This is a genomic window from Dyadobacter sediminis, assembly GCF_005860765.1.
GTDB lineage: Bacteria > Bacteroidota > Bacteroidia > Cytophagales > Spirosomataceae > Dyadobacter > Dyadobacter sediminis.
Genome location: NZ_VCEI01000030.1, coordinates 345,654 through 402,138 on the forward strand (window position 1 = coordinate 345,654; position 56,485 = coordinate 402,138).

Sequence of the window (56,485 nt, forward strand, 5' to 3'; positions counted from 1 at the left end):
TTTCTATTTTCTTTCATTTCTTACCATTCTGAGCGCTGTAATGGTGGTTATATCACGCAATCCGATTCATAGCGTGCTTTATCTGATCCTGACATTTTTTTCACTGTCGGGCCATTATATTCTGCTGAATGCACAGTTTCTTGCGGCGGTGAACATCATCGTTTATGCCGGGGCCATTATGGTGCTCTTCCTTTTTGTAATTATGTTCCTAAACATAAAGCAGGATCAGGAAGAAACAAAAAACAACCTGACAAAAATTGCTGCTGCTGTTGTAGGCGGAACCGTTTTTGTAATTCTGTTTGGTGCTTACCGTAAAACTGCAATCCCGGCGTTCAATCCGGATCAGTTCGATTCACAAATCGGAATGATCGAGAGCCTGGGAAATTTGCTATTCCGTGACTATCTGCTTCCTTTCGAGCTGGCTTCTATTCTGCTTCTGGTAGCGATGGTAGGAGCAGTAATGCTGGGTAAAAGAGAAATCGGGGAAAGACATTTCTAGATTTTTTACCTGAAAGATAGATACATTCATAAAAAAAGGGGGAGCATACTCAATCAAGTATCTCCCCTTTTTCTATGTCCGGATTTGATTAAATCAGTTTGCCTCGGCTTCGGAATAAGCTTCCACCGGAATGCATGAGCAGATCAGATTACGGTCTCCGTAAGCGCTGTCTACGCGGCTTACACTTGGCCAGAACTTGTTAAACCGTAAATGCGGCAAAGGAAATGCGGCTTTTTCGCGGCTGTAAGAACGGTTCCAGTTTTCACTCAGCAAAATTCTTGACGTATGCGGCGCATTTTTCAGAACATTGTCTGCACGGTCGGCTGCGCCTTCTTCTATTTCCCGGATTTCATTGCGAATGGCAATCATGGTGTCACAAAAACGGTCTAGTTCCGCCTTTGATTCCGATTCCGTCGGCTCAATCATCAGAGTTCCTGCCACCGGAAATGACAAAGTTGGTGCATGAAACCCGTAATCCATCAAACGTTTGGCAAGATCTTCTGCCTCTACGCCTACGGCTTTGAAGGAACGGCAGTCCAGAATCATTTCATGCGCACAGCGACCATTGCTGCCGGTATAAAGTACATCATAATGTCCGCTCAAACGTTCTTTGATGTAATTAGCATTCAGGATGGCATATTTGGTAGCATTCGTAAGTCCTTCGCCACCCATCATGGCAATGTAAGCATAAGAAATAGTCAGAATACTTGCGCTGCCATAAGGTGCTGCGGAAACAGCACCTGCTTCACCTGCCGGCAAATGCTCCGGCTGTGTACTGAAATTAACATGTCCCGGCAAAAACGGCATCAGATGCTCGGCAACGCCGATCGGACCTACGCCCGGGCCTCCGCCTCCATGCGGAATACAGAATGTTTTATGCAGGTTAAGGTGACAAACATCTGCTCCGATTGTCGCCGGGCTTGTCAGTCCAACCTGTGCATTCATGTTCGCGCCGTCCATGTAAACCTGTCCGCCGTAAGAATGGATCATGGAACAGATTTCGATGATACTTTCTTCGTAAACGCCGTGTGTTGAAGGATAAGTAACCATCAGGCACGACAGTTCATTGCTGTATTGCGCTGCTTTTGATTTTAGATCTTCCACATCAATGTTTCCGCTTTCATCACATCTGGTGACCACTACTTTCATTCCGGCCATTACTGCGGAAGCAGGGTTTGTTCCGTGCGCGGAAGAAGGAATCAGTGCTACATTCCGGTGATGATCGCCGCGGCTTTCGTGATAAGCACGAATGGCCATTAATCCGGCATATTCACCTTGAGCACCGGAATTGGGCTGAAACGACATCGCTGCAAAACCGGTAATTTCACATAGCCATGTATTCAGTTCACTTACAAGCTGTGCGTAGCCGCCAACCTGATTGGTAGGAGCGAAAGGGTGAATGGCACCGAATTCCGGCCATGTCAGCGGAATCATTTCAGCCGTTGCATTCAGTTTCATGGTGCAGCTACCCAGAGAAATCATGGAATGAACAAGAGATAAATCCTTATTTTCCAGCGATTTCAGATAACGCAGCATTTCGTGCTCGGTATGGTGCGTATTGAATACCGGATGTGTCAGGTAATCGGAAGTACGAACCAGGTTTTCGGGTATTGAAATTTCCAGTTCCTCGTCAATAACCATTTCGCCCTGAAAACCTGAAACTTCTGCAAATACGTTCAGAAGTGCGATGGTGTCATCAAAGGTTTTGGCTTCATCAAACGACACAGAAACACTTTCCTCTTTATTGTATTTCAAATTGATACCCCATTTCAAAGCCTGTTCCCTTAACTTTCTGGTTAAAGGCGTTTTTACCGTAACGGTATCAAAATAATTTTCCGTAACAACTTCGTAATTGAACTTCCGGATTGTATCGGCAAACAAACGCGTAAGACCATGCGTACGCGCTGCAATGGCTTTGATTCCTTCCGGACCGTGGTAAACCGAGTAGGCGCCTGCGATAACGGCAAGAAGAACCTGAGCCGTACAGATGTTTGAAGTCGCTTTCTCACGACGGATATGCTGCTCACGAGTTTGCAAAGCCATTCTGAGCGCGCGGTTTCCTTCTGTGTCCACAGAAACACCAATGATACGACCCGGAATGCTTCGTTTGAAAGCTTCCTTCGTTGCAAAATAGGCCGCATGTGGACCACCGTAGCCCATTGGAACGCCAAAGCGCTGCGAAGAGCCCACTACAACGTCAGCACCCATTTCGCCGGGCGATTTTAATAATGCCAATGCCAGCAAATCAGCTGCTACACAAACTGAAATATGCAGGTCATGCGCTGCTGCAATAAAATCGGTATAATCGATTACTTCACCGTTTGTGGCGGGATATTGCACCAGAACACCATACAGATTTTCATTCGTAAGATCAACACTTGCATGATTTCCTACAATTACTTCAATACCGATCGGTTTGGCGCGGGTATGAATCAGATCAATGGTTTGAGGATGGCAAAGTTCTGAAACAAAAAACGTGTTTGCTTTCTTTTTAGCAGAAGGACGAAGGCCGTACAGCATGGTCATTGCTTCTGCCGCCGCAGTTGCTTCATCGAGTAACGATGCATTGGCGATTTCCATTCCGGTAAGGTCGGTAACTACTGTCTGAAAATTCAGCAGCATTTCCAGCCTTCCCTGCGCGATTTCTGCCTGATAAGGCGTATATGCCGTATACCACGCCGGATTTTCCAGTATATTTCTCAGGATTACATTGGGTGTTACGGTATCATAATAACCTGTTCCTATATAGGACCTGAGTATGGCATTTTTAGAGGCTATTTTTTTAATGCCCTGCAGGAATTCACGTTCCGATTTCGGTTTTGGCAAATTCAATGGTTTTTGCAGACGTATTGCCGGCGGAAGTGTCTGCCCGATCAACTCGTCCAGAGATGCTGCTCCGATCGTATTCAGCATTTCCTGTAATTCCTGCTCATCTTTACCGTGATGACGGTTTTCAAATTTATCCTGATTCCGAAGATTAATTTTCATTCAACTTGGGCTGACAATGCCGTTAAAGATGGTTTTTAAAATACAAAAGTAAGCAAATCCAGACAAATCTTTCAGAGATCACCGGCATTGCTTACTCTTGAATATGTACAAATTCTGAGCTTGATGTAATATTAGTGGTTCGGGCATCCGCAATCGGATTTCCGTTTGAAAATTCCCAGTATTTTTTTGGATCTAGGCTTTTTGTAACCTTTGTATTTCTTCTTTTTCCCAAGCATCTCCATTTTGGAAGCTTTGGCGGAAGTGCCAGCTGCATTTGCTGCCGGAAGGCCGAAAAAAAGCGTAAATACAAGAAATAGCGGTGCAAGGTTTTTCATTTTTATCAAATTTCAGCATTAACAAGTATATATTCAACGCAATTCTAACTGAAAACGGTATAAGCGGAATTTCGGTTTCAATGTTTACGCTTTTACCAGTTCCATGATCGTTATTTCCGGCAAAATCCCTACTCTTCCCGGATAGCCCAAGTAACCAAAACCACGGTTAACGTACAAAAACTGATCATTTTCTTCGTACAATCCGGCCCACTGTTTGTATCTGTACTGCACCGGGCTCCATTTCACTTTACCGATTTCCACACCAAACTGCATGCCGTGCGTATGTCCTGCAAATGCAATATCAATGTCTTTGTATTTTGGCAAAACCTGTGCTTGCCAGTGACTTGGATCATGCGACAACAACAGCTTTACCGGAAAGTCACCGGTATTTTGATAAGCTTTTTCCAGATTGCCATACTTCGCAAAATTTCCTGCGCCCCAGTTCTGGATTCCGATCAAACCGATCTCTTCTCCGTCTACCCGGATCGCGCGGTTTTCATCCAGCATGAGGTTCCAGCCCATGACCTGATGTGCTTTCTGCAGGTTTCTGAGATTGGCGGCCTTTTCCTGAACACCTGACCATTGAACATAGTCGCCATAATCATGATTGCCCAAAACTGAATGCACACCAAGCGGCGCTTTTACCTTGTCAAAAATATTGATATAATCCTGTACTTCCATGGCCCGGTCATTCACAAGATCACCTGTAAAAAAAGCTATGTCCGGCTTTTCTTTCATCAGCATTTCAATTCCGCCTTTGACCGCTGTTTTGTTGAAAAAACTGCCTGAATGGATGTCCGATAACTGCGCAATTTTAATTCCATGAAAAGCCCGCGGCAGATTTTTCAGCGGAACGCGTACTCTTCTAATGCGGTAATCGTGCGCACCGGATAAAATCCCAAATGCAAAAGTCCCCATCAATCCGGCGCTTGCGACAACAGCCGTCGTTGCCAGAAACTGCGATCGCGGAATGGAAGGCTCACCGGTTTCGAGCGAAACAGGTGCGGCAGAAGGAATAAAGAAACTGGTTACCCATTGTAAAAACCGCCTGGCGTCATCAATCAGTAAAACCAGAACACCCAGGAATTTGGAAAGGTATGGGATGGCAATAAAGGCAACGATGAACGTCCGGGTCGTACTTTTGAAATAGTCGGGCGGCAACAGCTGCATGCCTATGTAAGCAAACAATGTAATTGCGGTAAGGCCCCAGTATGCACCGCCAATCCAGCGCTGTGTCAACGGATTCAGATTACGGATGACCATTCTCAGGCCCTGCCACAAATACCAGTCAATGGCAACAAGGATAAACGTCAAAAATATAAAAAAGAAAGTCCTGTTCATTTCAAGCATTAATTACCAAATATGCTACATCAACATTCATCAGGATTTTCTCGTTCGGAGCGCGAATCAGATTCTTGAAGTTTATTTATATCACAAAAAAGAATTGATTCTTCATTGAATTTTGGAGGCTAAAACGTGTTATATATTTTTGAAATAGTAATCTGCTGTCCATTATGCCGAATTTTGATTTTAAAAGATTTCACATCCGCTCCATGAACGCAGGCTCTGATCAGGAAAGAGCCGCTATTAATCAGGAACTTAAAGATCTTTATGCTTCTCTTTCCGGAGATGACAAAAAGATTTTTAACGAACAGCTTCAGACATTCCTGACCAAAGAAGTAAGCCGTATCAAATCAGATTATGAATCCGTTCAGGGTCTCAATCAGGCCAACTGATTTAAAAAAAGGTTAATTAAGGCGCGGATCAATCGGGTAATGAGCTATGGAACGGTACTCTCCGCCCATATTTTTCAGGATTTCACGCCAGAAATTGCCTGGTGTTGTTGTAAAAAGAAAATCCGATGTTGTGTTCGTGATAATCCAGGAGTCCTGACGTATTTCTTCATCCAGCTGGCCTCCGCTCCACCCCGAATATCCGATAAAGAAGCGGACATCATCCGGCTGAATTGTATTCAGGTTCAGAAGTGTTTTTACACTGTTGAAATCCCCGCCCCAGAACACGTCTTTCATGATTTCAGTGCCTCCGGCAATAAGGTCCGGCCTTCTGTGAATAAAATGCAATGTATTTTTTTCGACCGGACCGCCAAGATGCAGCGGTATGTCCTGATAAATGGTCTCTTCCAGTACATCGCCCAGGAAAAGGTCTGTCAGTTGGTTCAGTACAAAACCAAAGCTTCCCAGTTCATTGTGCTCACACATCAGAATTACCCCTCTTTCAAAGTTCGGATCTCCAAGAAATGGTTTGGCAATTAACAAGCTTCCTTTTGAAACACTCATAATTAAAGATATAACTGGCCAATATGACTCATTCAAAAACGTAATATATTTATTTTTTTGTACCTATTCTGTCAGGATTAGCAAAAGGCTGAAAAGCTTTTTACTATTTTACGGTCATCATAAAAAGAATGCCAGTCATTCATACGTATAAAGTCAGGTATCATGGCACTTATAAAATCGGTTCGCGGATTTAATCCGTCTTTTGGAGAATCATGCTGGTTTGCAGAAAATGCTACCATAGTCGGGGACGTGATTATGGGCGAGCATTGTACGGTCTGGTTCAATGCCGTAATCCGTGGCGATGTGAACAGCATCCGTATCGGCAATTATTCCAATGTACAGGACGGTGCTGTAATCCATTGTACATATCAGCGGTTTGCCACCACAATCGGAAGTTATGTTTCCATTGCGCACAATGCCATTGTGCACGGCTGCACCATTGAAGACCATGTGCTTGTCGGAATGGGTGCCATTGTGATGGATGGAGCCATAATCGGAAAGGGCTCGATTATCGCAGCCGGTGCCATTGTTACGCAAGGAACAAAAGTACCGCCGGGAACGATTTACGCAGGAAATCCGGCGAAATACCTGAAAGACGTCTCGCCGGAACTGGATGCTGCTATTGACCGTACGGCTAACAATTATATTACTTATTCCGGATGGTTTCAGGAAGGGGAAAATTGATGCATGCCGGGTAGCAATTGAAATTAGTTAGGATTGTCATTTGTTGTCATTGATTGTTTAACAAATGGTAACTTTCTATGCTGATTGCTAATAGCTAATAGCTGTTTAACTCATTTCTTTTCTTGCATTCAGGTACCCTTTTATAACGGTGAAGGTTGTTATCGCGAGGAAGAACAGGATAATGTAATGAACGTAATCCACAATCCAGGGAAAACGTTCTCCAAAAAGGTAACCGCCGCCCGTCAACAGTCCGATCCATATTGCGCCGCCGGCTACGTTATTGATCAGGAAAGAAGTAAAAGGCATTTTGACCAATCCTGCAAGAATCGGCGCGAATGTACGTACAACGGGAAGAAACCTGCTGACGATCAACGTTCTGCTTCCGTACTTATCAAAATAGTTTCGCGTTGTTTCAATGTGTTTTTTCTTGAAAAAGAAAGAATCCTTCTTGTTCTCGAACATTCCGCCAAAGTATTTCCCGAAAATGTAGCCCGTCAGTGATCCCAGAACAGCCGCTGTAAACATGCATAGTAACAAAATGAAAATAGGAACACCCAGAATGCCCGTTCCGCAGAACACGCCCGCCAGAAACACGAGGTAATCGCCCGGCAAAAAGAACGCGAAGAAAAGACCGTTTTCAGCAAACACAATAAACGTAATGACCAGCAGTCCTCCGGTACGGATCAACTCCTCGGAATTAAGTATATACTGGAAAAAATCAACAACTGAATTCATTTGTAAGTAACGCTAAGTAGTTCTGGCAATTAGCTTTCGGGAAAGTGAATATTCAATAAACCGTGTGTTGTTAAAACTGTTGTTCCCAATCAATTTCAAGCAATTGCCTGATTATAAAAAATTCATGCTTTCGACTCGGTTCCATGATGGCCATGGACTTGATCCTGCCAAATTTAGGCATTTTCTGACAGTTCAAGCCAGCGCATTTCCTTGTCCGCCTGACTGCCGGTAATTTCCTCTATTTGCCTTGACCATTTTGCAAGCTCATCGTGCGAACCTCCTGCATTCAGCTTTTCCACCAATTGTACCTTTTGTTTCTCCATTTGAGCAATCTCGGTTTCCAGCTGCTCCATTTCCTTCTGTTCTTTGTAACTCAGTTTCCGCTTAGATACGGAAGTGGCAGGCGCTGTTTCTTTTACCGGCTCTGCAACAGGCGCAGTAACACTTTTGGCAGGAACTGAAGCTGTACTCTTTTTCTCGGCCTCTTGTTCATCCTGATAATCGCGCAACTCTGTATAATTTCCCGGAAAATCGCTGATTTCTCCTTCTCCCTCAAAAACAAAAATATGCTGCACAAGACGATCCAGAAAGTACCGGTCGTGAGACACGATCACAAGACAGCCCGGAAAGTTCAGCAGAAATTCTTCCAGTACGTTCAGACTGGCAATATCCAGATCATTTGTAGGTTCATCCAGAATCAGGAAATTGGGCTGTTTGATCAGGATCAGTAAAAGCTGCAATCTGCGTTTTTCACCACCGCTCAGTTTGGAGATAAAATCGTACTGTTTGGAAGGTGAAAACAGAAAAGCCTGCAAAAGATGCCCGACCGTAACCGTTTCGCCCGTTCCAAGCTGCACCACTTCGGCCACGTCTTTTACAATATCAATAACCCGCTGATTTTCATTAAAGACAAGATCCGTCTGCTTGTAATAACCAAACTGAACCGTTTCTCCTTTGGTAATCTGGCCTTTGTCGGGCTGCAGTTCGCCGGTGATCATATTGAGCAGCGTCGATTTACCCATACCGTTCTGTCCGACGATCCCGATACGGTCGCCTTTGCGGAAAGTATATTCAAAATCTTTGATCAGCTGACGATTATCAAATCCTTTGCTGACATGATCCAGCTCGATAATCTTACTTCCCAGCCTTGAAGTCCTGACGTTCAGTTCCATCTGGGTGTCAAATTTCTTCTGGCTTGCTTTTTCCTTCAGTTCTTCAAAAGCATCCACGCGGTATTTGGCTTTGGTTCCTCTTGCCTTGGGCTGCCGGCGGATCCAGTCCAGTTCCTTTCGCATGAGGTTGCGTGCCTTGTCAATGCCGGCCGCTTCCATTTCCTCCCGTTCGGCTTTCTTTTCCAGAAAATACGTGTAATTTCCTTTATAGGTATAAGCCGAGCCATGATCCAGTTCCAGCATCTGATTGCAAACGGTATCCAGAAAATAACGGTCGTGTGTTACAACCAGAAGTGTGGTGTTGGACGTATTCAGGTAATTTTCCAGCCATTCCACCGTATCCAGGTCCAGATGGTTGGTCGGTTCATCCAGAATAAGCAAATCCGGATCTTCAAGCAAAACTTTGGCCATTGCAACCCGCTTGCGCTGGCCTCCGGACAATGTTCCGTACAGGTTTTCGGTATTGTGAATGCCCAGACGGCCAAGAATTTCCTTTGTTCTGTATTCAAAATCCCACGCGTTGAACTTGTCCATTTCCTCCATTACTTCCGAAAGCGCATCGTGATTATCCGTTTCAATGGCATGTTCATACCTTTTTACAACCTGTGCAATCGGGTTATTGGACGAAAAAATCACTTCCATAACCGGCAAGGTTTCATCGAATGCAGGGCTTTGGTCGAGATAGCCCACACGGATGTCTTTACGGATGCTTACTTCGCCTTCGTCCGCCGGTATCTTACCTGTAAGAATATTTAGAAAAGTCGTTTTTCCCGTTCCGTTTGTTCCAATAAGGGCTACTTTATCCCCTCTGCTTATTCCGAAACTGACATTTTTAAAAAGCCACTGATCACCAAATGACTTTGCTATATTTTCTGCTGAAAGATAATTCATGGTCAAAATAAAAATTCTATATCTGCAAAGTTAGGACAGATATTAAACAACAAAGAAAAAATTCGTTTTCATAGGGTAAATACCATAATATTGCTCTTTATATTTAGTTATATGGTTCCATAGAACACGTTATTCAATCATGTCCAACAAGTTATTTTACCTAATCTCAACCGTTTTCCTCAGTTTCAATGTCGTAGCGCAAGACGCTAATTTCAAGAATTATACACAAAAAATCGGAGGCAGCCCGCAGGTCTATGACATGGTGGCCATTCCGGGCGGTGAATTTATGATGGGCAGCCCTGCCTCGGAAAAAGGGCACAAAGCAGATGAAGGTCCCCAGCACAAAGTAAAAATCGAACCTTTCTGGATGGGGAAACACGAAGTGATCTGGGATATTTACGATTTGTATACTTTTAAAAACATGGAAAAGGAAATGGCTGCACGCCATCCTGATACTGAAAAAAGTGTTCAGAAAACGGATGCAAGCACGCGCCCTAGCCCGCCCTACGTCGATATGTCGTTTGGTATGGGAAGAGCGGGTTATCCTGCCATTAACATGACGCAATACGCAGCGATTCATTTCTGCAAGTGGCTTTACGAAAAAACAGGTGTTTTTTACCGCCTGCCGACCGAAGCAGAATGGGAATATGCATGCCGCGCCGGCTCCAAAACAGCCTACTCTTTCGGAGATGACGCCGCCAAACTGGATGAATATGCATGGCACCGTAAAAACAGCGATGCAGCTTACAAGAAAATCGGCCAGAAAAAACCGAATGCTTACGGATTACATGATATGCACGGAAATGTGATGGAATGGACACTGGATCAGTATATTCCGGATTATTATTCCAAAAAGCCTGCCGGCGAAGCATATGCACTGGTAACTGAACTTTACCCGACTGCTGTTCGCGGCGGATCGTGGGACGATGAGCCTGCCGACCTGCGCAGTGCAGCACGTACGCCATCAAAACCGGAATGGAAAATTCTCGATCCCCAGCTTCCTAAAAGCGAATGGTGGATGACAAGCGCATCTTTTGTCGGATTCCGCTTGGTAAGGCCGGTTAAAACGCCGTCTGCCGAGGAAATCAAAGCGTATTACAGTCCAAAACTGATTGAAGATTACTGATTATATTCAAACTCTTAATGTAAAATAATGGAACAAAATAGACGCAATTTCCTGAAAGCATCCGGCCTGATCGCCGGCGGCGCCCTGCTGAACCCCTTGACGGGTCACGGCTTCAACAGTTCGGTAGATGAAACCATCAAAGTTGCATTGATCGGCTGTGGAGGAAGAGGTACAGGTGCAGCGGCTCAGGCTTTGAGCACAAACCAGAATGTACAGATTGTAGCCATGGCCGATGCCTTTAAAGATCGCCTGGATGAATCCTATAAAAACCTAACAGCCAAGAAATACAAAAATGCTGCCGGAACTGTTGTAGATACCAATACGAAAGTAAATGTTCCTGACGACCGCAAGTTCGTCGGATTCGATGCATTCCAGAAGGCAATTGCCCTTAAAGATGTGGATGTTGTAATTCTTGCTACGCCTCCCGGGTTCCGCCCTTCTCATTTTGAAGAAGCAGTAAAGAACAACAAGCATATTTTTATGGAGAAACCGGTTGCAACGGATGCACCCGGAATACGTAAAGTTCTGGAACTGGCAGAAGAAGCTAAAAAGAAAAAGCTGAATGTTGTTGTTGGTCTTCAGCGTCATTATCAGGCCAATTACCGCGAAGCAATCAAACGGATTCACGACGGCGCAATCGGTGATATCGTTGGCGGTCAGGTTTACTGGGTTGGAAGCAGCCCGTGGATGAAGGAACGCGTAGCCGGACAAACTGAAATGGAATATCAGATGAGAAACTGGTATTACTTCAACTGGCTTTGCGGCGACCATATCAACGAGCAGCATGTTCACAATATAGACGTTGCAAACTGGGTTAAAAAGGGTTATCCCGTATCAATACAGGGAACGGGCGGGCGTCAGGTCCGCACTGGAAAGGCTTATGGAGAAATTTTTGATCACCATACATTGGATCTTACTTACGCGGACGGAACGGTTATTTCCAGCCAGTGCCGCCAGTTTGAAGGTACATGGAATAAAGTAGATGAAGCATTTGTAGGAACTAAAGGCCGTATAGACAGCTTCGATGGCAAGAAAACAGCTCTGAAAGATTACAAAGGTGGCGTTATTTATCAGCATGATGATAAAGGTGATAAAAACCCTTATCAGGTTGAGCATGACGAACTTTTTGCAGCGATTGCCAAAGGCGAATACAAATTTGCCGATGCGGAAAACGGAGCAAAAAGCACGATGACTGCCATCATGGGCCGTATGGCAACTTATTCAGGAAAAATGATCAAATGGGACGAAGCACTTAATTCGGATATTAATCTGTTTCCAGACAAACTCGCCTGGGATGCTTCTCCGAAAGTCCTGCCGGGACCGGATGGCTTGTACCCTGTTGCAATTCCTGGAAAAACACAGGTTATTTGATATACTTACAATAAAAAAATGGCTCGTTCTGAGCCATTTTTTTATTAATACCAGAAATGTTCCAGATTATTGAGCCGGTTAAACAATCCATTTTCATACCGGAATTTTCTGAATTGTATCTATTGTGGAACGAACTTAATTGTCAGTGAAACTTGGATTACGAAATGCTTCAATCATCCTTCTGACCGGTATGGCATTACTGGCAGCAGGCTCTACGCTGGATTCTCCAAGAAATCAACTCAGCAACTTTGTTACCTTAAGCGGCCTCATCATTGTGTTTATCGGAACACTCTGGCTTGTACTTACATTAAATCAGAGGCGCAAAAAGCATAAGCTGTGACAAATTCTGTTAATTATTAACTTGATTTCTTTTTTCCAGATCTGGCCTGCTTAGATTCGGCTTGACTTGTTGCGGAGATAAAAGTCTGCCAGTACGAGTGCGGCCATTCCTTCGACAATAGGCACTGCACGCGGTACAACGCACGGATCATGACGTCCTTTTCCCTGAACAACAGCAATATCTCCGTTCTGATCAATGCTTTCCTGATCTTGCATAATCGTAGCAACAGGCTTGAAGGCTACATTGAAATAAATATCCTCTCCATTGGAAATTCCGCCCTGAATTCCGCCCGAATGATTGGTTCTGGTATGTATATTCTGATTATCATCTATGTAAAAAGCATCGTTATGCTGTGACCCGAGTAATGAAACGCCTTCAAAACCGCTTCCATATTCAAAGCCTTTTACTGCATTGATGCTCAACATCGCTTTTCCGAGTTCTGCATGCAATTTGTCAAAAACCGGTTCTCCCCATCCAGCCGGCGCACCTTTGATTACGCAGCTCACTACGCCGCCGACAGAATCGCCCTGTTTTCTGACACTGTCTATATATTCAAACATTTGTTCTGCCATAACAGGATCCGGACAGCGCACTGCATTGTTTTCTGTTTCTGTGAGGTCCAGTTCTGCATATGTTTTAGCCAGTTTGAGTCTTCCAACCTGCGATACATAGGCCTGAATGCTGACACCCATTTCCATCAAAAGTAATTTGGCCAGCGCACCCGCTGCAACGCGGGCAGCCGTTTCTCGCGCCGAACTTCTGCCGCCGCCACGATAATCCCGGACACCGTATTTTACCTGATAAGTGTAGTCGGCGTGAGAAGGCCTGTATTGTGCCGCTATATGCGAGTAATCCTTGCTTCGCTGATCTTCATTCCGGATAATCAATGCAATCGGTGTACCCGTTGTTTTGCCCTCAAAAACACCGGACAGCACTTCAAACTCGTCGGCTTCTTTTCTCTGCGTTGTAATTCTGGATTGTCCCGGCTTGCGTCTGGTCAGTTCGCTTTGTATAAAATCACTGTCAAAGGCAATTCCTGCAGGACATCCTTCAATGATAACGCCGATACCAGCTCCATGCGATTCCCCGAATGTAGCGATCTTGAATATTTTACCGTATGTACTTCCCATGAAATGATCACTTTCTGAATACCCAAACCATTGCAATTAAAAGAATAACAACGATGGTGCTGGTAATGTCCTTTAATATTTTTTTATAATCAACACTTTCTTTACTGCTGTCCAGATTTTCCAGATTGTCGTACAAACCGGATGACCCGTTCAGTGACAATGTGGACAATTTGAAATCTTCTCCTTTTACCTGAAGTGTCCTGGCTGAGCGCAGCGTATCATACTTTTCCTTTTCAAGGTCAAAATAAATCCATTGAAAATACCGCCCCAGGGGAAATGTACCGTCTTTTCCCGGAACAATAAAGTAATCAAACGTTTTTTCTCCAACTACACCCTGATAACTTCTTTTGATAATCTGGCTTACTTCCGGCGGGTAAATATCAAAAGAAGCATTTGTCTGCAATATCGGTGCCGGTATCGCAGCGATATTTCCAGTTCCTTCAACCTTGAACATGTAACGGATACTTTCTCCCGGGTACACCAGCTCGGCAGAAAGTTTTTCCTTCAGGCTGTACTGCCCGACCGGTAGCTGGTCACGCAGCGGATGCTCCGGCAATTGCTTCACAGTAACCCGTACCGGCCTGGAATAAAAAGCTTTCACCACTTTATGCTCTACATTTACCGCATCTGAATTGTCCGTAACAAGCATGTCCAGCCCTATTGACGGCAAAGCAACATCTTCCAGCGTTATCGGAAACAATCTGGCCTGATACATGTTGTATTCGGTATATTTCCGGCCTTTAATGGTTACCTTCCGTCTAATAATTTCTTCAATTCCAATATTTTCTTCCCAACAGTTGGCCGGACGAAGTTTCTTAAGTATGGATTGAAGCTGGTCATTGAACTTGTAAAACTCCATTTCAACCGGCGCATTTTCAGCAATGTAAAGCGAAATACGCAATGCAAATCCCTGACGAATATAGACGTTTTTCCTGTCAGTCTGAACGGATAAAATGATCTCCTCTTTTATATCTTCCAGATCCGGTTCCAGCGAAGCCTGATTACTTGCAGGATCATTATTGTCCGCTACATTTCCTTTGGAGAACACAACCATAGTTTCTTTGGAACTCAGCCGGAAGTTGCCTGCGGTAATTACAAAATCCGGAATCAGGTAATTGCCAGGCTTGGTTGCAAAGTATTCCTGTGTTATGGTTTGTATAACTACTTTGTTTCCATCAATCGTGCTGATGGAACTTGTTGCTGACTTACTTCTTTTTTCCAGACCATTTATTTCAGGGAAGATTACAGAAGGACGAACTTCGGCATCCCGCAAAACAACGGATATAAGAAACGGCTGGTCGATAGAAAGATTTTTTGACCCGAATTCGATAGTTGCTGCGTCATTAAGCACTTGCGCTTGTGCCGTAACAAAAAAACACAAAATAATATTTAATAATAAATATAATTTCATTAAATATTTTCGTTAACTTTATTAGGAATTGCTGTTATTTCTCGCATTCCCTCTATTCATTTCATCCCTAAACCGTAAAACTACATAATACCATGGCCTCGATGCTTGAATACATTAAAATTATTCTGCAAAAAGTTAGCTTCGACCGCAGATTGTTTGAAAAAGAACTCAGAAAAGCGATTCGTATGTTAATGCCGGCTGAAGTAAAACGTTTGAAACAGTGGTGTTATGATAATTACAGTTCTTTACATTTGCCAATTTTAAATAATTGTTTTGCCCGTTTGTCCTCATTGGGTTAATCAAGTCATCTTACATAAAGAAAAGCCCGTCCGGTAATCCGGACGGGCTTTTCTTTATGTATCTACTGATTACTTTTTCTTAGGAGCAGCAGTAGCTGTTTTACCACCAGCAGATTGTGCCGCAGGAGCTACTGCAAGTCCAAGTGCCTCTTTGGCCGACGCATTGTCCGGATCAACTTTCAGGAGTTTTTCCCAATATTCTTTGGCCTTTGCCTGATCTTTTAACGTTGTCTGGTTATAAAATGCCAGATATCCATATGCCAGTTTCAGGTAAGATTTGTATTTGTTTGGATCCGGATCGGCCTCTGCCAATTCTGTCAGTTTCTGATAGTATGGAGCAGAAATCCCCTTATCTATGTTCTCCTGTCTGTCATACGCGTTATAAAGCGTACTGGCGCGCCAGTAGTAACCATAAGGCCAATCCGGAAGTTTTTGCGTTACGGTTGCAAAAATCGAATCCGCTTTCAGATAAAGGTTCTTCTTGTCCATTGCAATCTGCGCACTGTCAGCATAGTTGGAATCCGCAGCAGTTGGAACGATGTAAGTTTGTGCAGTCTGGAAATTGGAAAGACCCAGATAGTAGTAGTCGTTCGCACTTGCTTTTGCCGTATCCAGAGAGATTCCCTTTTCGTAAGTCGTAGCAGCATTTTTGAAATCTTTGGCTGCATAGTACAGGGCTGCAACTTCTTTATAAGTGTTTGCAGCTTCTGTTTTACTAGTGTCCATATCAGCACCTTTCAGGATATAAGATACACCGGTTGAGTCATATCCTTTTCCATCTGTTACTTTCTGATTGTAAGCACGTCCAAGATATTTATAATCGTCACCGATAATCTTGTCCGGAGCAACTTTCATGAATTCAGAAAGATTCTGGATTGCTTTGTCAGGCTCGTTTGTCTTGAAATAAGACCAGCCGTACATTCTCAGTGTAATCGGGTTGTTAATCTTGCCTTTTGTTTCTTCAAGCAACTGAAGTGATTTGGCATAATCATCAGCCGTAAAAGCAAATTGGGCAGCACGCAGCTTCATTTCTGGATCCGTGCTTCCGCTTTTCTGGATATAAAGATCAAAGTTTTCTGCTGCCTGCTTGTATTTCTGAGCAAAGAAGTAAAGTTCTGCAAGATCCTTGTATGCCGGAGCAAAGTTCGGATCTGCTTCTATTGCTTTCTTGTAATTTTCAAGCGCCAGATTGTAGTTTTTACCTCTCAGATAAACTTGTCCGATGCTGTTATGCGCAGCTGCATAATTCGGTTTTGCAGTCAAAGCATATTCATACGCTGTTACAGCAGCACCGCCTTCATTGCGAAGCATCAGTGCATCTCCTTTTGCGATATAGGCATCAGCAAGATTTTTGTCTCTTTTGATAGCTTCATCCAAAAGTCTGATCGCTTCGGCAGGATCATTCTGTTTTTCAAACAGGGTGTAAGCTTCACCTATTCTGAAAAGAACCTGAGCGTCTTTGCCTTTTTTCTTTTCAGCCATGTCGAAATGCTCTTTCGCTTTTACTTTGTCTCCTTTGCCAAGTGCAACGGTGCCAAGTCCGACATGATTCAGGTAAGACTTTTCATCCAATTGAATACCTTTTTCAAAAGCTTTCTGAGCTTCGTCAAGCTGGTTTGTTTTTACATAATAATAACCTAAATAATACTGGTTATCTGCGGAAGGGCTTCCCTCAGCTAATTTTTTGAAAAGATCTCCGGCTTCATTATAACGTTCTCCGTGGATTAATGCCAAGCCATCCTGAACTGACTGTGCCTGCAGGTTTACAAAAGCCAATAATCCAAATACCAATGCTACTAATTTCATTCTCATGTTTCTGTTCATTTTTTACCCGGTTAATTTAATGATAAAAAATTTGGTTTTTTATTAACAAGTTCCAAATCTATTAAATTGTGTTACAGTACTAAAAATTTTTCCCTGTTGTTATTTCCAGCTCACGCGGATAAGGTACAGTTGGCAGCAATCCCATTTTCTGAATAATCAGTCCTCCAACATCTCTTGCGATATAAGTCATTAAACCACCGCCCAGTCCGGAATAACCTTCTCTGCTGATGATATACAAATCCCTGAAAAGCGGATAACGTTTGAACTCCAGTCCACCCTGAAAAGGCTGTATGTAGTCAGTCAGTGAATCCGGGTTCGCTTTCTTGGAAACACCCATCACATGAATTCCTTTTGAAAGTTCTTCGGATGCTAGCGAATGGCCGTCGCTAATCCAGTTTACGCCGATAAAACCCAGGTGTAAAGGATTTGTTTTTACATTTTCAATTACTTTCTCATTCGATCCGGATGAGATAATACGTAAATGCTGAATGTTTGTTATTCCAAATTTATGAAGAATAAAATTCAGATTGCTGGCATTTGCATTGTCGAAAACCAATGTGATCAATCCTTTCTGATTTCCACCTTTCAATTGCGACCAGTCTTTGATTTTACCTTCAAAAATCGCACGTATTTCATTCATTGTAATCAGACTATCCGAATTTGTCTTGCTGATAACCAGAGCTAATCCATCCGTAGCAATGTGCTGAAATTTCTGTGTTCCTTTTTGCTTTTTGATGATATCCAGCTCCTTTTCATTAAGCTGCCTCGTTGAAAATATAATCCTTGCGCTATCCTGTAAAAGCTGACGGATTGCCTGTTGTTCCGGCTTGTAGTCAACTACAAAATGTGCATTTGGATAAATACCTTCATAAGCATTTGTCAATGCTCGTACCAACGGTTTAAAGGATTCATCGGAAGCAATAGTAATTGTTCCTTGCCTGGGGTTATCCAGCTGTTCTGAATTGGAACTGCAGCCTGACAAGCCCAAACCGACCAGTAAGTAAAACAAAGAACCTGCTAACAAAAATTTCATAATTCCTCCTGATTTCGTCTTCTCCAAACCCTGTAACCGCGGTAACCACCATACAAAATAAGTATGCCAGCAAATGCGTATCTTGGTAAACTACCAATTGGTAACAGCCTAAATGATAAGGAGGAGAGAATCAAAAAGATCCCTCCTCCTATGTATGTCAGAGCCATTAACACAGAGGTTAGATCACCGATCTTCTCATGCAATGGTTTTTCCTTCATGAGTTACTCCAATTGGAAGTTAATTGGCAGGTTGTACTTCACACGAACGGCACGTCCCGACTGCTTTCCAGGCTTCCATTTCGGCATTGCTTTCACAACACGGATGGCTTCCTCATCACAACCAAAACCCAGACCTTTCAGTACTTGTACGTCCTGGATACTTCCATCCGTATTTACTACGAATGACATGAAAACTCTTCCTGAAACGTTCGCTCTTGATGCAGCACTTGGATATTTGATATTCTTACCCAGATACTTGTACATTTCAGAAGTACCTCCTGGAAATTCCGGTTGCTGTTCTACCACCGTAAATACCTTTTCAGGTTCGGGAGCAGCTTCAACAACGGTACCTTTACTTGGAGCAGCTACTGCTTCCGGTGCTACAATGATTTCATTGGCATTCGGATCACCTTCAATCGTTTTGTCTGCTACAACAGCTTCCTTGATTTCCTCTACTGTTGGAGGCGGAACTTCTTCCGGAACCTCTTCATCCTTTTTAACCTCAGGTGGCAAAAACTTTACAGTATTCACCTTAGGCTGTTCTACCGGCGGCGGAGGTGGCGGAGGTGGTTCTGCAGGATCAATAGGCGGCGGCGGTATATTCATTAAATCCACTTCAACCATAACTTCCTCTTCTTCTTTGCCAGCTGTCAGTTTATTGATAATTGACGGCGTAAACATTGCAAGAACAAAAAGTGCAGCTCCGATTAAAGTAGCCTTCGTAACGTCAGCACGATAGCCTTTACGAAGTTCAAATGCACCGTACGCCTTATTACGATTAGCAAACACTATATCATCCAGTGTTGCATTCGGGCTAATTTCTGCCATGGCGCTTTATTGATTTTTAATTTAAAACTAGTTTTTAGGCTTAATTCTGTCTCCCAACAACTTCTTCTCTGAGTCAGTTAGATTGTCTACGAGCGCATAACGTTTTGATTTTGTAATGGCCATTTCATCCAGAACATCCACCATATTTTTATAAGTAGATACCGGAGTCGGCTTGATTACAACCACAAACGCCTCATTACCTTTATCGTCTTTCGGGTTTGCAGCATTGATACGCTTCTGAGATGCAAAAATTACACTCCTCAGATCATATCCGTAGCGGGTAGTTTTCAGAGATGCTTCCGCTTTGTCATCGTCTGCCGCAACACCGTCAAGATAATAAACATCATCATTTTCACCCATGAACAGAGTCAATACCTTTGATGCCTTTAAGGGCTCGGTATCTTTTTCCTGATCTTCGGTTTTATCAGGTACAGCCAAAGACATGGATGTTGGCTTTGACATGGTGGTTGCAAGCATAAAGAAGGTAATGAGCAAAAATCCTAAGTCAACCATTGGAGTCATATCCACACGGGTTGACATTTTCTTTCCCCGAACCTTACCGTCGCCTTTACCACCACCACCAGATTCTTCAATTGCTGCCATTTTTTCTTCTGATTAAAATTCTACTTTTTGTTTATTAATCGTTTGTGAAGCCGGCAGGAGCTTGTTCGCTACCTGTAATAAGGTTGAACTTGTTTATATTCTGCGATTGCAGATTAGAAAGTACATCCTTAAACACAGGGAACTTTGCAACATTATCTCCTTTTAGAGCTATTCTCAGCTGACTGTTGGCTTTACGTGCAGCATACACCCAGTCTGCCAATTCACTGGCACCTGTTGAATCCACAGGAATACCAGGCTGCTTTACGTTAGGCATCTGTTCTTTCGGCATATTCAGCCAAGGCTTCAACTGATTCAGCGGAAATCCGAAACTTGTCTGAAGAGCAAATTTCGCTTTTTCTGTCTCAGTAAATGTAATGCCTTTTGACTGACCAATGTTTTCGAGCATTGCCGCGCGAACCGGCTTTGCATCAACTCCAAAGAACACCTTGCCCTGTTTGTCGATACTAATGATCATAATGTCATCATCCGGAACTTTGATCTGAGAAATCGAAGAGGGAGTGGTTATCTCCGCATCGTTCGATTTAAAAGTTGCCGTCATAATAAAGAATGTCAGTAGTAAGAACGCCACGTCTGTCATCGCCGTCATATCCGTATGCGGAGCATGCTTCTTAGGTCTTACTTTTGCCATAACAAATATATAAGTTTTTTTTATATTAACGTAACTACACTATCTTTTAGTTCATTGAACTATTAATAATGTGCAGCAAAGTTTGATTGAAGGCTCATGCCTATTTCGTCAATGCTGTAAGTCAAATCGTCAACACGGCTGTTCAGGTAAGCATAAGAGATCGTAGCGATCGCCGATGTACCGATTCCCAATGCAGTGTTGATAAGGGCCTCAGAAATACCAGTTGCAAGTGCAGCAGAGTCAGGAGAACCTGATGTACCAAGTGCTGCAAACGCTTTGATCATACCGATTACCGTTCCAAGAAGGGCCAAAAGGGTTGAAGCTCCCGCAAGTGTCGCGATAATAGTAAGGTTTTTCTGAAGCATTGGAAGTTCCAGAGTAGTTGCTTCTTCGATTTCTTTCTGAAGAGCAGCCAGTTTCTGTTCTTTGTCAAGCGCAGTTTCTGTAGTCAACTGCTTGTATTTCAAAAGGCCCGCTTTGATAACGTTACCAACAGATCCTTTTTGCTTGTCACATTCTTTAATTGCTTCTTCAATTTGATTTTTGTCAAGCAGGCTTCTTACTTTACGAACAAATGAATCAATGCTTCCGGTTCCGCTTGCTTTGCTCAAAGTGATCAAACGCTCGATCGTAAATGTTAATACGATCAGGAAACAAGTCATCAAAATCGGTACGATTGGGCCTCCTTTGTAAACAATTCCGTAATAATCGCCATCGATTGGGCCTTTTGCGTGATCGCCATCCTTAAAGTGCTCAGGCGCACCCAACACAAACAGATAAACGCACAATGCAATTGCAAATAGTAGAGGGATTACCAATGCCGGGTTCAAACCGCCTTTTCCTTTTGTTGCTGCCGCAGCAGGTTTTGGAGCTGGTGCCGGACTTGTAGCTTTCTTTTCCATCAGACTTACTTTTAAAGGTTAAATTGAGATTTTGGTTGTGAATTAAATAAAACTTTTGGTTAAAACTGGATTTGGTAAAATAAAATTTTGAATGTGTTTTGAATAATCAACTCTTACAAAAGTATGAGTTTTCCTTTTAAAAAAAAGCAAGCATTTCCTCAGTTTTTTTCGCATAATTTTCACACAGATCTGGCTTAATTGTACTATCTGAAGATTTGAAGGCATTTAATTTAACCCTTTAATATGGTTTTAATGCTGATTAAGAACATGGTATCCATTTTATTCTAAATTATAGGTAATTGTACTCTTTAGGATAATGCCTGTCAACATGTTTTTCAAACCATCTGATGTATTTTGATAATATTTCAACATTAACTTAGAAAAGCAAATATTATTTTCTCCTACTATGTACCTGAACAAGAATTTTTAAATTTCTGCTAAATCGATTTCGTCAACATACCAGAAATATCTGCCATAATCCGAAAATTGAACTGCACCATCCATCGGTAATAAAGGTATTCAGAAAAAATTTGCGCTATTTCCTGAAAACGATAATGTAAAAATCTTTTAATTTTGAATTGAAGATCTTACTTCTCCATACTAATCATCCGATACAAAAATGAAAATTGATCAGGAATCTCTCAAGAAAATTGCTAATCTGGCCCGTCTGGAGATCAAACCTGAAGAAGAGAGCGCCATACTCGCCAGCATGGATTCGGTACTAACCTGGATGGAACAACTGAATCAGGTGAATACCGACGGTGTTGAACCACTGACGCACATGATGGATGAAGTGAATAACTGGCGGGAAGATGTAAGTGTAAACAGTTTGTCACGGGAAGAAGCTTTATCCAATGCTCCATCAAAAAACAGCACTCACATTATGGTGCCCAAAGTGATTGAGTAAGAATACGGCACTTTGTCCAATCATTCAACAGTGACATGGAAAGTGTCCGCATCCTTCAATGCCGGAAAAGTTTCCCTGTAATGCAGCAGATCCGGTTTGGAAAAATGCGCTACTTTTTCTGTTTCGGCTGAAGACAACATGCAAATCGGCTCGCCAAGATAATCCAGTGCAGTAGAGTCACCTTTATACTCCAGTCCCATTCCGTCGGTTCCTGTCCGGTTTACACCAATCACGTAACTCTGATTTTCGATTGCTCTTGCCTGCAACAGAGTGTTCCAGGCATGGCTGCGCTTTGCAGGCCAGTTGGCTATGTATATCAGCAGGTCGTAATAATGCGACAATGAATTTCTGCTCCATACCGGAAAACGGAGGTCATAACAAACAAGCGGACAAATTTTCCATCCTTTCCATTCCAGAATCAGTCTGGAATTGCCCGGTGTGTAGGTTTCGTGTTCTTTTCCAAAACTGAAAAGATGCCTCTTGTCATTGTACAGATACGTGCCGTCCGGATAAACGCAAAACAGCCTGTTAAAGAATTTTCCGTTTTCTTTCACGGCAAAGCTGCCAATTGTCAGTGCTTTGGTCTGCATGGCAATCTGCTTCATCCAGCGCGTAGTTGTAAGTCCCATGGGTTCGGCTACTGCCGTATTCATGGTAAAACCGGAATTGAACATTTCAGGAAGGACAATGATATCGACCGACTCCTCAAGTGCCGCAATTTTTTCTTCAAGCGCGGCAAGATTGGCGGTTACATCCTCCCAGAAAATATCCGTCTGGATCAAAGCCGCAGACAACGTTTTATGCTCCTCAACTGAAGTCATTGGCAAGAAGACCTGTTTATATTTCTACCAAACTAGTAAAACTTTATTTACGGCTGGAAAACCGCATTCTGTAATCTGCATCTACATTGCCTTTCGAAATATCTGTCAGCTTTTTCTTGATAAACTGTTTCTTCAAAGTCGGCAAGTAATCTACGAACAGCTTTCCAAGCAAATGATCATACTCGTGCTGAATGATTCTGGCAGCCATTCCTGAATATTCTTCTGTATGCTCATTCCAGTCCGTATCGCGGTAACGGATTTTCAGACTTTCAGGTCTGTATACATCTCCTCGGATGCCGGGAATGCTGAGGCAGCCTTCTTCAAACGCCCATTCTTCGCCATATTCTTCCAGCACTTCGGGATTAATGAACGTCTTTTTAAAATCGGTCAATGAAAGATCCGGCTCATCGTCGTCATCTTCATCTTTTTCACTGAACGGCGTTCCGTCCACCACAAAAACCCGGATGTTCATACCAATCTGCGGAGCAGCCAGCCCGACGCCGTTTGCCGCGTGCATGGTTTCAAACATATCTTCCGACAGTTTTTTAAGGTCCACTGAATCTTTTTCTATAAACTGCGTAGGTTTTCTGAGTATCGGGTCGCCGTAGGCTATAATAGGATAAATCATTATTAAAGGATATTTTGTATTCGTTTTAGTTATTTATTCTTGAACCTTGCTTTACTATCTTCTGCTTTCCATAAAAGACTGAAGAATAATAGTCGCGCTTATTTTATCAATATTCCCTTTTTCCCGTCGGTCGCTCTTTTTGGAACCGGCAGCTATCATGGATTGAAGCGCCATGGAAGAAGTAAATCTTTCATCCTGTGTATGAACGGGAATGTCGGGAAAAGATTTTTTAAGGGTTTTTATAAATGCGCTGACCCTTGCTGCATTTTCGCTGTCTGTATTGTCAAGCTTCTTCGGCATCCCGATAATAAATGCCTCAATATTTTCCTGTGCTGCATATTTTCTGAGAAAATCCGGAAGATCATGCGTCCGAACTGTTTCAAGAGCCGTTGCAATAATCTGCAAAGGATCTGTTACAGCTATTCCGCAGCGTTTGGAACCATAATCAATTGCCAGAAGACGGGGCATTTATCTTAAAGTATGTTAATAATACACAAAGATAAGTGCTTTCAACCAGCTTTTCCTGTTGTTTGGAGTGATATTAGATTTTGATACACGCTTGCGAGAATCCGATTATCTTTGCTATATGATTGAAAAACGCTGGATACACAACACTGAATTTACTACTGAACAACAACAGGTTGCTCAGGAACTGGCAGAATCGTTAAATGTAAGTTTGCCCCTGGCCCGTCTGCTGGTACAACGCGGCATTCACGATTTTGAACAGTCACGGCTTTTTTTCAGGCCGGATCTTGCTCACCTTCACAATCCTTTTCTGATGAAGGATATGAGCCTTGCCGTGGAAAGAATCGCTTCGGCCATTGCAAACGGAGAAAAGATACTCATTTACGGAGATTACGATGTGGACGGCACCACTTCGGTCGCATTGTTCTACGGCTTCCTGAAAAGAATTTACGCCAATCTTGATTATTACATTCCCGACCGCTACGAAGAAGGTTACGGCGTTTCATGGCAAAGTATTGAATGGGCCAAGGAAAACGGTTTTAAATTAATCGTTACGCTGGATTGCGGCATAAAGTCCGTTGACAAAGTTACTGTTGCTGCTGAAAGAGGAATTGATTTTATCATTTGCGATCATCACCGCCCAGGCACCGAACTTCCGCCTGCCGTAGCCGTACTCGATCCGAAACGCAATGATTGTGAATATCCGTACAAGGAATTAACAGGCTGCGGCGTCGGTTTCAAGTTATTGCAGGCTTTCTGCATGCAGCATGACATGGATCCACAATTGCTTTACAATTATCTCGACTTGCTGGTTGTAAGCATTGCTTCCGACATTGTCCCGATTACGGGTGAGAACAGAGTTCTGGCATATTATGGTTTGCAAAGGCTCAATGCAGCGCCCAGAACAGGAATCAAGGCATTGATCCAGATTGCAGGACTGAGCGGTACGCTGGATATAACCAATGTCGTTTTCGGATTGGGGCCGAGAATCAATGCTGCGGGAAGAATCAAGCATGCCAAGGAAGCGGTAAGATTGTTGCTTTCGGAACGGGATGAAGAAGCACAGGAATTTGCCCAGGAAATAAACCGGCATAACAGCGAGCGCCGCAACTTCGACACCAGCATTACCGAACAGGCTTTGCTGATGATTGAAAACGACGACTTCTTTTCGGATGCAAAAAGTACCGTTCTATATAAGGAAGACTGGCATAAAGGAGTTATCGGAATTGTGGCAAGCCGCTGCATCGAAAAATATCACCGTCCTACCATTATACTGACTCAATCGCATGGCAAAGCTGCCGGCTCGGCGCGTTCGGTTCCCGGTTTTGACGTTTATGAGGCTATTGAAGAATGCGCCGATCTGCTGGAACAATACGGCGGGCATACATTCGCAGCCGGACTTACATTGCCTTTACAAAATGTTGAAGCTTTCAGGATGCGCTTTAATGATATTGTAAGCAGCCGCATTCTTCCGGACCAGCTCGTGCCGATGATCCATATTGACATGCCGCTGGAACTGGAAGCCATTAATCCCAAATTCTATAATATTCTCCGGCAGATGGGTCCGTTCGGGCCGGGCAATATGACGCCCGTATTTGAGTCGCGCCATGTTACCTTGGCCGGAAGGCCGACGCTGATGAAAGAGAAGCACATTAAATTCGAGGTAAAACAGAATGATTCGGATGTGTTTACCGCTATCGGCTTTGGTATGTCACGCTTTTATCCTGATTTGATAAGCGGAAAGCCTTTTTCAATCTGCTATTGCCTGGAAGAAAATAACTTCCGGGATAAAAAAACGTTACAATTGTCTCTGAAAGACATCAAAATTCATTGAGGCAATTTCAGAAACCATTCACAACAAACGCACAATGATTCTAAGAACCGAAAACCTTGTAAAAAAATACGGGGTTCGTCTTGTAAATAATAATGTAAGTTACCAGGTTGAACAAGGTGAAATCGTAGGCTTGCTCGGGCCCAACGGCGCCGGAAAAACCACTTCTTTTTACATGGCCGTCGGATTGGTCAAGCCGAACAGCGGAAAAGTATATCTTGACGACAAGGATATTACAAGCCTGCCGATGTACAAGCGTGCACGGCTCGGGCTTGGCTATCTTGCGCAGGAAGCATCCGTTTTCCGTACGCTTACCGTTGAGGAAAACATTCTGGCCGTGCTAGAAATGACAGACCTTTCCAGAAATGACCAGAAACTGAAAATGGAAGAACTGCTCGAGGAATTTCACCTCGGGCATGTCCGTAAAAGCAAAGGAATGGTGCTTTCGGGTGGCGAACGCCGCCGTACGGAAATTGCCAGGTCACTGGCTGTCGACCCGAAATTTATTTTGCTCGACGAACCTTTTGCCGGTGTAGACCCGATTGCCGTTGAAGATATCCAGAGCATTGTCGCAAGGCTGAAACATAAAAATATCGGCATTCTGATCACGGACCATAATGTGAATGAAACCTTGTCGATTACAGACCGCGCTTATCTTTTATTTGAGGGCAAAATCCTAAAACAGGGAACGGCAGAAGAACTGGCAGAAGATGAAGTTGTGCGCAGGGTTTACTTAGGCCAGCACTTTGAACTGAAAAGAAAAGTCTGAATTTTAAACAAAAAAAATGGAATACAGTCCTGCATTCCATTTTTACAAATATTTATATAGCAGCTTAATGCCTTAAACCTTACTTCTTAGGGCATTTTTTGCAATGCTTTCCTTTTTTCTTATACTTCTCACAGCACTTTTTAAAAACACATTCCGGGCTGTCATGAAATGACTTGATACAAAAATCATTTTCATCAGAAATTACAACCGCTTCATTCAAATTAAAAGTGCTCATTTCATTTGCTGTTAAACGCTGGCAAATATAACAGCTATTTAGAATCATTCAAAAAGATCGGCAAATTACTTTTGAATAAATCTAAATAATAATCCACTTATTTAACTTTTTCCCAGATTTCATGAACCGGTTTTCCGTCGCTGCTTTTGCCGCTATGGTCCCATCTTCCATTTTCCAGCTTGTGATCAAATTTCAGGGAAGAGCCGACGCGGTTATTGTCCTTTGAAAAAAACTGAATGTTCTCTGTGTATTTACCGTCCTGAATCTTGTAAGTTCCGCCGCCGGTTGCATAAAATCCTTTAACCGCCGGATCAATCGCAAACCACTGAAACCGGGTTGCGGAAAGCAGCTTCAACGTTTTCCTTGTTCCTTCCTGATGAATTTTAACCAGCTCGCCACCTTCTGCGGCCCGTTCCGTAATGTGCCACGCGCCTGCCATCGGAGCAGAAGCAGCATCATCAACCCGCATCCATACCATGGCTTCCTCATACCGGAGTGTTAAAATTCCACTTTTTACAGTTACTGTAAACTCTACCGGAATGCCCACTTTTGCAGTATCCGCTGAATTGAATTCAGGTGTATAAGTCATTTTGTCACCACTCATTGTAAAAGGTCCGCCTTCCGCACGCTCAAAATATTTATTTCCTACGCTATATGACGCGATGGAAAGGTAATTGTCCGCTACAATCAGTGTGGAAGTACTGCCGGTCGGCTCCTGCGATTTCCAGGCTCCTTTTGGAACTTGCCCGAAAGCAAAGGCGGAAACAAGTAAATGGAAGGCTAAAAGAAAATGTTTCATGGCTTCTTGTTTAATTATGCGGTATACGTCATCAAAATTATGCCACAAATTTCCCTTTATTTCAACACTTCCTGCAAAACCTCCATCGATTTGATTTCTCCAAGCGCATCCATGTGAATTTTGTAAAAGAAAAGCAGTTTTTCCAGAATCCTGATCCGCTGGCTTCTGTTCATCGGAACGCTCAGCCCGTATCCGCTCCGGATCAGCTGCTCGGTTGCGTGGTATTCCGCTGCGTCCAGCGCGTCCGGATAATGATTGCTTTTCAGTTCATTTTCCAGATCCTGAATGGTTTCTATCCCGAAGCCCAGAAAAGATGCAAGCTGAATAAGAAACTGAATATGAAAGTTTTCAAACTTGCTTTCGGCTGCGTCGAGGTATAAAACCGAATTTTCGATAAACTGAAAAAGATACGGATTACTTTCTTCTTCCTTTAACGTTTTGGCAAGGATTTCGGTCATAAAAAGCGCAAGGCTGGACTTGATCACGTCATAAGGAACCGTCAGAAAAGGCGCGTAGCATTTGATTTCCGAAATTCTGTGAACGGTATCCTCTTTTTCCCTGTGATAAACGACCAAATCCAGCAAAGTAAGCGGCTGAAAAAGCGCGATCCGGTTTGATTTGGACTTGCTGCTTCTTATTCCATTTACGATATAACTCTGTATTCCAAAGGTTTCGGTATAGATTTTTGCAATAATGGAAGATTCCCGATATCGGATGTAACTTAACGCCACGCCTCTGGTTTTGTACAACATAATTTTAAATTAAGCCATTTGATCAAATTTAGTTATCTTTCCAATACTCGAAACCTGATCCTGTAATTAACAGCATTTTGCAGTGCCGGACAATTACCAGATCAGACGCGTGCAGAATCACAGCAATGTTTTTATTAACCGGTATTGTTTTTTACGATTAAAGATTTAAAAATCAGAACGGTTTTGGAGTTTTTTAAGCCAAAGGATTTGTACCTTTGTACTATTAGCGAACTAAACAGGAATGCAAATTCGTTCCGTTACTATTCAGCGAATACGCTTTCCAGACCAGCAAACAAAAATGTTTCTAACGCATATCTCTTCTTATGAGCGACGCCATTAAGCACGAGTGCGGTATAGCACTGATCCGTCTTAGGAAACCATATCAATATTACATCGACAAGTATGAAACGCCGCTCTATGCCGTGCACAAACTGTCGGTCATGATGGAAAAACAGGTAAACCGGGGACAGGATGGAGCCGGAGTTGCCAATATCAAAATAGATGTCCCGCCAGGGAAACGATATATCAGTCGATACAGGTCCGTTGAACCTCAACCTCTTACGGACATCTTTTCCAAAATCCACAAGAAATTCAGAAAAGGTTTAAAAAACAACAAGGACCGCGCCAATGACGCAAAATGGCTGCAGGAAAACCTTGCTTTTACCGGTGAAGTCTGGCTTGGGCATTTACGTTACGGAACGCACGGTTCCAATGAAGTTGAAAACTGTCATCCGATGCTACGCCAGAGTAACTGGAGAAGCCGGAATCTGGTCATGGCGGGAAATTTCAACATGACCAACGTGGATGAACTTTTCGGCAAACTGGTTTCTTTGGGGCAACATCCGAAAGAGAAAGTGGATACCGTAACGGTAATGGAAAAAATTGGACATTTCCTTGATGAAGAAAATCAGAGGGTTTTTGAACGATTCAAGGGAATTTATGAAAATCCGACACTTTCCGATGTCATAGAAGAAAATATTGATCTTCAGCGACTGCTTTACAGATCGTGCCGCGACTTTGACGGCGGTTATGCCATGTGCGGGCTTACAGGTTATGGCGCTTCTTTCGTCATCCGCGATCCGGCCGGAATCCGTCCGGCATTTTATTATGCAGATGATGAAGTTGTAGTGGTTGCCTCCGAAAAACAGGCTATAAAAGCTGCTTTCAATGTAGATTACGGCCAGATCCAGGAAATTACGCCGGGTTCAGCACTGATCATTGACAAGAACGGCGAGTATAATGAATTTCCGATCTTGCCGAAACTTGAAAAACGCTCATGCAGCTTTGAACGGATTTACTTTTCAAGAGGAACTGATCCGGATATTTATTACGAACGCAAACAACTCGGAAAACTGCTGATTCCGCAGATTCTGAAAGAGATCAATTATGATCTTGAAAATACGATTTTCTCATACATTCCGAATACGGCCGAAACAGCGTTTCTGGGAATGATTGAAGGGCTGGAAGAATACCTTGCCAAAAAGCGGAAACAGGCGATTATGGAAGGAATTCTTTTTGAAGCCGATCTGGATAAAGTGCTTTCCTTCAGGCCGAGAATTGAAAAACTGGTCACGAAAGATGTAAAATCCAGGACTTTTATTACGGCCGATGCTCTGCGCGACGACATGGTTTCCAGCGTTTACGACACAACTTTTGAAGTAGTGCGTAAAAATGTAGATACCGTTGTGATCATTGATGACTCCATCGTACGCGGCACAACGCTTGAAAAAAGCATTCTGACGATGCTGGACCGTCTGAGTCCGAAGAAAATTGTAGTTGCTTCTTCTGCCCCGCAAATCCGCTTCCCGGACTGCTACGGAATTGACATGTCGAAAATGAAGGATTTTGTCGCTTATCGTGCGGTTCTGAAGTTACTGGAAGAACGTGATCTGGAATACTTGCTGGAAGATGTGTATACACAAAGCGTAACTTCCATCGCCACCAAAAATCCGTATCATACCAATTACGTAAAAGCACTTTACGAGCCTTTTACAGATAAGGAAATTTCGGATAAAATCGCCGAAATCATTCGCCCGAAAGATTTGAACGCGGAGATTTCAGTCGTGTTCCAAACGGTTGAAAACCTTCACAAAGCTTGTCCGGATCATCTTGGCGACTGGTATTTTACAGGTAATTACCCGACTTTGGGCGGTAACAAAGTAGTTAACAAAGCATTTTCCAATTCTTACGAAGGCAAACTGGAAAGAGCTTACTAAAGATAAAATTCATTCAAGAAAAGCCGTTCTGATATTCAGGGCGGCTTTTTTTGAATGTGTAAAGCCGGAATCCTGATTTTACAGAATGCTTTGCAGCATGCCATTTTACAAAAACTTGATCCCGCGAGTAAGTCTATTTAAAAAAATGCTTGTACGGAAAGTTGTATTTCCCGTATCTTGCTTCTTTAAATAAAAACCTAAATCCAGATGATCCAGTTCAGGAAATTACAGTCCATTAAAACTTACAGCTTAATCTTTGCTTTCTTTTTATTTGCTGGTTTTGCACAAGCCCAGACAAAAACCGGAACGCTCAATGACATCAGCTTTCTTGAAGGTCACTGGCTGGGAAATTACAACGGCGGCCCGATTGAAGCGTCCTGGACAGCTCCGGCAGGAAATAACATCATGGGTTACATTCGCATGATCAAAGATGACAAGCCTGCGCTTTACGAGGTTTTTGCCTTTGAACAAACTGAAAAAGGGCCGGTTGCCATGGTAAAACATTTCAAACCGGGCTTGATAGCACTGGAAGAAAAAGAAGTTTCGGACCGTTACAATTTTATTGAAGCCAAGAAAAATCAGGCTTTATTTGAGAAAGATGATGTTTCTGTAAGGATCATTTATGAAAGACGTTCGCAGAACCAGCTGGTGATTCAAAGAGGCAAGATGGAAGATAATAAATGGGTTTTCGTTGATTTGTTCGTATTTAACCGTATTCCTTAATTCATATCAGTTTGTTGAGTAACAAAAAAGCAGCATTTTCATAAATGACTGCTTTTTTGCTTTAAGCTAGTTTTTAAGGATCAGATAAACACCGATAATCAACAATACTACTCCGAGTATTCTTGACAATGTAATCTGATGTACGGCAAATCCCTGCAGACCGTAATGATCAATGGTGATGGCTGCAACCATTTGTCCGGCTATAACCAGACAAATCATATTGGCGGGTCCTATTTCCCGGATAATAAAGATCACTGTAATGATGTAAAATGCACCGAAAATGCCTCCTGTAAAGCGAATCCAGGGAATTTGCCGGATCTGGCTGAATCCCGGAACCGGACTTTGATTAAAACACGCAAAGGCAATCAGCAGTACGGCAAGCCCGACCAGAAAAGAAGTAACTGCCGCAAGAATCGGATTGTTGAGCGATTCACGCAACTGTGCATTCACGCCGGATTGCACCGCATTGCTGATACCGATCAGAAAAGCCAGAAGTAAAAAAAACCAGTTCATAAAATTTCAGACGTGAGCTGCCATTTACTTTTTCAACTCACTTACTTCATCCGGATCCACCGTTCTGAAACGGCCGTAAACTCTTAGGATAATACCGAGTGCAACGGTAACTTCGGCTGCTGCAACCACAATCACAAAAAGAGAAAAAAGCTGTCCGCTCAGTTTTTCAGGATCATGCCGGCTGAAAGCGACAAGATTGATATTCACTGCATTCAGCATCAGCTCGATTCCCAGCAGAATTCCTATAAAATGCCGCTTGGTTATGGCAATAGCCAGTCCGATGCTGAACAGTGCCGCGCCAACCAGAAGGTAATGTTGTATCGGAATCATATTCATGATGCAGGGTTGCGGTTTAGTGCAAGATATGCTGCGCCAACAAGCGCAACCAGCAATAATATGCCGGCTATTTCAAACGGGAGCAAATGACTTGTCATCAATTCGACGCCGATTGTTTTTATAGTTGATTTGCTGTTATTGGAATTTCCGGCCATTTTAAAATCGGATAAAAAAATAATCCGACCCAGAAAAACAAAGAATCCGGTGCCAAGTAAAAAGCCCCATATCTCTCTTTTTGTTGGTATTTCAATCTTGTTATGCGCGGTAGCATTATCCCGTTTATCCGGTTTATGCGTAAGCATAATACCAAAAATAAGCAGAACCAGAATTCCTCCGACGTAAATCATGATTTGCGCTACGCCAAGAAAATCGGCGCCGGCAAGAACGTACAATGCCGCAACTCCCAGAAAAGTCAGAAACAATGCAAAAGCAGCATAAATCAGGTTTCTGGAAAACAAAATGAAAAAAGCAGCAGCAATTGACAATACTGAAAATCCATAAAATGCTGCTGCTTCCATTTTTATCAAAAAATCAATGAAGAAAATTCCGGCTGTAAATATAGCGTTATTCTTTTGAAGGCTTTGGCTTCATTGTCGGACGAAAAACTGCTTTTGGCTTAACTTCCTCATCTTCTTTTATTTCTTCCTTAATTTCTTTATCCGCTTCCGCTTCTGCTGCTTTAACCTCCGTCCTGGGCTTCATCGTAGGACGAAATGCAGGCTTCGCAGGCGCAGATTCCGAAGGAGTTTCCGAAACAGACTTTTCCGCATTTTCATCCGAAACCGACTTCGGCTTCATCGTAGGACGGAACGCCGATTTTGCAGGCGCAGCTTCCGAAGGAGTTTCCGAAACAGACTTTTCCGCATTTTCATCCGAAACCGACTTCGGCTTCATCGTAGGACGGAACGCCGATTTTGCAGGCGCAGCTTCCGAAGGAGTTTCCGAAACAAACTTTTCCGCATTTTCATCCGAAACAACCTTCGGCTTCATCGTAGGACGAAATGCAGGCTTCGCAGGCGCAGCTTCCGAAGGAGTTTCCGAAACAAGATTTTCCGCATTTTCATCCGAAATCCCTTTCGGCTTCATCGTCGGACGAAACGCCGGCTTCGCAGGCGCAGATTCCGAAGGAGTTTCCAAAACAGGCTTTTCCGCATTTTCATCCGAAATCCCTTTCGGCTTCATCGTCGGCTTAATTGTAGCAGATGTTTTTACAACTTCGTCTTCATTTTTTTCCTGTGTATCCGTTTTTGCAATCACCGGCTTCTTAGGCTGAAAAACCGGTCTGGCCGCAACTGCCGGCTTATCCTCCTTCTTCCCTTCTTCCCTTTCCTCCGTCTTCATGACCACCGGTTTTCTGGGCTGAAAAGCCGGTCTCGCCGCAATAACAGGTTTTTCCTCCATCGTCCCTTCTTCCCTTTCCTCCGTCTTCAAAACCGGTTTCTTCACTGCCTTCAACGCCTCTTTTTCCTTTTGAAACTGATCGAGCAGCATGCGTTTTTCATCCGCTTCTTCCGCAGTAAGATTGGAATAATTATAAACCATATCCCGCACATCAAACTCGCTGTAATCAAAAGTTTTGGTCATAGTAAGGCATTCCGTCGGGCAAACCGTCGTACAAAGGCCGCAATAGCAGCATTTGGCCATATCAATATCGAATTTCGCAGCGTACAGACGGATCGGCGAACCGTCCGATGCACGTCCGACTTCCTCAATGGCCCGGATCGGCTCAATGTCGATACAATCCACCGGACACACTTTCACACATTTATCACAGACAATGCAATCATCAATCTCGTTATGCAGGCGGTAACGGCCGTTATCCGGAATCGGAATCGTTTCCAGCGGATACTGAATCGTTACCATTCCTTCCTGCTGGTCATAGAAATTGTCCGAACGGATATCGCCGGGTTTCCGGCGTTTGCGTGCACTCCACAAATGGCGCAACGTCAGTCGCATGCCCGTCAGTGTTGTGCTGATCCCTTCCGATATATTTTTAAAGTAGGTCGACAAGATTATATATGAGTGTTTGCTGCTCCATTTTGCAGGACAATGCCTTTAACAAATATAGAGCAAACTATATTAAAACTTATTTTCAATCAGAACACCTTCCAGAAGTTCTTTCAGCTCTTTCTGAATAGATTCCGTTTTATCAGAAATATACCAGCGCTGAATGTCCTCTGCAAATTCCATGTAAGGCTTCACCGGATTTGCCTGATATGCTTTCAGCATTTCCTGCGCGCCAGACGGACGTGGCCCCCAAGTAAAAAGCTCATTGAAATTTTCATCCACAGCAATCAGTTTCGGAATGGAACGGCCGCCATTTGTAAGGTATGCATCCATTATTTCCGGATTTTCGTCCCGCAGCAGCAATTTTACCGTAATCTGAGGATTGAGTGAAGCCAATGCTACAATGGAAGGAATATTCTGCGCTGCATCACCGCACCACGCTTCTGTCAGGATAAACCAGGTTTGAGGAAACTGAAACCGGTCGATGGTCTTTTTCAGATCTTCATTAACCGTAACTTTTTTATTCAGCCGCTGCATTCTGGACAAATTAAGCCTTGTATAATGGTTTAAATCTTCAGATTGTTTTAAGCCCGTTGTTCTGTTTTCCAAAACTACTTTTTCCATCAACTCCATGTAATCCGAATAGGAATAAGCTTTTTCGGTAACGGCGTAAGGAAACAAATGTGCTGCATTTTTCATTCGATGTTCTTTTAATAGGAAACCCATTGTATATTGTTTCAGTTCATGTTTTTCAATGTAAAACAATGCTTCAATTGCCCTGAAAGGCAGATTGGAAATGCAGTTATTTACAAACGGTATTTTCAAGGTATCTCAAATATTTAAGCGCCAGCACATCTCTGTCAAAATGCATTCTGGCGTAGTTGTATCCATTATTGCCCTGTTCACTAAGCATTTCCGGATTGTTCATATACATCCTTATTTTTTCTGCAAAGTCCTTGGCATTTTCCGGCTCCACGAATGCACCCGCATTTGCCTTTTCAACAAGTTCACGTGAAATTCCGTCAATGGCCATCAAAATCGGTTTCCGGAATGAGAAGTAATCAAAAGTTTTATTACTGTAAACGGTTTTAAAAGCATCCGCCTTTTTCAGAACAGACATGCCCATTTCAGATGCAAGAATATACCGGAACACTTCCGTTCTGGGAACCGTATTCATAAATCCGACATTTTCCAAACCTCGTCTCTGCACATGGCGCAGCAATGCTTTCTTCTGCATCCCGTCGCCGATCAGCAGGAAATATGCGTTTGTACCTTTCAGGATTTCAGCCGTTTCAATAATTTGTTCAAGATGATTGGCAACGCCATGCGCCCCGACGTAAATGAGTACAAACTTGTTTTCAAAACCTTGCGCCCGCCGGAAAGCGTCCCGATCAAAATTGCCTGCAACCTTGGCAGCAATACTGAAATCGGCAGCATTCGGGATGTAAATGATCTTTTCTGGATTTACTTTTTTTGAATGAATCAGCGCATCGCGGAAAGCCGGCGTCAGGACGTTTATTGCCGTTGCCTTTCTTAGTAAATACTTTTCAAACCGGAAAGCAAGCCAGATCAGGAATTTATTGGTTAAAACGCCGGTATCAACAGCGGATTCAGGCCATAAATCACGGATTTCAAATACAAAAGGAATACGTTTCAGCCATGAAAGCACAACGGCCGTAATGCCGGCAAACAACGGCGGCGAAGTAACAAGAATGACATCGTACTTGTTTTTTGCATGAAAAAACCCCGCCCAGATACCGGAAAAAGTAAAAGAAAAATAGCCCCGAAGCCTGCCTGCAAAACCGGAATTGTAGTTGCCTGAAATCCGGCAGCGAATCACTTTAACCTGATTGCGATTGAATTTCTCCGTAATAAATTCCTTTCCATTGCCGCCAGGATCGGAATCCATATAATGCGCCGTGCCTGCAATTACTGTAACTTTATGGCCTTCGCGAACCCAGATTCTGCACATTTCATTCCAGCGCGAGCCGCCTCCGTCCGAATCTTCCAGAAAAAACTGGTGAATTAACAGTATATGCATCGTGTGTGTTTAGCCGCCCTTGTTGCAGGCTTTGATTGTCGTTCGTATAAATCTCCCGGAAGTTGCAAAGACAAGCGCAGGACTTTCCGTTTTCTGCCCGTAACTTTCAGAATACCAGCCTTCGCTTTTTACATATTCCATGCGGTTTCCCTTTTCATCCTGCGCATGTATTTCATAATGATCAAAAAAACTTTCGCATGGATGCCAGATTTGCTTCATGGGCAGATTTGCCGGAACATTTTCAAGGCTGTCTTCAATAATCCAGTGCAGCTTGCCGGCTTCTTTGAAAACTTTTCTTTTATGTCGGATTCCTTTTGCAACGTGATAAAAACCCTCATAATCAGCTTCCATTACAATCAGATCAGGATTCAAAAACCGGATTTCCCCCGAAGCTTTTTTGATCCAGCCAAACCACATAAAGCGCGGACCTTTCCGCATCTGATCAAAATCGCCGATCATTACCGTATTGTGCGACGCCGTGCCGGCAAAATACCGGATCAGGTTTTCATCGGTATTATACTGAAATGTTCCCGCGTCGCGCAGTATATTCATGCCATTTACCCAAATGTCAACATGCAGGTTATCCGCCTGAAACGGCCTTTTACCATAACGTCCGCAACGCAGAAAAGTAAGTGAAAACGGGTCTTTCAGAATATAATAGCCGCCGTCTTTAAATTCAAAAGTTCTGTACTCCGATGTTTTTTGCAGACTTGCAGTTTTATTTTTCTCTCCTGAAAACCAGCTTGTTTCTTCATTCCAGTTTCCAATTTCATACGCATGATCCTGTTTTAAAGCACTTGCCAAAGCTGCAAGCTGAGGGCGAAAATCACGAAAGTGACAATCGGTTAACGGAAAGAACAAAGCGCCGTCATTGTTGCCGTAATTCGGAAGCCAGCCTGTTATTTCCTCCTGACAAGCCTGTAAAAAATGCAGTGATTTTTCTGCAAGCGTATATACGTTCGCCGGCCATTTTTCCTGATTCTTTTCCGCAATGCCAATAGCCATTGTTAGTAACTGAACTGCAATGCGGTGATAATTCACGGAGTACTGCAAAAATGTGCCGTCACCATCAATCTGAAAAGCAATTTCCTGTTCAAACCAGCGCTTTCCTTTTCTTTTCCATTTACCGCTTTCCGGAAAAAAAGGGTATAGCAAACCAATGAAATAAAGCCCGAAAGTTTCCGTTAATGCATGATTATTCCGGACTGCAATGCGCGCAAAGCTGATATTTCCTTCCACACGGCGCATTTGATGACGAATGCTGTTCACCACTTTTTCGAAAATTTGAGGTGTAAGTGTTTCGGAAAACTTGTAATAATGAACCGCAAAAGTCCAGTTGAAAACTCTTAGCGTTATTTCCTGTCCGCAACGCCAGTTCGGTCCGCAATTGACAGTATTTTTATCAATCCAGTCCGTAATGAATGCGAAAACAAGTTTGGACTGATCTTCCTGGAAATGAAAATCATAACGGATCAGATCATATAAAAACGTAAACCTTGACTTTTCCCAGACGTACTTGATATCACCGGCCTGCCTGGAAAAATCCGGAATTTCTGTCCAGTGCTTTTTGGAGTCGAATGCAAAACCCGTTTTCGGATGAGTATGCCAATCCTTTGCATGATGCCATTCGGAGGAAAAGTATAAAAACCTGTTCTGCGAAATTTTCCCTGCACGTTCCTTTAACTGATAAAGTGAAGTATTTCTTTCCAGATTGATTTTTACGGGATCAAAGAAAAACTGAACGGGAAGCTGTCGCCAGTTTTCCAGCGAAAAAGATTTTTCCTTTACATGAACCGGAAAATGCAGTTTCAGCAATCCCGATCTTAACCGGATTTCATACCCGATGCGAAAGCATACATACCGGAAACCCATATTTTGGATGAACCGGATCATATTTTTACCCAGCTGAAAGTTTTAAGGCTTTCCAAGGCCGCAAAAGTTACCTGCGAAGTATGGACAATTTCTTCAAAAGGAATCAGCGGCGCTCCGCCGTTTCTGACCATTTCCAGCAATTGCCCGAATTGCTGTTTGTGGCCTTTGTCCTGCTGCGTTTTCAGTTTTGTAAAAGTACTGAATCCATAGCCCGTCAAAGTCCGGAAATTATCCAGAATCAGCGTACGGCCGAGTGAATAAACCTCGATACGTTCCTTTGCATACGCGTTATTTCCATTTGAAAAATAGTTGATAACGCCCGTTGAACCGTTTTTACATTTCAGCAGCATACTTGCATTGTCCGAAGTTTCGCAGGCATTTCCGGCCGCATTCATACAAACGGCTTCTATTCTGCTGCCGGTAATAAAAATGAATAGATCAACAAAATGACACGCTTCACCGATAATGCGCCCGCCTCCTCTTGCACGGTCATGAATCCACGATTCTGCCGGAACAAAACCTGCATTTACCGTAATAATCACGTTCACAAGGCTGTCTTTCAGGAGCAGCTTCATTTTCCGGACATGCAGAGAAAAACGCCGGTTGTATCCAACTGTTAAGGAAACCGGGCCGGGTTCCGGTTTTTGCCAGACATTGATAATTTCATCCAGTTCAGCCTGAAAAATAGCAAGCGGTTTTTCAACAAATACATGTTTTCCAGCCAGCAGCGCTTTCAGAACCATTGCCGCATGCTGCTGATGCTGCGTTGTAATGAGCACCAGATCAATCTCCTTGTCATTTAAAATTTCCTGGAAATCACAGGTCGCAAAAGGAATGCCGTATTTCCGGGCGAGTTCTGCCGCTGAAAAGCCGTCTGCGCTGGCGATATACTTCAGATCTGCGTTTTTCAGCAAAGGGAGCATTGTCGTTCTGGTAAAATTCCCCGCTCCTATTATTCCGGCTACTCCTTTTCTGCCGGCAAACGTTTCATCCGAAAACCGGGTTACCGAATGATTACTGACTACTTTCGGGTAGTCCAGAATAATGGCAACAGACTTTGAGAAGGTGATATTTTCATAAACACTTTTAAAATCTGCCAATGGAATTACCTCTGAAATCAACGGCCTGACATTCAGAGAACCGGAAGAAAGCAGTTCCAGAACAGCCTGAAAATTCCGGTTTTCCGTCCATCTTGCAAACGGCAGCGGATAATCAATTCCTTTCTGTTCATAGTCATGATCGTAACGTCCCGGCCCGTAAGAGCAGGAAACCTGAAAAGTCAGCTCTTTTTCATAAAAATCTGCCCGGTTCAGATGCAGTCCTGTAACGCCGATCAATACGATTTTGCCCCTTTTTCTTAATATATGCGCAGCTTGTGAAATAATTTTATCTGAGCCGGAAGATGCTGTAATGATGACGCCGTCAGCGCCCATGCCGTTTGTCAGTTCGGCGACAACCTTTTCAGCATCCGTCATGTCGGGATTAAGCGTGGTAATATTTTTGGAAGCAATTGCCCGTTTTTGTTCATCCGGATCAATCCCGATGACGCGACAGCCATTAAGCCGCAGAATTTCAGCAGCCAGCAAGCCGGTCAGCCCCAAACCGGTAACAACAACCGTTTCACCAATTGCAGGTGAAAGCAGCCTGATTCCCTGCAGGGCAACAGAAGCAATGACTGTAAAAACAGCTTCTTCGTCGGGAACGTGATCCGGAACTTTGGCAACAAGGTTTCTGGGTACACAAACAATCTCCGCATGCGGCCCGTTGCTGATCACACGGTCACCGATTTTCAAATCCCGGATTTCTTCACCAACAGCTATAACGGTGCCCACATTGCTGTATCCGAGCGGAATCAGCTGATCGAGTTTGTTGTAAATTGTTCTGACTGCCGGAACAAGGCCGTCCGACTTTATTTTTGAAACGGCGCGTTTTACCTTTTCAGGATGCTGCCGGGCTTTTTCAAAAAGATTTGCATTGCTGAATTTTACCAGCATTTTTTCCGTGCCGCTTGAAATCAGACTTTTATGCGTCCGGATCAGCACGCAGCCTTTTCTGACCAAAGGTGCGGGAACTTCCTGCAGAGCGGTTTTGCCCGTCCGCAGATTCTGGGTAAGTTGCTTCATCAGTAAAGTGTGTGTTTCGTAGCGGAAATTACAATCTTGCGGGCAATAACAAAACTTTAATATTTTTAATAACTTACATCTTGCAGATTTCGCAACAAAGCATAGGCTCTTTTACTAATGAAAAAACAACTTAACGTAGGGATTATAGGTTACAAATTTATGGGCCGCGCTCACAGCAACGCATGGATCAAGGCGCCGCTGTTTTTTGACCTGCCCGCAGTTCCGGTACTGAAAGCAGCATGCGGCAGGCAAGAAGAATCTTTAAAGGAATTTGCCAAAAAATGGCATTGGGAAGAAACAGAAACGGACTGGAAAAAGCTTGTCTCGAGGCCCGATATTGATATTATTGACATTGCACTTCCGCAGCAGCTTCATTATGACGTAGCCATTGCGGCAGCGAAGGAAGGAAAACATATTTTTTGTGAAAAACCTCTTTCCATGAACAGCAGGCAGGCGGAAGAAATGCTGAAAGTTTGTGAAGACAATAAAGTAAAACACTATTTAAACCATAATTACCGAAGAACGCCGGCTGTTTCCTACGCCAGAAAAATGATCGATGACGGTAAAATCGGCCGTATTTTCCACTGGCGCTGCGCTTATCAGCAAGACTGGATCGTTGATCCTGAATTTCCGCTTACATGGCAGCTGCGAAAAGAAACGGCACAAGCCGGCCCGCAATGGGACCTCAACTCACATGCAGTAGATCTGGCACATTATCTGATCGGTGACATTGCAACGGTTTCCGCACTGACGGCCCATTTCATCAAAGAAAGACCGCTTGCGGATGAAACGACTTCGGGCAATCTTTCTGCCACGGCCAAGGAAAATGAAAAAGGCGAAGTAACCGTCGAAGATGCTGCCTTAATGATGGTCACTTTCAAAAACGGCACGATCGGTTCTTTTGAAGCTACAAGGTTTGCAACGGGCCGTAAAAACAGACTGACTTTTGAAATTTACGGCAGCAAGGGAAGTCTGGCTTTTGATCTGGAAAGAATGAATGAACTTCAGTATTTTTCCAACGACGATGAAGCAGGACAGCAGGGATTCCGGACTATACTTGCAACGGAGGCAGTGCATCCATATGCCTCGAATTGGTGGCCGGCCGGACACATTATCGGTTATGAGCATTCATTTGTTCATGCCGTTGCGGATTTTATCAAAGCCATTGAAGAGGATACCGCAATCAAACCCGACTTTGCCGACGGTCTGAAAATCATTCAGGTACTGGAAGCAGGAATCGTTTCTGCAGAAACCGGATCGCAGGTTACGCTCTGATTTATAAACCTAAATTTTCATTATTCATGGTTGCCTATTCAATTGACTCAAATGGTTTATCAACCATGATTTGCAAAAAAAGCATGCTGGCATGTCTTTTTCTGCTTTTTGCAACTGTTTCAAATGCGCAGAATGCAAAAGGAACGAACAGCATTTTTGCAAGAGAAAATCTGATTGCATGGTGCATTGTACCATATGATGTTAAAAACAGAACTCCGGCTGAACGTTCAGAAATGCTCAACAAACTGGGTATTACAATGCTTGCATATGACTGGCGCGAAAAGCACGTTCCTGAATTTGATACGGAGCTGGATGAACTGGAAAAACATCATATTGCATTACAGGCATTCTGGCTATACTCAGGCCCTAACCCGGAAAATGACAAGAATCTGGATATCATCATTGATTTACTGAAACGTCATCAAGTAAAAACGCAGATCTGGTGCATGGTTGCCGGCATAGAGGACATCGATTCCATGACGCAGGAAGAAAAAGTGAAGGTGCATGCCAAGGCAATTGCTTATATCGCAGACAAAGCGGCTGAAATTGGCTGCAGCGTTGGTCTTTACAATCATGGCGGCTGGTATGGCGAACCGGAAAATCAGCTGGAAATTATCAGATACCTGAAAAAACCGAATATCGGAATCGTTTACAACTTTCATCATGCCGAAGAACAGATTGACAGGTTTCCGGAATTTTTCCCCCGGATTGTTCCGCATTTGATGGCATTGAACCTTGCCGGGCTGAAAAAAGGCAATCCGGTTAAAGTTGTTCCTATAGGTGAAGGAGATGCAGAACCGAAAATGATGCAGATTGTAAAAAACAGCAAATACCACGGCCCGATTGGAATTATTAACGAAGACACTGCTCCGGATGCAGAAGAAGGTCTGACAGTAAATATAAACGGGCTAAAAAAGGTTCTGAAACAAATGAATGAAAAGGAAGCTTTGAAAACTTATCAGTAACATTCTGCATTGAATTAAGATTAAAGAATCATACACTGCTCCGGAGGAGCACCCTGTTTATAGCAAAAGAAATTCATGCAGGTTTTACATGGCCCCGGCAGGGCAGCTTTTTTACGGATGATCAGGAGGCCCTGCCGGGCCAAATCGCATTTGGAAACGCTTAGTGCTATAAACAGGAGGCCGCGCTGTGGCAAATGGCAAATGCCGGAAATAGTAGGAGCTCAAAATGGAAATTGCTTGTACGCTGAAGAACTACACCGCTCCGGAGGAGCACCCTGTTTATAGCAAAAGAAATTCATGCAGGTTTTACATGGCTCCGGCGGGGCCTCCTGTTTACGGATGATAAGGAGGCCCCGCCGGGCCAAATCGCATTTGGAAACGCTTAATGCTACAAACAGGAAGCCGCGCTGCGGCAAATGGCAAATGCTATTAGCAAGCGTATAAAAAGCAAAAAGCACTTACTGCTTTCGCCATAAGTGCTTTTTCAATTGTGGGAGTTGAGGGATTCGAACCCCCGACCCTCTGCTTGTAAGGCAGATGCTCTGAACCAACTGAGCTAAACTCCCTTTTTCCCGTCGTTTGGGAGTGCAAATATGTGCGACTAAATTTGTAACTGCAACTTTTTTAATGAAAAAAAACTAAAAAATTTTCAATGTATTGAGAATCAGGCATCCTTATTCGAAATTTAAATAGAGTGTCACCGTGTGCGTAGACAAGCGGTTTATTCCCATGCCTGCTGAATTTTTTGTAGGCTGAAAAACATTCATCAAACCATGTGAAAAGCGCAGTTCCGGTGCAAATTTGAAGAATTCAAAAAATTGCTCGTAGCCAATTCCATAATCAATTGAAAAGTCGCTGGACTTTGTGTCCAGCCGGCCGCCGCCTCCGCCCCTGTTTCGCTTTACATTGGTTTCTATTCCGAACGTTACGCCTGCCAGCATATACATTCTGGAATTTACACGTCTTAACGATTTGTATTTTAGTAACAAAGGAACTTCAATCCAGGTTGATTCCCGCTTTTCTGTTTTATCCGTCCCGTTCGGGTAACTGAATTTCACATGCCGCTCATACAAGGAAACCGAAGGCGTAGTACGCAAATCAAAATGCTCGTTCAGAAAAGCATTGATTGTAAAACCCATCCGGAATGCCGCATTATTAGGTGACTGAATTACAAAAGCGGAATCTTTAGGTACAAACTCGTTACTATGAGTGATATTGAACCGGGTAAAGGGAACGGCAAATAAAATACCGTAATGAATCGGTTTGTCATCGTAGAATTCCAGATGACGACGCCTGTATCCGATGCCTTGTGCCTGTACTCCCTGGGCTGCCAGCAACAGTCCGAAAAAGCCGAATATTACTTGTGACCTATGTAAATGGAACAAATCCCGAAGGTAAGTGGTATGCATCTGGTATTTATAAATCCTGCTTTTTTAAAAATTTCAAGAAAAGCTTCTCCATCCGGAAACGCCTGAACAGATTCAGGAAGATATGTATAAGCCGAACTATCCTTTGATACCGTCTTTCCAATCAGCGGCAATATGTATTTGAAATAAAAATTATAAAACTGCTTGAACGGAAAGCTGCGCGGCTTGGAAAATTCAACGACAACGCAAGTTCCTCCGGGCTTCATCACACGGTTCATTTCAGTAAGTCCGGTTAGCAGATTCTGAAAATTGCGTACTCCAAACGAAACGATAATTGCATCAAAATAATTGTTGGAGAAAGTCAAACTTTCCGAATCGCCGCTCTGAAGCGTTATGACATCCTGCTTTCCGAGCTTGGCTATTTTTTCGCGCCCGACAGCCAGCATTCCTTCTGAAATATCGACACCGATTATTTTTTCAGGTTTGAGGGAAAGTGCCTCAATGGCAAAATCACCCGTGCCCGTTGCAATATCCAGTATGATTTTCGGCTGCTGTTTCCGCAGCAGTTTAATGGCTCTTTTACGCCAGTAAATATCAACGCCTGCACTCAGAAGATGATTGAGCAGGTCGTATTTTGGAGAAATATTGTCAAACATTTCTGCCACCTGCTCTCTTTTGCTTCCGTCCTTGTGCTTATAGGGTACTACACTCATTTCGCTTTTTTGTAAATACAACTATAAACAAAACTAACAGTTATTTTATTGTTAAGTGACCGTCCTGCAATCTAATTTGAACTAGGCGCTGACCGGAAACGGAAATGTGCGTCTAATAAGCGTATTCTAAATCATTTCTGCATGCGCAACGGTTTACTTTCAGTAATCTTCATTTTCAGCTTTTCAGTTTCATACGGACAAAATTCCAACGGTATCAGCAGGAAAAAAAGTTATGGCCGGAAAGAATATTTTCCTTTTTCAGTAAGCCTGCGCGGCGGTCTTACGCAGTTTTACGGTGAGCTGAACGCACAGGATATGCAGGGAATGACCGGCATAAGTCTGGGAAAATCGTTTAACAAAAACCTGGCGCTGCATTTTGATTATACAGCCGGAAAACTGGGCGGAGAAAAAGTGGCCTTTTTCAATTCTTATTTTATTAATGAATACAATTCACTGGAACTGACGGCAAAGTGGAACCTTACGGAACAATTCAGCCGCTTGGAGCCCGGCAATGCCCATTTTTTTCTGTACGGCGGCATCGGACTTGTTTATTTCAGCGCCAATGCATTTGCAATGGACGACAACCGTTTGCTGCGGTTTACAAACAGCAAGCTCAGTGCACGCAATCCTCTGTTTTTACGTTGGGGTCCGCCCAAAGGTCCTGCCGGGATCAAAAAGACGCGTGAAGGCATTTTACCGTTAGGTACTTCTCTGGATTTTCTGCTGTTCAAATGTTTGAAAACGGGAATAGATTACCGTTTTTATTTTGTGAGAACGGATAAAATGGATGCAACTTCGGGACGTCGGCTGCTTAATCCCGAGGAAAGTAATTCGTACAGCGATACGCCCAATGACAAGTTCAGCTTTTTGTCTGTTTTTCTGAGTTACCGCTTTAAAAATACAAGGCATTGAAAAAGAATTGGCTTTATGCCATTTCCTTTAAAGTCTCCTTATATTCTTTTACTTATTTGCCAGTGGACGATAACAGGATTTTACGTCAGACTCAAGAACAGACCTATGCGCACCGTCTTTTCTATGTTCTCCGTCTTTTGTTAATATAATTCCTTTATAAAGCATTTCAAAAGAATTATTGGAAGTTACATAAGAGTACAACCGAACCGAAATGGAACCAGCATGATCCGAAATGATATCGCCTATGTTGTACAATTTGTTTGCAAGGACAAATGTTTCGATTAAAGTATTTCGTTCAATCTGATGACGTAAAGCCAATTGATCTGATTTTGGTATATGTGTTTGTTCAATGTATTCAAGCTTTTTCATCACAGTTTTCAATTCGCCCCGATGAAGCATTTCCAGTTCATCCATTTTTGATTCACTTTTCTTTTTTGCAGCGAGAAGCTCAATTCTATGGCGTAATTTCAGGTAATCGATTTTAAGTTTATATTGCCGCTGATCAGTACATGCAACTTCCTTCATAAAGTTTTCCAGCTCCCTCTTGTGAAGTGCTTTTAACTGGTATATTTCTGAATTCTCATCCTGCTCTGCATCAGCCATTTTTTCAGTTAAATGATCTATTTCCTTTTTATGAAGTAATTTTAATTTAGCCAACTCCAATTCATATTCCAGGTGATTGGATTTTAAATAAAGAACTTCGCGCTCCATTTCCTGAAGCAGCTTCAACTCATTAAATTTTAAATTAAACTCTTGACCGGACATTTGATACTTTGGTAACTGATGAAACTTATTTGGCACCCGAAATACTTATTGAAGAAATTTTCTTTAAAATATCCTGTGCATTTTGACGCATAATGAAACAAAGGTTATCCTCAATGATGCACAAATAAATAACTCTTGGTCTGTTACTGAAATGGCATTTATTTACAGCAATATCTGACTTATCAAAAGGTACGTCACTTCAGGTGTTTTCTGCTTTGTCCATGTAAAGGATTAAAACAATAAAATTTAAATTTTATATACCCGCTATGAATGCCAACTCTATCAAGTACAAATTTTATCCTACGCTGTTGAACACTTACGACAGTTTTGAAAAAGGGTATGTAACAGAAACAGAACTTATTGACCGTATTAACAGGCTTCCTTCAGTTCAGACCGAAGCGCAGGCGAAAGGAACTTCTTTTGAAGATGCCGCTATTAAAGGCATTAATGAAGAACTGTTTGACGCCGGCATTCTGGCCCGGGTAAGAGCTCTTTTGCCGCGCCCGATGGTAAAAACCCAGGCATATTGCGAATATCAGATCAATGACGTCCTGCTTTACGGCTATGTGGATGTAATTGGTAAAATCATGGCCGTCGATATTAAAACAACGGGAAAATACGAAGCCGGCACCTATGCCGGAAGTCACCAGAATTTTTACCTGCCGGCACTGCGCTCAAAGGGGATCAGAAAACTGAGGTATGTGATTACCGACTTCAATGATGTTTACAGCGAGGAATACGATCAGACTTTTGACTTTTCGCATCAGCTTTCACAGATCAATGCCTTTTGCCAGTTTGTTGAGGACAATCGCGGCAGAATTACAGATTGTAAGATTTTTGGAGGTGAAAAGTAAAGTGTATCTGTGAAATGTAAAATGTATTAATCTCAATTTATAAAACTCCGATTTACTCATTTCGGCTGTTTTACTTTTGATTGTATTTCTTAAAAATATTCAGGATTCTGCTGAAAATCTCGGTGTTTTCATAAATACCGCGAAAATCAAGCGAATGCGGCCCGTAGGCAAAAACCGGAACCATCACGGAAGTATGATCATTGGTGCTGAAACTTCCGTCTACATACCCTTTCTGAAGATCGCCGTCGAGCAGAGTCAGCCCTCCGGTTTCATGATCGGCAGTGACGATCACGAGCGTTTCGCCATTGCTGTCGGCAAAGCGCATGGCCTCACCAATAAGCTGATCAAAATCAAGCATTTCTGTGACCACATAAGGTACTTTGTTTGCATGACCGCCGTAATCGATCTGCGCACCTTCGGCCATTATGAAAAACCCGTTCTTGTTGGATTGCAGGGACTCAGATGCTTTTTTAAACGATTCTGTCAGAAAGTTCCCTCTTCCTTTCAGCATGGAAACGGTTCTGGAATTGTCCAGAAGCACAAACGGCATTTTCATTTTTTCCAGATCCTGCCAGTTGTACGAAACCTGAACTCCACGGTTGCGCAATGTGTCCGCCACTTTCGTTTTCTCAAAATGCTCCGATCCTCCGCCAATGAGTATTTCCGCGCGTGATTTTAAAAAGTCATGCGCAATTTCAGCTTCCATGCTGCGTTCCGGCTGATGTGCATAAAATGCAGCGGGCGTTGCGTCGGTTATGCTACCGGCAGAAATAATGCCGGATTTTATGCCAAATGACGCGGTTAAATCGGGTAAATTGGCAAGTGCAACGTTGTTGGTGTCTACACCAATGGCACGATTCCTTGCTTTTTTTCCGGTTGCCATGGCCGTTCCGCCCGCAGCCGAATCCGTAATGTAGCTGTCTGCAGAACCGGTTTTTGAAAATCCCAGGTTCAGGAACTGCGCTAGATTGAGTATGCCGTGGTTTGCAGTCATTCCGGCATAAATCTGTGTCAGGCCCATACCGTCGCCAATCAGCAGAATGATGTTTTTAACCTTGCTCAGTTTGTCGTTGTTCCGGTAAGTCGGCTTGTAAAGCGCATGCACTTTTTCGGAAGTAAACTCGGCATCTTTCCGGTTTCGCAGATAAGGTCCAAGCTCTTCCACTTTGTCTGTATTCAGATAATCAACGCCGAGATTCATCAGCATTTTCCATGCATTAACATGGTCCGGCGTAGCCCAGAAGCGCATTTTCCTGCCCTGATCATGAACATGTCTGATCACTTTTTCCAGCGCAGTTCTATCATTTTTAGTCAGAATGCCTTTTCCGTTCCAGTCGGTATATTTTGTAAAAGACTGACTGATCAGCCCAATCCGTTCCAGCTGCGATTTCGTATAAGCAACTTCCGGACGGCCGTCAAAAAACAGGTAAGAAGGATAATTACTGAATTCCGTTGCATCCGGAATGTTGCCGCTCAACACGATTTTCACTGTGCCTTTCGGCGCAAGCAGGCTTTCATACGGCTGAAGTTCCCTGATCAGCGCAGGCAAAGTTTCATTCGCGGATGTTTTCAAATCAATAAGTAACTGTAAACCAGCGTTTTTATTCGGATAAATACTTCCTTTATTTTCCTGTACCCTGGCTGCAATTGGTTTTAGATAAAGCTCCTTTAAAGTATTTGCCGGTTTGATATGACTGACTTCATGTGCAACGAAAATACTGTCGTTATGTAAAAATATATCGGCTTCAACTGAACCAAATTGTTGATAATAAGCACGCAGAAATGGAATGTTCTGCTCATAATCATTGTGCGAGTGCGCCTGGGCAGCCGTGTAAGAAACGGCATTCTGAGCCAGAGTTTCATTGAAGAAAAGAAACGTGCAGAATAAAACAGGAATAATGAACTTCATAAAAGCAATGCCGTTTCGGACAAAAAATTGACGGATTTTAAAATAAGGTCATTCAGAAAACAAATAAAACTCTGACCAGAAACTATCTGATGAAAAATGATAAAATGCATCGTTCAACAAGGACTTTGAAATAAGGCTGATGAAGTCTGGCAAATACTGGCTCATCGTCTTCACCGATCCATCTGAGCATATTTCCATGCGTATAAATGCGGTAAAGTCGGCTTATATCAAAGTCAGAAACCTGATCTTTCCAGATTGAAACAGATTTATTTTTTGGCGAAAATAGGCTTAAATTTATTCTGCTGTTTTAACCAAATGTTAAGTAACGAGCCTCAATGCGATTAAATTGAATTGTTGACCTTTCAAATATTTCTTTCAGCAGATGATAAATACTCATGCATTTTACTTTACAAAAAAGGCCAGCCTGAAAAAGCCAGCTTTGTAACTTTAGCAATGACAATTGTAAGAAAAGCCGTGCAAAAGCTTCTTTGTATGTAATTTTAGGAGCGTGATTTATTTCAACTATTAACTTTAACTATCATGTCAAAGAAAATTTTGATGCTCGTAGGAGATTATGTTGAAGATTATGAAGCCATGGTTCCGTATCAGGCCATGCTTTCCGTCGGGATTGACGTGGATACGTTCGCACCGGACCGTAAAAAAGGAGATACGGTTCCTACTGCCGTTCATGACTTTGTAGGCGACCAGACTTACAGGGAAACGCAAGGCCACCGTTTTCCGGTCACTGCCGATTTTGATCAGGTAAATCCGGAGGATTATGACGGCTTATATATTGCAGGCGGACGTGCGCCGGAATATACCCGCCTCAACAAACGGGTGCTTGAAATCACAAAGCATTTTTTTGAGGCAAACAAACCAGTGGCCGCCATCTGTCATGGAATTCAGATTTTGACTGCAGCCAGAGTCCTGACCGGACGTACACTCACAGCCTATGTTGCCATTGGCCCGGACATCGAACTTGCCGGCGGCACCTGGAAAAATATTCCTGCCGATCAGGCTGTTGTGGATGGAAACCTGGTAACGTCTCCTGCATGGCCCGGGCATCCGGCCATACTTAAAGAATTTTACAAGCTTTTAGGCATTCAGATTTCCGGCATTTAGTACGTATTGAAAAATCCGGACGGTAATTAAAAGTTGCGTTTAACCATCAACAAAAAAGCCCTCAGCATATTGCCAGGGGCTTTTTTAATACTGCATAAACCAGGTTTTATGCAAAAAAACTTGGGGTTTGCATAAATCCCGGCTGCCAGCTTGCATCGCGGCGTCGAAGTGCCCGCGAAATTGTCAGTATTTCCTGAAGACGTTCCTGCTGATCGCTGATCGGATCCTGGCTATGAAAATACTGACCGATAATTTCCCATTCAAAAGAGTCTGTTTGGGAATCGTAAATTCCGACAGGAATACGGTTTCCATCTGTCATCAGCATACCCAACACATGCTGCGCTTCTTCCTGCGACGAACAGCCCACATGCTGGTACTGTCCTTTCAGCGTATAAAGTACCGAATAGCGGTTTTTTGAAAATTCCTGCTGCTCTTTCGGCTGGTTTCTCCTTGTATATTTTTGTATTTGCATCATTATCGTTTCCTTTTACAATACTCAGAACTGCTGTTCAAAGCTTTTTTATGATATTAAAATAGTTATAAACAAAGGCAAAATTTACATCTTAACTAAGACCTTTTAAATCCTTTGAACTTATAAACGCATATTGTTTATCAATAGTTTACAGGAAAGACAAAGTCGCCGAATATCTTCTGATCACAAAGACATTTAGTCGAATAGTACAAATATCACTTTATTTTACAGAAAAATAAATCTGGACTTTTTTGTCTTCACTTCAATATTTGCAGCCATGCCCGAAAAGCATGTAACCGGAAAGCACAGGAAAAAATACACTGTTTTACTCCATTCAATCAATTTCAAAAAATCCGGCATTCCGCTTTCTTGTCAATTCCGATTGATTCTATAAGTTGCAGTAAAAAACGGGCATGCCTGAAAAATGCAGCTCACACGAGCTTGCAATGAATTTAACTGTGATTAAAACAAATGCGGAAACTTGTGCTTTATATTGCAATGAGCCTGGATGGTTACATTGCAGCGCCGGGCGATGACCTCGGATTTTTAGGAAAAGTTGAGAAAGAAGGGGAGGATTATGGGTATGCAGAATTTATCGGGCAGATTGATACGGTAATTGTCGGTCGTCGCACGTATGACTGGGTAATGCAGCATGTTCCGGATTTCATTCATGCCGACAAGGAAACCTATATTATCACGCGAACGCCGCAGGACAGCATTGGACCTATGCATTTTTATACGGGCGACATTGGTGAATTAGTGGCGGAATTGCAGTTAAAAGAAGGCAAAAACATATTTTGTGACAGAGGTGCAGAAGTCGTAAATCAATTGTTGCAGCGCGGCCTGATCGATGAATTTATTATTTCCATTATTCCTGTTTTCATAGGTGATGGTATCCGGCTTTTCAGGGAAAAGCGGCCCGAGAGTGACCTGAAGCTGCTTCATACAAAAAGTTTTGACACCGGACTGGTGCAGCTGCACTACAAACGAGGCACATGAAAATCGAAATTGGATAAATCAGATTTTCCTGAATTGAACTGTCTGGGATTGTTATTCTTTGACCATTATGACGCTTGTCACCGATTCATCCTTCAAGCTAAGCCACTTTTGCCGATCTTCGTCGTTTCCGTATGCCAATAATCCTTCTTCATTTTCAAAACTGACGAGGTGAATCTCATAAGGAGGATCAAGCTCACCCGCTATAAACTGATCTGCGCCGGGCCTGATCCGCATCAGCAGTTTGCCATTATGCCGTTCAAGCAAAGGCAATACCTGCGATTCAAATGCATGAAAAATGCCTTCTTTTCCTTTGCGAACGTAAACAAATTGCGTAACATGAATCATAGCCTGTCGCTGTTTAGCAGGTAATTAGTTGAAGCTAGCACGGACAGACGATTAACGCACTCTAAATACAAATACATATTTAGCTATCGTACAATTGTTAAAGTATGACAGAAAATATACGCAAATTTTTTTAGCCCGGGAATACTTATAAAAACTCCATTCCAACGACTTTGAAGCAACTGAGCAGACAGATTCAATTGCATGCTGATTGTACCTTTACCGACTATCTATTCTGACGATACTGAAATGCCTGAGCTTACTGGAGAATGGCACTTCCGCACCCATGTACAGCCTCTGCCCGAATTGGCCTGAACAGGCACGATTTCGCTGCAAAATGACAAGAAGCACTTTAATTTTAACTGCCTGTTCTAAAACTTTTAAACCAGCCGGGTTGAGGAAAACTTTGAACCTTAAAGTAGTAAATCCAAGATCTTAAGGCAAATATAAACCAAACAAAAAACCGCTCGATAATTTTAAGATTATCAAGCGGTTAGCTTTGCATTCTGTGGTGATGGACGGAATCGAACCTTTTGATTTTACTATCATGATCTTTTCGTTAAAATATTCTCATTCAGAGCTCTTAACGGCAAATATATAAAATTGAGTTAAGTAACATGCCACCTTGAACAAGATTTTTGTTGTAAACCATTTTGTAAACCAATTCAGTTAAGATAGATTTGTGTAAACTAAGTTACTGGCTTAATGGCTACAACAAAATACTATCTAAAAAAGCCAAAACCAAACGGCAATTGTTTAATATCCTTATACTTTCGCTACGGAACTGAACAAGTTGTTGTTTCAACAAATCAGTTTATCAAGCAAAAATCTTGGGACCCAAAAAACCAAAAAGCAAAAGCAAGTCATGAGGCATATTTGGAGCTTAATGCCAACTTGGATCGATGGCGAAATGAGATTCAGAAGATATACCAACAACGGTTGTACCAAAAGCTGCCAATTACTCCCGCCGATTTAAAACCGCTATTTGAGCGTGAGATCAGAACTGACAAGTATGAAGCAGCTCCTCAAAAAGGCAAGCCTGGGCTGGCTGAATTCATAGGCAAATACATACAGTCAGTGGAAGGATTTAAAAATGCTAACACGATCAAGACTTACCGCTCGCATTTGAAGATGCTAATGGAATTTCAGGCTGATACAAAAAAGAAAAGCATCGCCTTTAACGATATTACGCTAGATTTCTATCATGACTTCAAAAGGTTTATGGTCGAGGTAAAGAAGTACAATGAGAATACTCAGAATAAGCATACCGGGCTTTTGAAGTTCTTCCTGAACGAAGCAACCGAGCGTAAAGAAAATGACAACATTGAGTTTAAGAGTCGCCGATTTTCAACACCTCGAAAAGACGTGGATTCAATTTATTTAAATGAAGATGAGATAAAACTGCTAATGAAACTTGACTTATCAGCTGAATCAAGACTGGAAAAAGTGCGAGATTTATTTATTGTCGGCTGCTTCACCGGATTACGGTTTTCTGACCTTACTACGATACAAGCCGAGAACATTTCTCCAGATTTCAAATACCTGAAGATGAAAACAATTAAGACAGACGAATTTTTAGAGATTCCAATTCATCCTATTGTCAGGAAAGTAATGGAAAAATATAAAGGCCGGACGCCAAACCATTTGCCGCCAGCAATTTCCAATCAAAAAATGAACGAGTATCTTAAAGAAATTGGAGAGAAAGCAAATTTGAGTGACGATATAGCTCTATTTGAAAAGAAGGGGAAGGTTCGGACCCAGAAAAAGGTAAGTAAATTTTCATTAATTACGTCTCATACTGCCCGGCGGTCGTTTGCAACCAATGAGTATCTTGCCGGCACACCAAGTTATGCCATTATGGCGATTACTGGTCACAGAACTGAAAAAGCATTTTTAACATACATTAAGGTAACTAAAAAACAATATGCGCATCAGCTTTCCGAGATCTGGAAAGAGCGATTTAAAGATGAGTGATTATGGCAGATAGTAATAAACCAATTGGGAAATACTCGACACTGAAGCGATTCGGAGAAACCTTTCTAGCAATGAAAGGGGATGATATACCCCTTGTTCCTTATTTCAAGTACGATATTGTTGATCAGCTAAATGAATTTCATCTAGTTTTCTCGTCGGAACCTAGTACAACCTTTTATGAAAACACGATCTTCTCGAAGTTGGTAAGACTCGCTACTTTCAGCCAGTCTCTCAGATGTTTCCGATATCATTTTGAAGCTTATCCAGACAAAATTGAGTTTCTTGATTTTTTCTCAAATGAAATTCCTATCCGGTTGACAAAAAGCTATTCTGTTCAAGAAAAAACTATTTTAGAAGGTCTACTTGCCGAGGTCAATCGACAGTTGGAAGAAAATACGGTGACTCCAAAGTGTGAAGAAGAAGTTGACATTTATACGCTTATCCCCAAGCCTAAGCTTATTGCCCTTATGAAAATCATCTTTTATGGTACTAAGGAGGATAGCCCGTTCGATGCCAATCAAGAAGATATTGTAGCACTTTTGCGCAATTTCACACCATTTAAAAAAGGAAAACGAAGCACGCTCGTGAGAAAGGTAACAGAAAATATCCCAGAGGATTACCTGCCTGAACCACTGATTGTTGAGCTGAAAAAATTCCTGACAAATAAATCGTGACACTAATGAAATTGATATTAATATCTAATCAGATTCGGGTATTTGCTGCACACATCGTGTGGATTGTTTACTTAGGTTTTTTTGGATGTACATCTAAGGACGTTTACGAAAACGAGGCAACGGAGGAATGTTCTAACCTTAGTTTTATTATTCCAAGGCTGTATAAGGATGAAGTTGTTAAGCTTTATCACAATGATAAAATTATTTTAGTGTTTAGGGCGGATAGCTTAAATGGATTTCGGCTAGACAAAGAATTTTGTATCAATTATGATGACAATAATATTTTCAATGTCAAGTCTTTTTATAAGGATAACACATTTATAGATACGAGCGTCGTCGTTCAAAAGAAAGACTTTGGCTTCATCCTATCATCTAGCTATCCCCTTCCTAAAAACTGGAAGGCGGAGCTTGCAAGAGACAGCACGTTGCCATTTAGAGGTTGGGGATCAGTTCCAATAGAAAATAGTGTCCGTGTATTTGCAATGAGTCCAGACACAATATTGAAGGGAAGAATCTCAAATTACTAATTATGGATAGCAAAATCGAAATCTACCAAAGTAGTGATGGACAAACCCAGGTTGAGGTAAAGTTTGAACATGGTACCGCGTGGCTTTCTCAGGAGCAAATTAGTAAGCTGTTCATGCGAGAACGAAGTGTCATAACCAAACATATTGGCAATGTCTTCAAGGAGGGCGAATTGGATGAAGAAAGCAATGTGCAAAATTTGCACATTGCTGGTGCGGATAGACCGACCAAGTTTTACAACCTTGACGTACTGATTTCGGTCGGCTATCGCGTGAAATCATCTCAGGGAACAAAATTTCGAATCTGGGCAACTCAGCGCTTAAAGGATTATCTTGTTCAAGGTTATGTAATCAATGAGCAACGCCTTGCACAAAAGCAGCAAGAGGTTCAAACCCTCAAAGATGGCATTCGAATACTGAGCAGAGCAATAGAAGATAAGATCAACAAAACAGATTTTGCATGGCTTGGACAATTTGCAAAGGGACTGGAGTTGCTAGACGATTACGACCATGAACAATTAGATGTTAAAGGGATAAGCACGAAAGAAGCCGTGTATCCGGACATATTAGACTACTATCGCATAGTTGAAACCATGAAGGCAGATTTCGAGTCTGATGTTTTTGGAAAGGAAAAGGACGGAAGTTTTCAAAGTGCATTGATACAAATTGGCAAAGGCTTTGGTGACATTGACTTTTATCCGTCTATAGAAGAGAAGGCGGCCACATTACTATATCTAATTATAAAGAATCATGGTTTCGTGGATGGTAATAAGCGTATTGCTGCCGCATGTTTCTTACTATTTCTGGAAAGTAATGGTTTATTAAAGTCTAAATCCGGAGATCCTATCATAAGCAATGAGGCTCTTGCTAGCCTTACATTGTTTGCAGCGGCTAGTAAGCCGGAAGAGATGGAGACAGTAAAAAAATTGGTTGTTAGTGTCTTAAATAGGAACCAATAAAATTATGGGATACAAAGCTTTTCTTTAGATATGAATGTAAAGCTAAGTCAGGATAGCTCTTTGCCATCGACTGTAGATAAAGATTTATAACTTAATCTTCCCAAACAATGCTCAAAACAAAGTTATACCTATCTGAATAAATACATTTTTCATAAAAATTCGACACTATCTCAAAATCTGTGTAAAGTTTAAATCGGGGTTTGTAACTCCGATTTTTTACTTTTAACAAAACACAGTTTATGAGACCAGAAGATTTGTTGACTGATGAGTTTTTAAAGCAGTTCAA

Annotated in this window: 55 protein-coding genes and 1 tRNA gene (1 of these 56 running past the window's edge); 22 read left to right on the forward strand and 34 right to left on the reverse strand. The window is 42.7% G+C overall.

What is annotated here, in order from left to right:
* Positions 1–499 carry the 3' portion of an NADH-quinone oxidoreductase subunit J family protein gene (locus FEM55_RS22785; RefSeq protein WP_138283628.1) on the forward strand. It extends 20 nt beyond the left edge of the window, so 499 of the gene's 519 nt are visible here — the last part of the coding sequence; its start codon lies beyond the left edge, outside the window; its stop codon occupies positions 497–499.
* 93 nt (positions 500–592) lie between these two features.
* Here the strand turns inward: FEM55_RS22785 and gcvP are convergent, their stop codons facing one another.
* The 3 genes from gcvP to FEM55_RS22800 all read right to left on the reverse strand — a co-directional run bounded on the left by gcvP (position 593) and on the right by FEM55_RS22800 (position 5,163).
* Positions 593–3,487, reverse strand: coding sequence for an aminomethyl-transferring glycine dehydrogenase (gene gcvP, locus FEM55_RS22790; protein WP_138283629.1), 2,895 nt, complete (start codon positions 3,485–3,487; stop codon positions 593–595).
* Between the two features lie 131 nt (positions 3,488–3,618).
* Complete coding sequence (locus FEM55_RS22795) at positions 3,619–3,822, reverse strand: hypothetical protein (RefSeq protein ID WP_138283630.1); 204 nt, start codon at positions 3,820–3,822, stop codon at positions 3,619–3,621.
* Positions 3,823–3,906: 84 nt separating this feature from the next.
* Positions 3,907–5,163 carry a metallophosphoesterase gene (locus FEM55_RS22800; protein ID WP_138283631.1) on the reverse strand — a complete coding sequence of 419 codons (1,257 nt, stop codon included), beginning with the start codon at positions 5,161–5,163 and terminating at the stop codon, positions 3,907–3,909.
* A 173-nt stretch (positions 5,164–5,336) separates the two neighbouring features.
* On the opposite strand from FEM55_RS22800, the gene FEM55_RS22805 reads away from it, so the two are divergent.
* Positions 5,337–5,558 carry a penta-EF hand family protein gene (locus FEM55_RS22805; RefSeq protein WP_171036638.1) on the forward strand — a complete coding sequence of 74 codons (222 nt, stop codon included), beginning with the start codon at positions 5,337–5,339 and terminating at the stop codon, positions 5,556–5,558.
* 12 nt (positions 5,559–5,570) lie between these two features.
* Here FEM55_RS22805 and FEM55_RS22810 read toward each other — a convergent pair whose 3' ends face one another.
* Positions 5,571–6,119, reverse strand: coding sequence for a YqgE/AlgH family protein (locus tag FEM55_RS22810; protein ID WP_138283632.1), 549 nt, complete (start codon positions 6,117–6,119; stop codon positions 5,571–5,573).
* Between the two features lie 162 nt (positions 6,120–6,281).
* On the opposite strand from FEM55_RS22810, the gene FEM55_RS22815 reads away from it, so the two are divergent.
* A complete protein-coding gene (locus tag FEM55_RS22815) occupies positions 6,282–6,803 on the forward strand; it encodes a gamma carbonic anhydrase family protein (RefSeq protein ID WP_138283633.1) in 522 nt (173 codons plus the stop codon).
* A 105-nt stretch (positions 6,804–6,908) separates the two neighbouring features.
* Here FEM55_RS22815 and FEM55_RS22820 read toward each other — a convergent pair whose 3' ends face one another.
* Positions 6,909–7,538 carry a DedA family protein gene (locus FEM55_RS22820; protein ID WP_138283634.1) on the reverse strand — a complete coding sequence of 210 codons (630 nt, stop codon included), beginning with the start codon at positions 7,536–7,538 and terminating at the stop codon, positions 6,909–6,911.
* Between the two features lie 173 nt (positions 7,539–7,711).
* Complete coding sequence (locus tag FEM55_RS22825; protein ID WP_138283635.1) at positions 7,712–9,601, reverse strand: ABC-F family ATP-binding cassette domain-containing protein; 1,890 nt, start codon at positions 9,599–9,601, stop codon at positions 7,712–7,714.
* A gap of 139 nt (positions 9,602–9,740) precedes the next feature.
* Here FEM55_RS22825 and FEM55_RS22830 point away from each other — a divergent pair, with 139 nt between their 5' ends.
* From FEM55_RS22830 to FEM55_RS25050, 3 genes are all read left to right on the forward strand, one after another.
* A complete protein-coding gene (locus tag FEM55_RS22830; RefSeq protein ID WP_138283636.1) occupies positions 9,741–10,727 on the forward strand; it encodes a formylglycine-generating enzyme family protein in 987 nt (328 codons plus the stop codon).
* A gap of 27 nt (positions 10,728–10,754) precedes the next feature.
* A complete protein-coding gene (locus tag FEM55_RS22835) occupies positions 10,755–12,098 on the forward strand; it encodes a Gfo/Idh/MocA family protein (protein ID WP_138283637.1) in 1,344 nt (447 codons plus the stop codon).
* Positions 12,099–12,288: 190 nt separating this feature from the next.
* Complete coding sequence (locus tag FEM55_RS25050) at positions 12,289–12,438, forward strand: hypothetical protein (protein ID WP_171036639.1); 150 nt, start codon at positions 12,289–12,291, stop codon at positions 12,436–12,438.
* Positions 12,439–12,488: 50 nt separating this feature from the next.
* On the opposite strand, the gene aroC is transcribed toward FEM55_RS25050, so the two are convergent.
* The gene (gene aroC, locus FEM55_RS22840) at positions 12,489–13,568 is read right to left on the reverse strand and encodes a chorismate synthase (protein ID WP_138283638.1); all 1,080 of its coding nucleotides are present in this window, start codon (positions 13,566–13,568) and stop codon (positions 12,489–12,491) included.
* A 7-nt stretch (positions 13,569–13,575) separates the two neighbouring features.
* The gene (locus FEM55_RS22845) at positions 13,576–14,979 is read right to left on the reverse strand and encodes a BatD family protein (RefSeq protein ID WP_138283639.1); all 1,404 of its coding nucleotides are present in this window, start codon (positions 14,977–14,979) and stop codon (positions 13,576–13,578) included.
* Between the two features lie 92 nt (positions 14,980–15,071).
* On the opposite strand from FEM55_RS22845, the gene FEM55_RS25270 reads away from it, so the two are divergent.
* Positions 15,072–15,278, forward strand: coding sequence for a hypothetical protein (locus tag FEM55_RS25270; RefSeq protein ID WP_138283640.1), 207 nt, complete (start codon positions 15,072–15,074; stop codon positions 15,276–15,278).
* A 69-nt stretch (positions 15,279–15,347) separates the two neighbouring features.
* Here FEM55_RS25270 and FEM55_RS22855 read toward each other — a convergent pair whose 3' ends face one another.
* The 6 genes from FEM55_RS22855 to FEM55_RS22885 all read right to left on the reverse strand — a co-directional run bounded on the left by FEM55_RS22855 (position 15,348) and on the right by FEM55_RS22885 (position 21,335).
* Positions 15,348–17,084 carry a tetratricopeptide repeat protein gene (locus FEM55_RS22855; protein ID WP_229209386.1) on the reverse strand — a complete coding sequence of 579 codons (1,737 nt, stop codon included), beginning with the start codon at positions 17,082–17,084 and terminating at the stop codon, positions 15,348–15,350.
* A gap of 97 nt (positions 17,085–17,181) precedes the next feature.
* Positions 17,182–18,135, reverse strand: a complete 954-nt coding sequence (locus FEM55_RS22860; protein WP_138283642.1) for a substrate-binding domain-containing protein — start codon at positions 18,133–18,135, stop codon at positions 17,182–17,184.
* A gap of 221 nt (positions 18,136–18,356) precedes the next feature.
* The gene (locus tag FEM55_RS22870; protein WP_138283644.1) at positions 18,357–19,181 is read right to left on the reverse strand and encodes an energy transducer TonB; all 825 of its coding nucleotides are present in this window, start codon (positions 19,179–19,181) and stop codon (positions 18,357–18,359) included.
* A 27-nt stretch (positions 19,182–19,208) separates the two neighbouring features.
* Entirely contained in the window at positions 19,209–19,784 is a 576-nt protein-coding gene (locus FEM55_RS22875; RefSeq protein ID WP_138283645.1) for an ExbD/TolR family protein, read from the reverse strand.
* Positions 19,785–19,818: 34 nt separating this feature from the next.
* Complete coding sequence (locus FEM55_RS22880; RefSeq protein WP_138283646.1) at positions 19,819–20,433, reverse strand: ExbD/TolR family protein; 615 nt, start codon at positions 20,431–20,433, stop codon at positions 19,819–19,821.
* A gap of 62 nt (positions 20,434–20,495) precedes the next feature.
* On the reverse strand, positions 20,496–21,335 hold the full coding sequence (locus FEM55_RS22885; protein WP_138283647.1) for a MotA/TolQ/ExbB proton channel family protein: 840 nt from the start codon (positions 21,333–21,335) through the stop codon (positions 20,496–20,498).
* Positions 21,336–21,954: 619 nt separating this feature from the next.
* Here FEM55_RS22885 and gatC point away from each other — a divergent pair.
* Positions 21,955–22,242: an Asp-tRNA(Asn)/Glu-tRNA(Gln) amidotransferase subunit GatC gene (gene gatC / locus FEM55_RS22890; RefSeq protein ID WP_138283648.1), complete on the forward strand. Its 288-nt coding sequence runs from the start codon at positions 21,955–21,957 to the stop codon at positions 22,240–22,242.
* A gap of 20 nt (positions 22,243–22,262) precedes the next feature.
* Here gatC and FEM55_RS22895 read toward each other — a convergent pair whose 3' ends face one another.
* From FEM55_RS22895 to ruvX, 3 genes are read right to left on the reverse strand one after another with little or no spacing between them, the layout of a single operon-like run.
* Positions 22,263–23,063, reverse strand: a complete 801-nt coding sequence (locus FEM55_RS22895; protein WP_138283649.1) for an amidohydrolase — start codon at positions 23,061–23,063, stop codon at positions 22,263–22,265.
* A 43-nt stretch (positions 23,064–23,106) separates the two neighbouring features.
* Complete coding sequence (def, locus tag FEM55_RS22900; protein WP_138283650.1) at positions 23,107–23,691, reverse strand: peptide deformylase; 585 nt, start codon at positions 23,689–23,691, stop codon at positions 23,107–23,109.
* 54 nt (positions 23,692–23,745) lie between these two features.
* Positions 23,746–24,159 (reverse strand): Holliday junction resolvase RuvX, encoded by a 414-nt coding sequence (ruvX, locus tag FEM55_RS22905; RefSeq protein WP_138283651.1) that lies wholly within the window; start codon positions 24,157–24,159, stop codon positions 23,746–23,748.
* Positions 24,160–24,277: 118 nt separating this feature from the next.
* Between ruvX and recJ the strand changes: the two genes are divergently transcribed.
* Positions 24,278–25,990, forward strand: a complete 1,713-nt coding sequence (gene recJ, locus FEM55_RS22910) for a single-stranded-DNA-specific exonuclease RecJ (RefSeq protein ID WP_138283652.1) — start codon at positions 24,278–24,280, stop codon at positions 25,988–25,990.
* Positions 25,991–26,024: 34 nt separating this feature from the next.
* Positions 26,025–26,756 carry an LPS export ABC transporter ATP-binding protein gene (gene lptB, locus FEM55_RS22915; RefSeq protein WP_138283653.1) on the forward strand — a complete coding sequence of 244 codons (732 nt, stop codon included), beginning with the start codon at positions 26,025–26,027 and terminating at the stop codon, positions 26,754–26,756.
* Between the two features lie 332 nt (positions 26,757–27,088).
* On the opposite strand, the gene FEM55_RS22920 is transcribed toward lptB, so the two are convergent.
* Both FEM55_RS22920 and recO read right to left on the reverse strand, forming a co-directional pair.
* A complete protein-coding gene (locus tag FEM55_RS22920) occupies positions 27,089–27,790 on the reverse strand; it encodes a DUF4488 domain-containing protein (protein WP_138283654.1) in 702 nt (233 codons plus the stop codon).
* 56 nt (positions 27,791–27,846) lie between these two features.
* The gene (gene recO / locus FEM55_RS22925; protein WP_138283655.1) at positions 27,847–28,542 is read right to left on the reverse strand and encodes a DNA repair protein RecO; all 696 of its coding nucleotides are present in this window, start codon (positions 28,540–28,542) and stop codon (positions 27,847–27,849) included.
* A 323-nt stretch (positions 28,543–28,865) separates the two neighbouring features.
* Between recO and FEM55_RS22930 the strand changes: the two genes are divergently transcribed.
* Together FEM55_RS22930 and FEM55_RS22935 are read left to right on the forward strand one after the other, a co-directional pair.
* A complete protein-coding gene (locus FEM55_RS22930; protein ID WP_138283656.1) occupies positions 28,866–30,758 on the forward strand; it encodes an amidophosphoribosyltransferase in 1,893 nt (630 codons plus the stop codon).
* 207 nt (positions 30,759–30,965) lie between these two features.
* Positions 30,966–31,481, forward strand: a complete 516-nt coding sequence (locus tag FEM55_RS22935) for a DUF6265 family protein (protein WP_138283657.1) — start codon at positions 30,966–30,968, stop codon at positions 31,479–31,481.
* 66 nt (positions 31,482–31,547) lie between these two features.
* Here the strand turns inward: FEM55_RS22935 and FEM55_RS22940 are convergent, their stop codons facing one another.
* The 8 genes from FEM55_RS22940 to FEM55_RS22975 form a co-directional block, all read right to left on the reverse strand.
* Positions 31,548–31,994: a DMT family transporter gene (locus tag FEM55_RS22940; protein WP_138283658.1), complete on the reverse strand. Its 447-nt coding sequence runs from the start codon at positions 31,992–31,994 to the stop codon at positions 31,548–31,550.
* A gap of 24 nt (positions 31,995–32,018) precedes the next feature.
* Positions 32,019–32,330, reverse strand: a complete 312-nt coding sequence (gene nuoK, locus FEM55_RS22945) for an NADH-quinone oxidoreductase subunit NuoK (protein ID WP_138283659.1) — start codon at positions 32,328–32,330, stop codon at positions 32,019–32,021.
* Positions 32,327–32,848: an NADH-quinone oxidoreductase subunit J family protein gene (locus FEM55_RS22950; protein WP_138283660.1), complete on the reverse strand. Its 522-nt coding sequence runs from the start codon at positions 32,846–32,848 to the stop codon at positions 32,327–32,329. Before FEM55_RS22950 ends, nuoK begins: the two co-directional genes overlap by 4 nt.
* Before the next feature lie 46 nt (positions 32,849–32,894).
* Positions 32,895–34,340, reverse strand: coding sequence for a 4Fe-4S dicluster domain-containing protein (locus FEM55_RS22955; protein WP_229209387.1), 1,446 nt, complete (start codon positions 34,338–34,340; stop codon positions 32,895–32,897).
* Between the two features lie 69 nt (positions 34,341–34,409).
* Positions 34,410–35,036, reverse strand: a complete 627-nt coding sequence (locus tag FEM55_RS22960; RefSeq protein ID WP_138283661.1) for a thioredoxin family protein — start codon at positions 35,034–35,036, stop codon at positions 34,410–34,412.
* 103 nt (positions 35,037–35,139) lie between these two features.
* Positions 35,140–36,378: a glycosyltransferase family 4 protein gene (locus FEM55_RS22965; RefSeq protein WP_138283662.1), complete on the reverse strand. Its 1,239-nt coding sequence runs from the start codon at positions 36,376–36,378 to the stop codon at positions 35,140–35,142.
* A 9-nt stretch (positions 36,379–36,387) separates the two neighbouring features.
* On the reverse strand, positions 36,388–38,271 hold the full coding sequence (locus FEM55_RS22970) for a heparinase II/III family protein (protein ID WP_138283663.1): 1,884 nt from the start codon (positions 38,269–38,271) through the stop codon (positions 36,388–36,390).
* Positions 38,268–40,373 (reverse strand): bi-domain-containing oxidoreductase, encoded by a 2,106-nt coding sequence (locus FEM55_RS22975; RefSeq protein ID WP_138283664.1) that lies wholly within the window; start codon positions 40,371–40,373, stop codon positions 38,268–38,270. Before FEM55_RS22975 ends, FEM55_RS22970 begins: the two co-directional genes overlap by 4 nt.
* Before the next feature lie 117 nt (positions 40,374–40,490).
* Between FEM55_RS22975 and FEM55_RS22980 the strand changes: the two genes are divergently transcribed.
* The gene (locus tag FEM55_RS22980) at positions 40,491–41,648 is read left to right on the forward strand and encodes a Gfo/Idh/MocA family protein (RefSeq protein WP_138283665.1); all 1,158 of its coding nucleotides are present in this window, start codon (positions 40,491–40,493) and stop codon (positions 41,646–41,648) included.
* Positions 41,649–41,713: 65 nt separating this feature from the next.
* Positions 41,714–42,613 (forward strand): sugar phosphate isomerase/epimerase family protein, encoded by a 900-nt coding sequence (locus FEM55_RS22985; RefSeq protein ID WP_229209388.1) that lies wholly within the window; start codon positions 41,714–41,716, stop codon positions 42,611–42,613.
* Positions 42,614–43,104: 491 nt separating this feature from the next.
* On the opposite strand, the gene FEM55_RS22990 is transcribed toward FEM55_RS22985, so the two are convergent.
* The 3 genes from FEM55_RS22990 to ubiE form a co-directional block, all read right to left on the reverse strand.
* A tRNA-Val gene (locus FEM55_RS22990) sits at positions 43,105–43,179 on the reverse strand.
* A gap of 108 nt (positions 43,180–43,287) precedes the next feature.
* Positions 43,288–43,998: a type IX secretion/gliding motility protein PorT/SprT gene (porT, locus tag FEM55_RS22995; RefSeq protein ID WP_445447102.1), complete on the reverse strand. Its 711-nt coding sequence runs from the start codon at positions 43,996–43,998 to the stop codon at positions 43,288–43,290.
* Entirely contained in the window at positions 43,971–44,693 is a 723-nt protein-coding gene (ubiE, locus tag FEM55_RS23000) for a bifunctional demethylmenaquinone methyltransferase/2-methoxy-6-polyprenyl-1,4-benzoquinol methylase UbiE (protein WP_138283667.1), read from the reverse strand. The genes porT and ubiE overlap by 28 nt, the downstream gene beginning before the upstream one ends.
* A 141-nt stretch (positions 44,694–44,834) precedes the next feature.
* Here ubiE and FEM55_RS23005 point away from each other — a divergent pair, with 141 nt between their 5' ends.
* Positions 44,835–45,605, forward strand: coding sequence for a hypothetical protein (locus FEM55_RS23005; protein WP_138283668.1), 771 nt, complete (start codon positions 44,835–44,837; stop codon positions 45,603–45,605).
* A 48-nt stretch (positions 45,606–45,653) separates the two neighbouring features.
* Here the strand turns inward: FEM55_RS23005 and FEM55_RS23010 are convergent, their stop codons facing one another.
* Positions 45,654–46,370, reverse strand: coding sequence for a hypothetical protein (locus tag FEM55_RS23010; RefSeq protein ID WP_138283669.1), 717 nt, complete (start codon positions 46,368–46,370; stop codon positions 45,654–45,656).
* Between the two features lie 266 nt (positions 46,371–46,636).
* On the opposite strand from FEM55_RS23010, the gene FEM55_RS23015 reads away from it, so the two are divergent.
* Positions 46,637–47,224, forward strand: a complete 588-nt coding sequence (locus tag FEM55_RS23015) for a hypothetical protein (RefSeq protein WP_138283670.1) — start codon at positions 46,637–46,639, stop codon at positions 47,222–47,224.
* 70 nt (positions 47,225–47,294) lie between these two features.
* On the opposite strand, the gene FEM55_RS23020 is transcribed toward FEM55_RS23015, so the two are convergent.
* Positions 47,295–49,133 carry an alkaline phosphatase gene (locus tag FEM55_RS23020; protein WP_138283671.1) on the reverse strand — a complete coding sequence of 613 codons (1,839 nt, stop codon included), beginning with the start codon at positions 49,131–49,133 and terminating at the stop codon, positions 47,295–47,297.
* Between the two features lie 540 nt (positions 49,134–49,673).
* Here FEM55_RS23020 and FEM55_RS23025 point away from each other — a divergent pair.
* Entirely contained in the window at positions 49,674–50,255 is a 582-nt protein-coding gene (locus tag FEM55_RS23025; RefSeq protein ID WP_138283672.1) for a DJ-1/PfpI family protein, read from the forward strand.
* A 106-nt stretch (positions 50,256–50,361) separates the two neighbouring features.
* Here FEM55_RS23025 and FEM55_RS23030 read toward each other — a convergent pair whose 3' ends face one another.
* Positions 50,362–50,730, reverse strand: a complete 369-nt coding sequence (locus FEM55_RS23030) for a hypothetical protein (protein WP_138283673.1) — start codon at positions 50,728–50,730, stop codon at positions 50,362–50,364.
* A gap of 468 nt (positions 50,731–51,198) precedes the next feature.
* On the opposite strand from FEM55_RS23030, the gene FEM55_RS23035 reads away from it, so the two are divergent.
* On the forward strand, positions 51,199–51,726 hold the full coding sequence (locus FEM55_RS23035) for a dihydrofolate reductase family protein (RefSeq protein WP_138283674.1): 528 nt from the start codon (positions 51,199–51,201) through the stop codon (positions 51,724–51,726).
* A 51-nt stretch (positions 51,727–51,777) separates the two neighbouring features.
* Here FEM55_RS23035 and FEM55_RS23040 read toward each other — a convergent pair whose 3' ends face one another.
* The gene (locus FEM55_RS23040) at positions 51,778–52,071 is read right to left on the reverse strand and encodes a putative antibiotic biosynthesis monooxygenase (RefSeq protein WP_138283675.1); all 294 of its coding nucleotides are present in this window, start codon (positions 52,069–52,071) and stop codon (positions 51,778–51,780) included.
* A 702-nt stretch (positions 52,072–52,773) separates the two neighbouring features.
* Here FEM55_RS23040 and FEM55_RS23045 point away from each other — a divergent pair.
* From FEM55_RS23045 to FEM55_RS23060, 4 genes are read left to right on the forward strand one after another with little or no spacing between them, the layout of a single operon-like run.
* Positions 52,774–54,042 carry a site-specific integrase gene (locus FEM55_RS23045; protein ID WP_138283676.1) on the forward strand — a complete coding sequence of 423 codons (1,269 nt, stop codon included), beginning with the start codon at positions 52,774–52,776 and terminating at the stop codon, positions 54,040–54,042.
* Positions 54,043–54,044: 2 nt separating this feature from the next.
* Entirely contained in the window at positions 54,045–54,716 is a 672-nt protein-coding gene (locus tag FEM55_RS23050) for a hypothetical protein (protein ID WP_138283677.1), read from the forward strand.
* Between the two features lie 5 nt (positions 54,717–54,721).
* A complete protein-coding gene (locus FEM55_RS23055) occupies positions 54,722–55,243 on the forward strand; it encodes a hypothetical protein (protein ID WP_138283678.1) in 522 nt (173 codons plus the stop codon).
* Between the two features lie 2 nt (positions 55,244–55,245).
* Positions 55,246–56,199 carry a virulence RhuM family protein/type II toxin-antitoxin system death-on-curing family toxin gene (locus tag FEM55_RS23060; RefSeq protein ID WP_138283679.1) on the forward strand — a complete coding sequence of 318 codons (954 nt, stop codon included), beginning with the start codon at positions 55,246–55,248 and terminating at the stop codon, positions 56,197–56,199.
* The last annotated feature ends 286 nt before the right edge of the window (positions 56,200–56,485 follow it).

Excerpts from the sequence above, each read along its gene's own strand:
- gcvP (WP_138283629.1), bottom strand. The coding sequence starts at position 3,487 with ATGAAAATTAATCTTCGGAATCAGGATAAATTTGAAAACCGTCATCAC.
- FEM55_RS22795 (WP_138283630.1), bottom strand. The coding sequence starts at position 3,822 with ATGAAAAACCTTGCACCGCTATTTCTTGTATTTACGCTTTTTTTCGGC.
- FEM55_RS22800 (WP_138283631.1), bottom strand. The coding sequence starts at position 5,163 with ATGAACAGGACTTTCTTTTTTATATTTTTGACGTTTATCCTTGTTGCC.
- FEM55_RS22805 (WP_171036638.1), top strand. The coding sequence starts at position 5,337 with ATGCCGAATTTTGATTTTAAAAGATTTCACATCCGCTCCATGAACGCA.
- FEM55_RS22810 (WP_138283632.1), bottom strand. The coding sequence starts at position 6,119 with ATGAGTGTTTCAAAAGGAAGCTTGTTAATTGCCAAACCATTTCTTGGA.
- FEM55_RS22815 (WP_138283633.1), top strand. The coding sequence starts at position 6,282 with ATGGCACTTATAAAATCGGTTCGCGGATTTAATCCGTCTTTTGGAGAA.
- FEM55_RS22820 (WP_138283634.1), bottom strand. The coding sequence starts at position 7,538 with ATGAATTCAGTTGTTGATTTTTTCCAGTATATACTTAATTCCGAGGAG.
- FEM55_RS22825 (WP_138283635.1), bottom strand. The coding sequence starts at position 9,601 with ATGAATTATCTTTCAGCAGAAAATATAGCAAAGTCATTTGGTGATCAG.
- FEM55_RS22830 (WP_138283636.1), top strand. The coding sequence starts at position 9,741 with ATGTCCAACAAGTTATTTTACCTAATCTCAACCGTTTTCCTCAGTTTC.
- FEM55_RS22835 (WP_138283637.1), top strand. The coding sequence starts at position 10,755 with ATGGAACAAAATAGACGCAATTTCCTGAAAGCATCCGGCCTGATCGCC.
- FEM55_RS25050 (WP_171036639.1), top strand. The coding sequence starts at position 12,289 with ATGGCATTACTGGCAGCAGGCTCTACGCTGGATTCTCCAAGAAATCAA.
- aroC (WP_138283638.1), bottom strand. The coding sequence starts at position 13,568 with ATGGGAAGTACATACGGTAAAATATTCAAGATCGCTACATTCGGGGAA.
- FEM55_RS22845 (WP_138283639.1), bottom strand. The coding sequence starts at position 14,979 with ATGAAATTATATTTATTATTAAATATTATTTTGTGTTTTTTTGTTACG.
- FEM55_RS25270 (WP_138283640.1), top strand. The coding sequence starts at position 15,072 with ATGGCCTCGATGCTTGAATACATTAAAATTATTCTGCAAAAAGTTAGC.
- FEM55_RS22855 (WP_229209386.1), bottom strand. The coding sequence starts at position 17,084 with ATGAAATTAGTAGCATTGGTATTTGGATTATTGGCTTTTGTAAACCTG.
- FEM55_RS22860 (WP_138283642.1), bottom strand. The coding sequence starts at position 18,135 with ATGAAATTTTTGTTAGCAGGTTCTTTGTTTTACTTACTGGTCGGTTTG.
- FEM55_RS22870 (WP_138283644.1), bottom strand. The coding sequence starts at position 19,181 with ATGGCAGAAATTAGCCCGAATGCAACACTGGATGATATAGTGTTTGCT.
- FEM55_RS22875 (WP_138283645.1), bottom strand. The coding sequence starts at position 19,784 with ATGGCAGCAATTGAAGAATCTGGTGGTGGTGGTAAAGGCGACGGTAAG.
- FEM55_RS22880 (WP_138283646.1), bottom strand. The coding sequence starts at position 20,433 with ATGGCAAAAGTAAGACCTAAGAAGCATGCTCCGCATACGGATATGACG.
- FEM55_RS22885 (WP_138283647.1), bottom strand. The coding sequence starts at position 21,335 with ATGGAAAAGAAAGCTACAAGTCCGGCACCAGCTCCAAAACCTGCTGCG.
- gatC (WP_138283648.1), top strand. The coding sequence starts at position 21,955 with ATGAAAATTGATCAGGAATCTCTCAAGAAAATTGCTAATCTGGCCCGT.
- FEM55_RS22895 (WP_138283649.1), bottom strand. The coding sequence starts at position 23,063 with ATGACTTCAGTTGAGGAGCATAAAACGTTGTCTGCGGCTTTGATCCAG.
- def (WP_138283650.1), bottom strand. The coding sequence starts at position 23,691 with ATGATTTATCCTATTATAGCCTACGGCGACCCGATACTCAGAAAACCT.
- ruvX (WP_138283651.1), bottom strand. The coding sequence starts at position 24,159 with ATGCCCCGTCTTCTGGCAATTGATTATGGTTCCAAACGCTGCGGAATA.
- recJ (WP_138283652.1), top strand. The coding sequence starts at position 24,278 with ATGATTGAAAAACGCTGGATACACAACACTGAATTTACTACTGAACAA.
- lptB (WP_138283653.1), top strand. The coding sequence starts at position 26,025 with ATGATTCTAAGAACCGAAAACCTTGTAAAAAAATACGGGGTTCGTCTT.
- FEM55_RS22920 (WP_138283654.1), bottom strand. The coding sequence starts at position 27,790 with ATGAAACATTTTCTTTTAGCCTTCCATTTACTTGTTTCCGCCTTTGCT.
- recO (WP_138283655.1), bottom strand. The coding sequence starts at position 28,542 with ATGTTGTACAAAACCAGAGGCGTGGCGTTAAGTTACATCCGATATCGG.
- FEM55_RS22930 (WP_138283656.1), top strand. The coding sequence starts at position 28,866 with ATGAGCGACGCCATTAAGCACGAGTGCGGTATAGCACTGATCCGTCTT.
- FEM55_RS22935 (WP_138283657.1), top strand. The coding sequence starts at position 30,966 with ATGATCCAGTTCAGGAAATTACAGTCCATTAAAACTTACAGCTTAATC.
- FEM55_RS22940 (WP_138283658.1), bottom strand. The coding sequence starts at position 31,994 with ATGAACTGGTTTTTTTTACTTCTGGCTTTTCTGATCGGTATCAGCAAT.
- nuoK (WP_138283659.1), bottom strand. The coding sequence starts at position 32,330 with ATGAATATGATTCCGATACAACATTACCTTCTGGTTGGCGCGGCACTG.
- FEM55_RS22950 (WP_138283660.1), bottom strand. The coding sequence starts at position 32,848 with ATGGAAGCAGCAGCATTTTATGGATTTTCAGTATTGTCAATTGCTGCT.
- FEM55_RS22960 (WP_138283661.1), bottom strand. The coding sequence starts at position 35,036 with ATGAAAAATGCAGCACATTTGTTTCCTTACGCCGTTACCGAAAAAGCT.
- FEM55_RS22965 (WP_138283662.1), bottom strand. The coding sequence starts at position 36,378 with ATGCATATACTGTTAATTCACCAGTTTTTTCTGGAAGATTCGGACGGA.
- FEM55_RS22970 (WP_138283663.1), bottom strand. The coding sequence starts at position 38,271 with ATGATCCGGTTCATCCAAAATATGGGTTTCCGGTATGTATGCTTTCGC.
- FEM55_RS22975 (WP_138283664.1), bottom strand. The coding sequence starts at position 40,373 with ATGAAGCAACTTACCCAGAATCTGCGGACGGGCAAAACCGCTCTGCAG.
- FEM55_RS22980 (WP_138283665.1), top strand. The coding sequence starts at position 40,491 with ATGAAAAAACAACTTAACGTAGGGATTATAGGTTACAAATTTATGGGC.
- FEM55_RS22985 (WP_229209388.1), top strand. The coding sequence starts at position 41,714 with ATGATTTGCAAAAAAAGCATGCTGGCATGTCTTTTTCTGCTTTTTGCA.
- ubiE (WP_138283667.1), bottom strand. The coding sequence starts at position 44,693 with ATGAGTGTAGTACCCTATAAGCACAAGGACGGAAGCAAAAGAGAGCAG.
- FEM55_RS23005 (WP_138283668.1), top strand. The coding sequence starts at position 44,835 with ATGCGCAACGGTTTACTTTCAGTAATCTTCATTTTCAGCTTTTCAGTT.
- FEM55_RS23010 (WP_138283669.1), bottom strand. The coding sequence starts at position 46,370 with ATGTCCGGTCAAGAGTTTAATTTAAAATTTAATGAGTTGAAGCTGCTT.
- FEM55_RS23015 (WP_138283670.1), top strand. The coding sequence starts at position 46,637 with ATGAATGCCAACTCTATCAAGTACAAATTTTATCCTACGCTGTTGAAC.
- FEM55_RS23020 (WP_138283671.1), bottom strand. The coding sequence starts at position 49,133 with ATGAAGTTCATTATTCCTGTTTTATTCTGCACGTTTCTTTTCTTCAAT.
- FEM55_RS23025 (WP_138283672.1), top strand. The coding sequence starts at position 49,674 with ATGTCAAAGAAAATTTTGATGCTCGTAGGAGATTATGTTGAAGATTAT.
- FEM55_RS23030 (WP_138283673.1), bottom strand. The coding sequence starts at position 50,730 with ATGATGCAAATACAAAAATATACAAGGAGAAACCAGCCGAAAGAGCAG.
- FEM55_RS23035 (WP_138283674.1), top strand. The coding sequence starts at position 51,199 with ATGCGGAAACTTGTGCTTTATATTGCAATGAGCCTGGATGGTTACATT.
- FEM55_RS23040 (WP_138283675.1), bottom strand. The coding sequence starts at position 52,071 with ATGATTCATGTTACGCAATTTGTTTACGTTCGCAAAGGAAAAGAAGGC.
- FEM55_RS23045 (WP_138283676.1), top strand. The coding sequence starts at position 52,774 with ATGGCTACAACAAAATACTATCTAAAAAAGCCAAAACCAAACGGCAAT.
- FEM55_RS23050 (WP_138283677.1), top strand. The coding sequence starts at position 54,045 with ATGGCAGATAGTAATAAACCAATTGGGAAATACTCGACACTGAAGCGA.
- FEM55_RS23055 (WP_138283678.1), top strand. The coding sequence starts at position 54,722 with ATGAAATTGATATTAATATCTAATCAGATTCGGGTATTTGCTGCACAC.
- FEM55_RS23060 (WP_138283679.1), top strand. The coding sequence starts at position 55,246 with ATGGATAGCAAAATCGAAATCTACCAAAGTAGTGATGGACAAACCCAG.